Here is a 57,671-nt window from a genome sequence, read left to right as displayed (position 1 = left end):
AACTTTGCAACTTGTCCTAAATCGTTACGTCCCAAATCAACTAACATATTGTGCTCGGCAATCTCTTTAGGGCTGGTTTGTAATTCATGAGCCAACTGCTGATCCTCGGCAGGTGTTCGACCACGGCGTCTCGTCCCGGCCAATGGATACGTCGCGATTTGTTCCCCATCCTTCGTCACTAACGTTTCTGGTGAGGCCACCGTCATTTCGAAATTAGCCTGTTTAAAATAACAGGTATACGGGGCCGCTGTTTTTTGAAGTTGCTGATAAACTGCCAGCAATGACCCGCTCATGGTCCCCAAACATGGATTAGCATATATCATTTGGAAAATATCACCAGCGTAGATGTGTTGGCGAATTCGGTCAACCTGACGCGCATAGGTCGCTTGGTCCAGTTGCATGTGTAATGGTTGCTGCAAGTCAAATGGTGGCAAAGCTATTGATTGCTGCAATTGTTCAATAATGGCGGCTAACTGTTGCGTTAGAGCCGTTTGAGTCACGGCGTAAGTTGCCGCTAAATCCGCAGTTGGAATCAGCTGTGTCAACCCAAGCTCATGATGTCAATGATCATAGACGAGCACACTCGTAACTAAGAATAAACCTAAGTCATCGAGATCTGCGGTTGCTGGTGATTTCAAATGCAACTTGGGTACAAATTGTTGAACATACTCATAGCCGAAGTACCCTATCAAGCCCCCCGTAAATGGTGGTAATCCTTGAATTCGTGGTGTTCGATATTGGTTTAGAATGGCTTGGAGTGTCTCATTAGCTGGTCGTTTGTGCTTGGCTAGTTGCCGGCCCGTGAGACTTCGCTGTGGTTTAAAACTAAAATAGCTATATCGTTGGTGCCGATCAATCGTCAGCGCGAAACCGTTCCCCATCTGGTGGACAATTTTAGCAACCGCAATGGGGTCAAATGTGGCGAGTGGTCGTTTGACCATCACTGGTACGTAGGGATAACGATCCTGATAAGGAATCAAGGTTGGTAATGTTGGATTCATATTGAACCACTCCTCATTAATAAGATAGTTTTACTTGAGTTGTGGTTAATTGCCATCGTTGCTGCATTGAACTGCCCCCTATCAAAAAAATCCGTCCATGACTAATGACAGTCAAGGACGGATTTTTCCGCGGTACCACCTTGGTTGGACACCAAATTACCCCATTCAGGTTAGACTTGGGTCCCAGCTTAGCGAAATGCAAACACATTCCCGGGAATTGACGGCTCCCTATCGTCGCGAGGTAGTAGAACAAAGCTGTTCGTTAGTCGCGCCCTCAGTGGTCCATTTAATAATTTGCGTTCGATCGCACTCTCAGCAACGGCGACTCTCTTTACGGGCATCATTATCTTGATCTCCACTTCATCGGTTTCATGGACGAATATTAAGTTGTCATTAACATTAAAACTCAATGAGCAATTTGTCAACACTTTTATCTTAATTTAATATTATGTGACTGTGAAATTAACACTTATTAGTCAAGTTGCTGCCAAAAAGTCTTGTAGTAATGCCAGACCAAACCAGCAGAAATAATTCCGACGCCAACTAATACAATGATATTAATCAGCATAGCTGCCGCCGCGAACAGCTGAATCAGCACACTATAGATCACAATTGTCAGCACACCCACAATACTGCAGGCCAACAAGTTAAGCATCAAACCAAGATTACCGCCGCCCCGATTAAACAATTGGGTCACATTAGTCCAATTCGTCAGCCGTAGCTGATAATCACGCTTAAAGTAATGTTGGGCAGCTAGGTACGTCCCCCAAGCAGCGCCCAATATTAGAGCCAAATCTAGGGCTAATGGTGCTCGCCCAGCGATACCCACCACTAGAACCATCACGCCATTAATCATGATCTGGAACCAATAACCCAAGTAAAACTTTTGTCGTAAGTAACGGGACATTGGGATTGGCAGTGCACGCACAAAGTCAAAGTTCATTTTATCAAGTGAAATGAGATTACCGACTAATGAGGTTTGATTAACATTGACGATCGCACCGGCCATCCCACTGACAAACCAGACACCGAGCCAGTTCAGCGATAGCCGACTAAAATTAGGAGCGGTCCCCGAAAAGAAAACGGTCCCGACTAAAATCAATGGCAGCAGGATTGAATCTGTGAATAATTGTAAGGCTAAACTGGGTTCTTTCAGTAACTGAAACTGGTAGGTACGCAAAATTTTATTGCGGTTATGTTGTCGTGAATGTCGACGCGGTGGTGTTGCCACTAACACTGAATTGACTTGCGTAAGCTGTTCCGCTAAGTGGGTCAAAACAAACCGTCCTGTCAGTGCGAATAAAATCAGCGAGATGACAATTAAACTCGCCCAGGTTAGCAAACTCGTCATTGTCAACGGCGTCGTGAAAACTTTAAAAATCGGTATCAATAGGGGTAATGCTGCGCGGTCAACCTGCGTTCCGGTGTCAGATGATGAGCCGCGATTCATGAAGTAGAGCCCGACTAGCACTAAGACAGCGTTAAGGCCTAACATGACGTTCATCACCATTTTTTGATGGGCGCGAAACACGGTTAGCTTGGTTAAGCCAAAAACTATTAGGGCGCACAAGCATAGTAACAGACTCAGTATTAGGCCATACATCAAGACGGCCATCAGCACGCCTAACACCACAAAGATTCCTGCCCGTGTTGCGGTCATGATAAAAATTAAGAGTAACGGAATGGTAAAGGGTACCGTGTTGAATATCACGACCAAAATCTTACTCATAAAAATTTCTTGATTGCGGAAAGGTAACGGTAAGTATTCAACAAGATCATTGCCGGCAAAAAAGACGTTATAAATACCCGAGATACTCTGTGAAATTCCCAATAAGATAAATAACGCCACATAGAACGTAAACATGCCTGGCAACTTGCTAAAATCAAAGGCCAACATCGTCAAGCCATAAATGCCAAGAAACATCAAAGCATTCAAGTAAAATTGCCGCATTAGCTTCTTACTCAAGGCTGGCCCCGAAGCGCCCTTTTTACGTAGCCGATCCGTTAGTTGCGGATTCAACAACCTGAGATTAACAGCCAACAAAACACGCAACTGACTTTTATGCATCATGCTCACCCTCCAGCGCATCGACAAGGTGATCATCCGTCAACCGCCCGGCCATTTGTAAATATATCGCCTCAAGTGATTGTTGCGGATGTTGAGCTAGTAATTGTTCAACCGAACCGGTATAAATCAATTGCCCCTGCTTCAAAATTGCTAATCGGTCACATAACTGCTGCGCCGTATCCAGATTGTGGGTGGAAAAAATGACCGTCTTGCCTTTGGCAGCATGGGCCTTCATCAAATTTTTTAAATCAAAAGCAGCTTGGGGGTCTAACCCTTGCAGCGGCTCGTCTAAAATCCAAATATCTGGATCGGGAAGCAACGCCCCAATCAAAATGGCTTTTTGCCGCATCCCGTGTGAATAACTAGCCATGGGTTCGTCAACGTGTTCAGTCATATCGAACAGTGACACCAGCTGCTGTCGCCGTTGCTGAACGGCTTCCTCTGATTGCTGGTAAGCGGCAGCTATCAAGTCCCAATATTCCATCGCCGAAAGTTGAAGAAAAATATCGGGTGTGTCCGGTACGTAAGAGATCTTTTCTTTGACGGCTTGTCGTTGCTGTTCAAGGTCTAAGCCATCGACCGTAACCGTGCCACTCGTCGGTTTAATGATACTGACTAAGTTTTTGATCGTCGTTGATTTACCCGCCCCATTGTGGCCCAGCAAACCGAAGATTTGTCCTGATGCGATGGTTAAAGTAAGCTGATTCAATGCTGTCTTATCCCCATAACGTTTTGTTAATTCGTGAATTTCAATCATGTGATTATCCCCCTAGTCATCAGTTACGGTTTATTATACCGGAATCGTCTGAAAATTCGAAACCGGAGCGGTACGTTGCTCATTGATTAACGCTTCTGTCGCCAATGACTAGTTCCATCATGAAACTAACGATTTCACCGATCCAGAAGCATCAGTTAACCTCAACTTCTAGGGCAAGTTTCATCAGACTGTTGATTAAAAACATATTGCAACCAAGAACCGTTAAATCACCTGCCCCCAAGATACTTATGATTCTAGTTCGATCAGGGACCGTCTTATTTTTAATAATTGTCATATACAAGCAAATCATTTAGGAATTTTCATCGCCATAAATCAAGCACAATTTATCCGCTGGCATTCCCATGTTAGGCCTTTTTGTTACTTACAATTCTGAAAGAACTCCACTAAGTCCAATTAAGAAGCTGGTACCGTTGCTGTAACGCCAAAAAGTTCTTCTCTGACAAGGCATCAGGCCCTCTCAAGGAAGAACTTTAATTTACACTTTGTTATTTAAATAACGGTTTTCCATCGCCTGGCGGGCAAGAACAGCGTCCTCAAAGTGCTGAAACGGTTTGTGTAACAGGTAGCGCCCCTTGTAGAAAAATGTCGCCACCCATTTCTGAGTATTGCTATCCCAGCTGACACCGATGACACCACTCTTATTACGCTTAGACATAATCTTTGACGGTAAATCAGTGTGATGATCATGAATTTTCAGATTGCTTAACCGCCCCATACTGGCAGCCGTTTTGGGATTACGTCGAATTAACTGCGACCGACTTTCTCGTGTCAAACACCCACAGCTTCTTGCTCGCCCATGCCGCAACGCGTACGAATCAGCTTTGGTCTGATTGCCACAGCGACACTGACACAACCAGAGGGCATTGCCATTTTTGGCAGTTCCACAACGTCTAATGACTGTTAAGCGGCCAAACTTCTGACCCGTGATATCGATTAAAGTAGTCATATTAACGCCTCCATTTAACGGCTAATTATGACGTTTCTTCAAAATTGCACTCACACCAACTAGTAAGGTTGCTGCAGTCAAACCAAGTAGTTCCGCCGCAACACTAGCTTGCCGATCATCATTGGTTTGCGGTAAAGTCGCTTGTTTGTGGGTGGCTGATTGATGAGCCGCGGTTGGCTTAACGGATTTAGTCGTCTTCGCCAGTTTAACCGTTTTTACATTGGCTGGTCGTGTCTGAGCAGGCTGTTCAACAGCCTGTGCTTGTTTGAGATCCACTGACCGCTTGACGCTAGCTTGTTTAGCAGTTGTTGTTGCGACGGTCTGAGCCTTATCCGGCGTCTTGACCGTTGCGACTTTATCTGGCGTGTCAGTCGTCTTAATTTTATCCGACTTATTAACTGTCACCGTCTTCACTGGTGTTTTTGGTGTCTCACCGGTTGAAAGCCTATCGGTAACGTAACGAATCGTTTGAACATCATCCACGCTAGCTGGCGTAACCATGACTGCCTGAGTACCCGTTACCACCGCATGATAGCCCGGAATACTGAACGCCGCGACGCGCTCAAAAGTGTGATCCGCCTGATTAGTCGACCAATTGCTATACGTTACGTCCCCGGTGACCTGATCAACCCGTTTAGTACGAGTGAATGTCATCGCTCTGACCGTATCATCGTGCAACTGCGTGCCAGTCGTACTCTGATAATGTACGGTTTGCGTGATCGTCTTGGTCTCGGTTGTCGCAGTTGTCACATGTGCAAGCTGAACCAGATAGCTGTGAACAACACCATCATCATTGAAAATAGCTCCTGAAACTGGATAGCTATCGCGGACAAGCACGTAGCCCTGATTACTGTAATCAGCAATTGTGTTAGCCGTGCGGTAATCGGATGATGTCTGATAATCGCCAGTCAAACTGACGGTCGCGAGCGTTTTATCCGTGGTGACATCAACATAGGTGACCGTCGCCTTTTCTGCGTTAAGCGCATACGTCACAATAATGTTGGTCGGTTGCGCCGCACTAGTTACTGCATCGTTTCCCGTGACCCGCGCCCGGTCAGCCGTATAGCCAATAATAACGGGTGACGTCACGGTGGTATAACGACCAGTAGCTGAAGTCCCATCCAGCCAATCAGTATAAACTACGGTAGGCTCAACTTCATCAATCGTGGCATCCCGATTAAACGTAATCAGTTGAACGCTGTCAGTGCCAGCCGAAGCCCCATTTTGATACCGATACTTAATCGTTTGACTGACTTGTTTCGTCAGATCTTGGGCGGTCGTTCCTACTGGATACTTCGGTCCGTCTGGATTGTCTGGATCAATTGGTTGGCCCGGCGTACCCGGATTACCTGGTGTAACCGTGACTAACTTATGCTTCAGTGTCACGGTATAAGTTTTAGCAAAATCATCGACATCGAACAGCATCCCCGATACGGGATAATTATCACGTACCAGTTCATAACCGTTTTTAACATAACCTGCAATGGTTTCAGCGGTCCGATAATTGGATTGTGTCCGATAGTCACCAGTCAAATTGGCCGTAGCGAGCGTTTTACCCGCCGTGACATCCACATAAGTGACCGTTGCTTTTTCAGGTTTGGCCGCATAGGTGACGACCACCTGTGTGTCTGAATCTGTATTAGCAACTGAATCACGACCAGCAACCTGTGTTTTATCAGCCGTATAGCCAGTAATGACGGGTGACATCACGGTGGTATAACGACCGCTAGCTGAAGTGCCATTCAACCAATCAGTATAAACTGCGGTAGGATCAACTTCATCAATCGTGGCATCCCGATTAAACGTTATTAGTTGAACGTTATCAGTGCCAGCCGAAGCGCCATTTTGATACCGATACTTAATCGTTTGACTGACTTGTTTCGTCAGATCTTGAGCGGTCGTTCCTACTGGATATTTCGGTCCGTCTGGATTGTCTGGATCAATTGGTTGGCCCGGCGTACCCGGATTCTCTGGTGTAACCGTGGCTAACTTATGCTTCAGTGTCACGGTATAGGTTTTGGCAAAATTATCGACGTCGAACACCGCCCCTGAAGTGGGATAGTTATCACGTACGAGTTGATAGCCATTCTTGACATAGCTCGCAATCGTTTCAGCCGTCCGGTAACTGGACGTAGTCTGATAGTCACCAGTCAAGCTTTTTATAGCGAGCGTTTTACCCGTAGTGACGTCTACATACGTGACCGTGGCGTTCTCTGGCTTAGCCTGATACGTGACCACGATGTTCGTGTCAGCATCCGCATTGTGCACCTCGTCATTACCCGCAATACGCGTTGAATCAGCAACATAGCCTTTAATTTCCGGTGAATCGACTGGCATGTAACGACCAGTCGTTGCCGTACCAGTCAACCAATCGGTATAAGTTAGCTTATTGTTAACCTCATCGACCGTCACGCTGCGCTTGAAAGTGATTGTTTGCGTATTAGCGTCGGCAGCAGTACTTTTATCCTGATACTGATAGTGAATGGTTTGATCAACTTGCTTAATCAAGTCTTGCACAGCCGTACCCGCTGGATATGTGGGTCCGTTTGGATTATCAGGGTCGATCGGCTCGCCTGGCGTACCCGGGTTCTCTGGGGTGAGCGGCAGGAGTTTATGTTGCAATTTGACAGTATAAGCCTGAGTACTTCCGTCTTTATCAAACACAGCACCGGATGTTGGATAATCATCACTGACCAGTTCATAGCCCATATTAAGGTACTGAGCGATTCGATCTGCTGTCCGATAATTCGAGACGGTCTGATAATCACCAGTTATCGGATCTGTCGTCAGCACCGCTCCCGTTGTCATATCTTCATAGGTCACCGTGGCTTTTTCAGGATTAGCCTGATAATAAACTTGTACATCTGGACTGAGATCCGTCCCACTCACCGTATCACGACCCGCAACACTGGTTGGGTCAGCCGTATAACCAGTAATCGAAGGTGAATCAACAGCCTCAAAACGACCAGTCATGGTCCCATCATCAGTCAACCAATCCGTGTAGACGACTGTGCCATTAACTTCATCCACCGTGACGTTACGACTAAAATTAACCGCTTGAACATTGTTCGGTTTAGCAGTGCGACCATCCTTGTATAAATACTGAATGGTTTGACTGACTTGCTCAGTTAAATCCTCAAAGTCAGTCCCCACTGGATATGTGGGTCCGTTTGGATTATCGGGGTCGATCGGCTCGCCTGGCATACCCGGATTATCTGGCGTGCGTGTTACAAATTTATGAACAAGTGTAACCTGGTACTTTTGAACACTGCCGTCTTGGTCATAGACTACCCCGGCTGTTGGATAGTCATCACGGTACAATTGATAGCCCGCATTCTCATATGCGGCAATCGTATCAGCTGTCCGATACGCATCCGTTGTCCCGTACGCTCCTTGTAAGGGTTCCGTCTTAATGACCTTGTTATCAGTTTGGTCAAAATACGTGACCGTCGCATACTCTTTGTTCACGGTATACGTCACAGGAATCGTCGTGTCATCATCCTGCCATACAACGGCGGGATTGCCGGCAATACTGGTTGAATCAGCCGTATAACCAGTAATCAAAGGTGAATCAACAGCCTCAAAACGACCAGTCACGGCCCCATCATCAGTCAACCAATCTGTGTAGACGACTGTGCCATTAACTTCATCCACCGTGACGTTACGACCAAAATTAACCGCTTGAACATTGTCCGGTTTAGCAGTGCGACCATCCTTGTATAAATACTGAATCGTTCGACTGACTTGCTCAGTTAAATCCTCAAAGTCAGTCCCCACTGGATATGTGGGTCCGTTTGGATTATCGGGGTCGATCGGCTCGCCTGGCGTACCCGGATTATCTGGCGTGCGTGTTACAAATTTATGAACAAGTGTAACCTGGTACTTTTGAACAATGCCGTCCTGGTCATAGACTCCCCCGGCTGTTGGATAGTCATCATCGACCAGGTCGTAGCCCGCATTCTCATACGCGGCAATCGTATCAGCCGTCCGATACGCATCCGTTGTCCCGTACGCTCCTTGTAAGGGTTCCGTCTTAATAACCTTGTTATCAGTTTGGTCAAAATACGTTACGATCGCCGTTTCAGTCTTGGCCAAATAACGATACGTCACGGTACCGCCCTGATCAGTTAACGTGCCATTATAGGCTAGTCCAGTATTGGGTGCTAACACATAGCCCGTCTTGGGTTTGGCTGCCGTCGTGTAGGTCAAATAGTCCGTGGCCGTTGCGTCCGTAGCATGTGTCGCCGTACCAGTTTCCGAAGCATCTACCTGAGTCTCACCATTAGCATCTACATGTTCGTAGAGGTACTTAACCGCAATATCACCAATTGTCAAGGTGCCAGGAATGACTGAAATGGTATAGTTTTTATTCACCGAATCATCAGCATCAGGAGTGGCCGTAATTGTCTTAGTTCCAACCGCACTCATGCCGTTGGTCACACGATACTTTAAGGTCTCACCATTAACTGTCCCAGTAACCACCGCCGCCAAATTCTTTTGCGTCCCATCCGACCAATAAATCTTGTTGGGAATCGTAATTGTTGCTTTGGCTGGATCAATTGTCAGCGTTCCATTGACATACGAAATTTTATAATTACTGGTATCGGCTGCCGTAGTCCCAGTCATTGCATAAGTGCCGACCGTAGTATAAGTCGTCGCACCACTGCCATCTGCTGCAACTGCGGTAAATACTAACTGATCATAATTGGTCCCGCTAGTAACAGTGGCAGTCGTGCCATGTGATCGGCCGTCATAAACTGCATTATCATCCTTGACCGTGACTGTCAGATCTGCTGGCGTGATCACCAACGTCCCATCCGTCGTGGTAACGGTATAGTTTTTAGCCAAAATCGCCGCTTGCGTGGGATCCGCTAACGCGTATGTCAGGTCGTCATAGGTACCGACGTTCGTGTCAGTCGTCGTGGTAAAGTCAAAATGATCATACACGGTTCCAGTCGTTACGGATGTCCCCTGAGGCTTGCCATTATAGGTCACTGTACCACTAGCTATCTTTAACTCGAGACCAGCAGCCTGCACCGCACCAGTCGTGGTGAAAACGGCCGCATCATCCAGAATATAATTCGACCCCAGCGCAGCTTGAACTGCCTTCCGACCAGCGTCATTAAGGGTGATTGCATATTTGCCAGTGTCCGCACCGGTCAAGTTAGTTTCGGTGCCTTGATACGTATAAGTAAAATCTGCCAACGTTAAAACACGTTGACCGACCTTGCCGGCTACGCCTGGTTTAGCATCGCCGATTTCGCCGTTACTAATTTGAAGGATATTTTGCTTTGTTGCATTTTTAACGGTGACTACCGGCAACATTGTCAATGATCCCGTATACAACTGTGAAGGCCGAAGTATAATTAGCCCATTCTTACCAGTGGTGGCTGTGATTTTTACAGGGACAATGTTAATTGTAAAGGTATAATCGGAGGCCCCAGTCGAAAAGGTTGGGACAAAGTCATCCAAATCACTGGTCGAGGTATCGTAAGCATTATAGTCTTGCATAACCCGGCTCATCCCAGCTTTACCCGCTGCATTGATCGTCACTGAGTAACTACCAATTTGGTCGAGCGTTGAAAAGTCCGTATCTCCGGAATATTTCGTGACCTGCCCATGTTCATCCGTATACACAACATCAACGTAATCATTGACATCAGCAGAGTCCAGAAAAAGTGCATATAGCAAATTGACCTTGTTGCCGTTTACATCTTCTAAGTAATTGCCCGCTGCATCTTGAATGTAGTAGGCGACGTCGTTAGCCGGCGTCTCATCTGGAGAACTAATATGAGATTCTAGATCCGCCAGCGACGCCTCGCCATAGTCCATCGACACGGTCCCCGTAGTTACTAACGATACGGTCGGCTTCGTTTCAGCTTCACTGGTGATAGCTGAAACCGCCTGTACTGCAGACTTAGTGACCGGCGTGTTTGCTGACCTGCTCGCTAGCGCACCCGTCAATGGGAGTGCCCGACTTGTCACTGCAGTCGTAATGGTCGGTGCTTCAGCAGTAGGTATGCTGGCTGTTTTCCCAGTTTCCGTACGCGTTTGGCTAGCTGTCGTAGCATCAGTGAGATCATTTGCCACTGATGAACTTGTCGTCTCAGTGTTTAGCACATCTGTGTCAGCACTCGTAGTAGCCGTTTTAGTTGCGGATGCTGATGTGGCTTCCGTGTTAGTAGATTTACTGGTGACACTTGGTGCACTAGCACTTGCGCCATCAGTACTTGATATGCTAGCACTTGAGTCAGCGCTACTTGAAGCAGTACCGACTTCGGCAGCTGGCTTCGTAGCTGCTGTCGACTGGCGATTACTGGAAGCTGAAGTTGCCCCAGTTGAATCAGTAGTCGCTTTAGTATCCTGAGTCGCGGCCGTTACATCAGTAGCAGCTTTTGCATCCTGAGTCGCGGTCTTAGTAGCTGTCGCCGTACTAGCTGATTTTAGTACGACGGCATTGCTCGGTTCTGCCATGTCGGAACTAACGCTAGCGCTATTGTCGGCCGTGTCAACCCCCGTACCCGTTGCGGCTTTCACTTGTTCAACTTGGCTAAAAGTCAAACCGATGCCAACTGAAAATACTGTGATACTAGCAGCCACCCAGCGCCGCCCCGATTTATAAAGCTTATAATGAGACTTACTTTCCAATCCCAACCTATTTAAACGATTCCGCATAATTCTGCCCTCCAAAGTTCAACCGTACCTGGAGCAATCAAGTTATTTAGCTGAGTAATATTTGGTGCGTTTCGTACCGTGCCGAAACGATTGTGTTAATCATCAAACTATCACCTAATTGACCCCTTCAATCATTAGTATACGTTCAAATAAGTTGAAATAACAAGTGCATAACAAAAAATAGACGAAATTATTTTTGAGATTATTTAATTGTAGTATCAGTTCACGCTATAACACTGCATTAAAATACTGATATAACCAACATATTGACACACTTATTTTGAATCTGGCTCATCCGCATCCCAGTTCGGTACTTATCAAACAATGTATAGCATTTGTTCTACGGCTGAAATCGTTTACCAGCTATTTAGCAGCACCAAACAATTTTTATCGCCCGCCAACCACATCACCTAATATTGTTAAGACGCGCAGATCATGAACTGTTTTTCCACACCAAAAAGCCCCTCTGAATGGGTTTCATTCAAAGGGGCACGGACATGCCACACGATGTTCTCATTTAAGCTGCTATCAATACACTTCCGATGACGCCCGGCCGCTTACGTTCAAAAACCATCGTCAGCCGACTGGAGACGGTCTGGTTTCGCTAGTAACTTCATCACTGACACACCCTAATCTAAATAGGTACTATGCATCCCAATATAGCCTAAATTCGTTCCCATTGGTTTGGCCGCGACTAATATTGGATAAATCTGATCATAAAAGTTTGAAGCAGCCTTCGAGAGGCCCTTGTTGCGTAGCGCCTCCATTTGAAAACTGACCACTAATTTATTTAACACAGCAATTGAATAGCGATGATGCTCCAAATCGGCTTTGGCCATCAACCCGATCTTACGTTCACGGTCGGTAAGATTAGGGTCGAGAACGAAGTCAACCAATTGACTCAATAACGCCTGTTCATCGACCTGATGTTTCCCCGTACGTCCAAACATCGGCTTTCACCTAACTCTCTTTTATTTTATCGTGCTCGCTTTGAGCAATCTCCCGTTTAGTTAACCCGGCCGCCAGCTTAGCACTAGTTATACACGTCAGGTACGCGACAACCCTGTTCAAATAAATCAGTTTAGTCTGATATCAAGTGATTCATATTCAGCTAATTGACGCATCCCAAGAAGCATTGCGTACTCGTATTACTATCATAATACTTCAAATTAGGAATTACGAGCTATCTCGTAAGATTGTTAAATTATAAATCCAAGCACAGCATGCTCACATTGTGAACCGACCTAAATTGGTCGATGATTTGACGATTGAGCGTGTCACTAACTTCGCCAATAAAAAAAGCTAGCTAATCATTAAAAATGATTAACTAGCTTTCCATCATCAGCTCAGCCTAAGCTGCAACCGATGACTGTTGACGTTGTGATTTAGCCACGACGACGTTCTGGGATCCGAGCAGCCTTACCATGTAAGTTACGTAAGTAGTATAACTTGGCACGACGTACACGACCTTGACGAACGACATCAATTGCGGCAACGCGTGGTGTGTGTAATGGGAATGTCCGTTCCACACCAACACCGTTACTGATCTTACGAACAGTATAAGTTTCGCTGATACCGGAACCATGGCGCTTGATAACAACACCTTCAAATAATTGGATCCGTTCGCGAGTACCTTCAACAACTCGTGCATGAACACGAACTGTGTCTCCAGCACGGAAATCAGGGATGTCCGTACGAAGTTGTTCATTGGTGATCTTTTCGATCAATTGGTTTTGACGCATAATGTATTTCTTCCTTTCGCCGACATTCGTGACAACCTGGTCAGCGGAACATCGTTAATGGGCACAATAGCCAATAAATAGAATACCATATTCGAGGGTGGGCACGCAAGTTTTTTTGAACTCTTCACGACTAACTTGTCCTAATTAACGGCATAGCCTAGACTTCCGACTCATCCGACTTGATATCTGCTAACATCTGTTTAGCTTTTCCTGACAATGATAGCCCCGTCAACATGTCCGGGCGCCGTTCATAGGTCCGTTTCAGTGCCTGTTCTAAGCGCCAATCATCAATTTTTCCATGATCACCACTCAGTAAGATATCTGGTACCTTCATACCACGAAAATCAGCAGGACGCGTATATTGTGGGTATTCCAGGAGACCGCTCGAAAAAGAATCCCCCGGAGCCGATTCCGAATTGCCAAGCACACCTGGTAAGAGCCGCACCGTCGCATCAATCATGACCATTGCACCCAGTTCACCACCAGTTAAAACGTAATCACCTAGCGAGACTTCATCGGTGACTAATGACCGAATCCGCTCATCATAACCCTCATAGTGGCCGCAAATAAAGGTCAAGTGTTCTTCCTGAGCAAAGTCTTCAGCAACGTGTTGATTGAACTGGACTCCCGCCGGATCCAATAAGATCACGCGACCGGGTGCCGGGTGTTTTTCCTGAACGCTGGCCAAAGCATCAAAAATTGGTTGTGGTTGGAGTAACATGCCCGCACCACCACCATACGGATAATCATCCACATGGTTATGCTTGTCGGTCGTAAAATCCCGAAAATTAGTGACATCAACATTGATGACGTCATTTTCAATGGCATTGCCAATCATCGACTCATGAAGCGGCCCCGCAAACATCTCTGGAAACAGGCTTAAAATATCGATTTGCATTAATCAATCAGCCCTTCCATTAGTTCAACAGTCACCACGCCCGCATCCAAGTCAACATCTTTAATGACCTGGGGAATCTTAGGTAGTAAGACGTCAGACTGACCATGATCCCGTTTGACCACCCAAACATCATTCGCACCAGGTGACAGAATCTCTTTAATAGTCCCTAAAGGCTCGTCAGCGGTCGTCACAACTTGTAGGCCGACAATTTGGTGATAGTAGTACTCACCCGCTGGTAAGGCATGTAATGCTTCAGCAGGAACTTTGATCGTCCACCCCTTATAGCGCTCCACATCATTGATGTTATCGAGCCCTTCAAAGGTAAGAAAGTACAGTCCCTTTTGCTCACGGGCCTTCGTGATTTTGACAGTAATCCCGCCAGTCGTTTCATCTGGGGTTTTAAATAAACTCAATTGTTGCCCTACTTTAAAGCGTTCTTCTGGAAAATCAGTCACGACAACGACTTTCACTTCACCACGAATGCCGTGGGTGTTAACTAGGGTGCCAACACGATAGTAATCCATTAGCTTCCTCCTCTTAATTAGCTTGATTGTTATTCGTTTTAAATGTCATCAACATGTTACAACTAATCTACTCAACGACGGTCATCGAGATACTTTGACTCGTCCTCAAAAACCGGAACAAGATATAAAAAAACTCTTAAACAAAACATCACTGCTTCGCTCAAGAGTTTTTTTGTTGTCCGTCTTCGATCGTAAGCCGGACACGTTTAGGTCCTGAAACTCGGACACTATACACAATTGTCCGAATTGCCGAAGCAACCCGTCCCTGCCGACCAATGACCCGGCCGATATCTTCGGGATTAACCGTTAAGTTGTATTCAAGATAACGCGTGGTTTCCTTAAAATCAACTTTAATATCGTCTGGATATTGAACTAACGGGGTGACAACCGTGGTGATTAAAGCTTTAATATCTGCCATGATCTATTACCGCTTTATTATTTAGTGAACTTAGCTTCGTGGTACTTCTTCATGATACCGGCCTTAGATAAGATATTCTTAACCGTATCTGAAGGTTGGGCACCATTGTTCAACCAACCGAGGATATCTTCCTCTTCAAGTTTAACTTGGGCTGGTTCTGTAAGTGGGTTGTATGTGCCGACTTGGGCGATAAAACGACCATCACGTGGTGAACGTGAATCTGCGACAACAATCCGGTAAAATGGATTTTTCTTAGAACCCATCCGCTTTAGACGAATCTTGACTGACATTTAAACACCTCCCGAATTCTTTAACAGGTAATAATATACCAGTAAATCAATAGCTTGTAAAGGACTTTTTCTTGACAGGCTAAAAAAACTTATAAATTAGCGTTTGCGACGCCGCATTGCTTTGGCTAAGCGCTTTTGTTTTTTCTTCTTAGTTTGACGAACCATTCGCTTCATGGCCATTTGTTGCATCTTACCACCGATACCACCACCGCCATTGGCACCACCCATGAGACCTTCCATACCAGCAAAGTTCCCTTTGGACATTTGATTCATCATCTTTTTGGTCTGGTTGAATTGCTTGATCATCCGGTTGACTTCATGAATTGGCCGCCCGGAACCAGCCGCAATCCGTCGACGCCGAGATGGGTTCAACAAATCCGGATCTGCTTTTTCGGCATTGGTCATCGAATAAACGATTGCCCGGATATGGGCAATGTCTTTCGGGTCCATGTTGATATTTTTCATCGCTGGATTGTTAGCCATGCCGGGAATCATCTTCATGATATCTTCCATGTTCCCCATCTTGTCAACTTGGTCTAATTGGTCGATAAAGTCATTGAAGTCAAAAGTGTTTTCCTGAATCTTCAGGTTCATTTCTTCGGCTTGTTTTTCGTCATATTGCTGTTGCGCCTTTTCAATCAGCGTCAGCATATCACCCATACCAAGAATCCGATCCGCCATCCGGTCTGGATGGAAGACATCAAGATCAGTCATCTTTTCGCCTTGACCGACAAACTTGATTGGCTTACCAGTGACGGCCCGGATTGATAGTGCAGCCCCACCACGAGTATCACCATCTAACTTCGTCAAGACGACCCCGGTCACATCCAGCTTATCGTTAAAGCCCTCCGCCGTATTAACGGCGTTTTGACCAGTCATCGCATCGATCACTAACAAAATTTCGTCAGGATGAACGAGATCTTTAATATTGGCCAACTCGTTCATCAACTGCTCATCGATTTGTAACCGACCAGCCGTATCAATAAACACGTAATCATTGTGGTTTTCTTGCGCCTGTGCCATCCCTTGACGCACAATCTCAACGGGATCGACATCGGTTCCTAGTTGGAAGACTGGAACGTCGATTTGGCGACCAACTTGTTGCAATTGTTCAATCGCGGCTGGCCGGTAAACGTCGGCCGCAATCATTAATGGTCGGGCATCCTGTTCGTTCTTTAATTTGAGGGCTAATTTTCCGACCGTCGTCGTTTTCCCGGCCCCTTGGAGCCCAGCCATCATGATGACCGTTGGAATCTTCGGCGATTTGTTCAGTGGAACTGCCTTTTCACCCATTGTTTTCGTTAATTCTTCATCAACGATTTTAACGATTTGTTGGGCTGGATTTAAACCTTCCAGCACCTTTGCGCCGAGCGCACGTTCGCGAACCGTTTTAACAAAATCCTTGACCACCGTAAAGTTAACGTCGGCTTCAAGTAATGCTAACCGAATTTCACGCATGGTTGCTCGAAGATCACTTTCCGAAATCTTCCCCTTGCGCCGTAAATTGGTCATTGCTTTTTGTAAACGTTCCGTTAGGCCTTCAAATGCCATTAGTGTCACCTAACCTTTATTATTATTCTGAGTCAGCTTCCAAGTTGACTAGTTGTTGAATCATCTTAATTAACTGGGTATCCCCATGGTAATTTTGCTTAATATAGTCAGAGATCGCGTCAACTTCGTGATTACGTTCCACAAAGTCGTGGTAGAGATGCAGCTTAGCCTCATAACCTTCTAAAATCTTTTCGGTCCGCTTGATGTTATCATAGACGGCCTGGCGCGAAACTGAGAACTCCGCTGCAATCTCGCCTAAGGAATAGTCATCAGCGTAGTACAGTTGAATATAGGCTTTTTGCTTATTCGTTAATAACGGTTCATAAAACTCGAATAACGAATTGATTCGATAATTTTTTTCAATTTCCATGTGGGGACTCCTCACGCTTATCATACAGACTACACACTAAATAAGAGTACCGATTTTATCGCCATTCGTCAACTATCAGTCGCTATTTGTGGTAAAAATAAATGGTAATCGTCCTCGTGCTGAGAACAATTACCATTCGTTAACTGGCTTTCAATTTAAGACCATCATCAACTGATTTAACCCGTGATAATATCTTTAAATAACCCGTAGACAAAGTCATTGGCATTGAATGGTCGTAAATCAGTCACCTTTTCACCTAAACCAACGTACTTTACAGCAAGATGCAATTCATTACGAATAGCTAAGACGATCCCACCACGTGCCGTACCATCAAGTTTAGTTAACACAATCCCACTGACATCCGTCGACTGTTTAAACAATTTGGCTTGGTTCAGCGCGTTTTGCCCAGTCGTGGCATCCAGCACCAGTAAGACCTCATGTGGTGCATCAGGGATTTCACGGGTGATGACCCGCTTGATCTTTTCCAATTCATTCATCAAGTTGACTTTGTTTTGAAGCCGACCAGCAGTGTCCACAAAGAGCACGTCATAATCTTCGGCCTTAGCCTTCTTAACCGCGTCAAAGCAAACGGCCGCTGGATCACTTTTTTCGGCCTTAGCGACCACGTCAACCCCGTCTCGTTGCCCCCAGACTTGCAACTGCTGGATTGCACCAGCTCTAAACGTATCACAAGCCGCCAACAAGACCTTCTTGCCTTGCTGCTTGTACATGTTCGCCATCTTACCGATTGTAGTGGTCTTACCAGCACCATTGACCCCGACAAATAAAATAACGGTTGGACCACTCTTAGCCATGTGAATCGAGTTATCCTCGCCTTCACCAGCTTCACCGTACATATCAACGAGCTTTTCGACGATGACGCTTGAGATTTCTTTCTTGCTCTTCGCGTTCTTTAATTTAACTTCGTCACGTAGCTCGTCACTAATTCGCATCGCGGTCTCATAACCCACATCAGATTCAATCAGCGTATCTTCCAAATCATCGAAGAACGCTTCGTCGACATGGCGGAAATTAGCCAAGAAGGCATTGATACGATCACCAAACGTTTTCCGCGACTTTTTCAGTCCTTCATCATAACGTTCTGCCTCAGTTGGCTCCGGCTCAGCCGATTCCGAATCAGCCGCCGCATTAACAGTCGGTGCGGCGGATTCAGTCGCAGTCGTCGCTGATGACTTGACTGCTGGCGCCGTACTGGCTACTGATTCTGACATAGCGTTGCCTTCAACTACCGCATCAGACTTAGTCGCTAACGCCACGTCGCTCGCGGCCGCTTGACTAACTTGTGCCGCACTCGCACTTAATGCAGCTAGTGACTGGGCAACCATTGCACTGGCTGTGAGTGGCGCTTCCGACACCGTCGCCGATTGCAGTGATGCTTGTGAACCAGACTGTGCACTCACTGCCGCCGTGCTATCGGCCGGGGCTTCACTAGTAGCTGCCGATTTTACTGTCGCTGGTTCGTCCGCAGTGCTTGTCGCTTCGCTTACGGCTGTACTGGACACCGGTGTCGCAGTTGATTCAGTTGTTGCGCCCTCCGAGCGAGCTGGCTGTTGTGACGAAGGGGCCCGGTCGTCACTGACCGGTGCGTTAGCTTGACTTGTCGTTGCTGGCGCTTCACTGGCAGCTGACGTTGTTTGAGCGTCATCTGATTCTGGTAAACTAAACGCTTTTTTTAACCGACTAAATAGTCCCATCTTCAACACTTCCTTTAATTATTTTTGTTCATCTTTTAAATCTGCCAAGGAGACTGAGACCATCTTGGAGACACCTGACTCTTCCATGGTTACCCCATAAAGTACGTCAGCGTGCATCATTGTTCCTTTTCGATGAGTAATGATCACAAACTGCGTTCCCGTTTGAAAATCATTCAAATACTGACTGAACCGATCCACGTTGGCATCGTCTAACGCAGCTTCGGCTTCATCTAAGATACTGAATGGCACGGGGCGCACTGCTAAAATGGCAAATAATAACGTAATAGCCGTTAACGCCCGTTCCCCACCAGAAAGTAAGCTTAATCGCTGAAATTTTTTGCCCGGTGGCTGGGCCATGATATCAACCCCACTGGTCAATAAATGTTCTGGGTCGGTCAAGATCAATTCAGCCTTACCGCCGCCAAACATCTGTTCAAAAATCGTACTAAATTCGCTAGCGACTTGATCAAATGCCGTTTTAAAGCGGGTGGCAACGGTCGTATCCAAATCAGCCATTGTTTGCAGTAAGTGTTCCTTGGCTTCAGTTAAATCGGAAGCTTGGTTATTGAGAAAGTCAAAGCGTTCCTTGACCCGCTCGAATTCGTCAATCGCGCCGAGGTTTACCGTTCCAATCTCATCCAAGCCCCGTTTAAGCAGTTTCAACTGTTCTGTAATCGCAGGTAACGCTAAGTCACTGACGTCAGCTTGTGCTGCGGCAACTGTCAACTGGTACTTTTCAGCCAGATCAGCCGTGGCGTGGTCGACTTCGCCAGTCAATTTTGTTTGGCTTAATTCCAAGCGACGGTAATCATCCGTTGCGGCCGCTGCGAGTTGTTGCAACCGAACTTGCTGGGTCGATAATTCTTCAACCTGATCATTAAGCGTTGCTAGCTGTTGTTCACACGTTTTCCGTTGTTCTTCAACCGCAGCCTGTTTAGCCTTAGCTGTTTTCAAGACCGTATCGCGTTCTGCGACCGACATTTGCTGGCTCGCTAACGTTGTTTTAATTGCTGTTAAATCCGCTTGAATTTGCTTTTTCGTCTCTTCATTTTGCGCCAAGGTCGCCTGACATTGTTCTAATTGTCGTTGCGTTTGTTTCACGTGTTCCTGCAACGTAATCAGTTGTTCACGCTGGGCTTGTAATTTCGTCGTTTGAGTCTGTTGATAACTTTCGTAATCCGTTTGCTGTTGTTGGACTGTTTTCATTTGGTCCTGATAGTCTTTAAGCTTAGCCGCATTAGCCGCTTGCGCTTGTTGATTACGAGCCACTAAGTCTTCATAGCTATCATCAGCTTGCGTCTGTTGCTGCTCATAAGTTAAAGCCTTAACTTGACGACTTAGCTGCGTTTGCTCGCTCTGTGCCGCCTGTAACTGGGCCTGTGTCTGACTAAGGCGATCCTTAAGTTCACTTAGTTGTTGGCGGGTCGTTTCAACCTGAACCGTCAAGTCTTGGTTAGCTTTTTTAAGGTCTGCTAGCCCTTGTTCATAGGTTACTAATTCAGACTGCATCTGGGCAACATTAGCTGCAATTTTTTCCGCGGATTGTTGCTGTTGGAGTAGCCCATTATCATCATGGCGAGTCGCACCACCGGTGATGGCCCCACTGGCCGCAATCGTTTCACCATCAATGGTTACCAATTTGCACCGAAAACGTCTGCTCCGTGAAATTGCCATCGCGTGGTCTAGCGTGTCCACAATCGCCGTTGTTCCTAACAAGTAACGTTTGATTGCCGTCAATCGTGATTCACAATCGACCAACTCGCTAGCCACGCCCAACACACCAGGTTGTTGTGATAAATCGCGCTCAGTGTTAACGGGAAGTTGACGAGCTGTGATCCGCTCGATAGGCAAAAAGGTTGCCCGACCGGCGTGATTTTGTTTTAAGAAATTAACAACAGTTTTAGCCGTCTGTTGTGTGTCACAAACAATATTTTGCAACTGTCCGCCCAGCGCAACTTCGACCGCCTTAGTATACTGATCAGGAACGGTCAGGAGTTCTGAAACGGCCCCGGCAACGCCACTAAACTGTTGGCGATGTTGTAAGACCATTCGAACGCCCGCATAAAAGTTCGTATAGCGTTCCTGAACAGCTTGCAACGCCTCTAGCCGTGACTTTTCACGCTGCATCAAGCCAGCCGCGTCTAACCAACGTTGCTGTTGCTCGTCGATCCGCTCTGCATTCGTTTTTACTTGGGCTTGTTGGGCTGTTAGCGTGGCCTGCTGCTGATTAACTTGATTTTCTAAATCACGTTGCTCACGATTGTGCACGTCTACGGTCGTCTGCACCCGTTTCAAGTTAGCCTGAGCCTGTGCTAGCCGTTCTGCTAACGCTGTGCTCTGACTGCCAGACTGTTGATGTTGCTTAACGAGGTTCTTCGCTTCGTTATTCAGTTCAGCCTGAACTTGTTTTTCATCAATATAAGCATTGCGTAATTTTTCCAGCTCATCAGCCAACTGCTGACGGCCGGCCGCACTCGTTGCCGTCGTTAACTCGGCAACTTGCGCTTTGACTGCCTTAACTTGGGCTTGCTGCTCAGATAATGTTTGTTCTAATTGGGTTTGTTGCTCGGTTTGCGTCGCAATCTGTTGCTCAGTTGCGGTCAAACTGGCCGTCAGCCGTTCCTGCTCAGACTGTTGGTTTTGCCGCCGTTCAGCGTCAACCCCTTGTTGTCCTTGCGTGTTTTCGATGGTCTTAATCAGCTCAAGATTTTGTGCTACCAGCTCATCTTTTTGCTTTAATTGAGCTGTCTGCTGGGTTTTTAAATTAGCTAGCTTGGTTGCACCAGCATCAACTTGTTGCTGATACTTAGCCACTAACGCCTTGGCACTAGCTAACTTTTCATTGACACCTTGTAGTTGATCACGAGCAATCGTCAACTTCTTAACGAGCCGCGAACGGTCCAAATAATCAAATTTTTGTTTTTGATCTTGATAATCCCGGGCAAGACTCGCCTGTTCTTCCAACGGCCCCTTTTGCTGATTCAATTCAGCAATGATATCGTTCACGCGGTCTAAATAATCCGTCGTTTCCGCTAATTTATTCTCCGTCGTGAACTTATCCTTTTTGTACTTTAAGACCCCAGCGACATCTTCGATAATGCTGCGGCGCTCTTCTGGTTTCGCATTAAAGACCGCCTCAACACGACCTTGAGAAATCACTGAAAATGAGTCTTTTCCCAGACCAGTATCAATCATCAAATTCGTAATATCTTTCAACCGGCAACTCTGATTATTAATTAAATAATCGCTGTCACCGTTACGAAAGAGTTTCCGCGTAATACTAACTTCTGCGTAATCCAAAGGTAAAAAGTGGTCACTGTTATCAAACGTGATCGTGACTTTAGCCATATTCAACGGTTTTCGATTAGCCGAGCCGGCAAAAATGACGTCGGTCATCTTAGTGCCGCGTAAACTTTTGACGGCCTGTTCTCCGAGGACCCAGCGAATAGCTTCAATAATGTTACTCTTACCACTACCGTTTGGGCCGACAATCCCCGTCATTCCGGCTTGAAAATCAATTTTGGTTTTATCAGCAAATGATTTAAATCCGCTGATTTCTAATGATTTAAGTTGCATTCGACACAAACTTCCTGTAATTATTAATGGTTACTTTTGCTGTAATTGTGAATAAGCTTGCCGAGCAGCGCTCTGTTCGGCTTCCTTCTTGGAATGCCCCCAGCCCTCACCGATTTTTTGACCATCGGCAAGTACGGCAATCTCATAAGACCGCTCATTGGCTGGACCATCTTGTTCAATTAATTGATAGTCGATTGCGACATCGCCATCCCGTTGCAAGTATTCTTGCAAGGTCGTCTTATAATCAAAAACGCCATCAAAACGACCCTCATCCAGCTTAGGAAAAATTACTTGATGAACGAACTTCAAAACAGGTTCCCGTCCTTGATCCAGGTACAGTGCCCCGACAAATGATTCAAAAATATCACATAAAAGTGAATCTCGTTCCCAAGCATGCGCTTTTTGTTCGCCCTTGCCTAACCGGATGTACTGAGGAAAGTCACATTCACGGGCAAAGCTTGCAAAACTTTCTTCACAAACCATGGCGGCCCGTAAACGAGTCAACTTACCTTGGGGCATGTCTTTATAACGTTTGTATAAATATTCGGACACCACTAACTCCAAGACGGCATCCCCCAAAAATTCGACCCGTTCGTAATACTTCAACTGTTGGTCCTGATGTTCATTGACATACGAGGCTTGTGTAAACGCCTCCGCCAATAAATCGGGATCTTTAAACACAATGCCAAACCGTTCCTTCAACATTGCAGCTAATTCTGTAATCATTTGAAACTTCCTTTCGTTATCATTCTATCGACTAACCCCATTGGATCAGCCAGTTATCACAATCTGTTACTGGTGGTGCCTAACTTAGCATGAATCATTATTTAAGGTGGTCATTCATCTGCCGTTCGAGTGCTTCCGACATGTATTCAGTGCTACTCTTACACGCAATGTTCAGTTTCACCCAGCCGTGGCAATCGACCGTGGATGATCAGAAGCCAACAATATAGAAACACAAGTTAAAAGTCCGCTTAAGTAAGGATTCATCTGATAATCAGTCAGTCAACAGGTCACACATTGCATATCATAACATTATACTATGATTTAGTGGTCAATAACAATGATATCGGTACTTTCGTAGTCAGACAAGCAAAAACAGGTAACCATGTTGGCTACCTGTTTTTGCTTGGTCAATTAACTTATTTTGCTTGGTGCGCTGCCACGTAATCGACGACTTCGCCGACCGTTGACAATTTTTCGGCATCTTCGTCTGAGATTTCGCTACCAAAGGTGTCTTCTAATTCCAGTACAAACTCAACAAAATCGATGGAATCAGCATCCAAATCGGTTTGCAAGTTCATTTCGTTGGTAATCGTTGCTTTATCAACTTCGAACCGATCAGCAATGATATCCGCAATTTTATCGAAAATTTCTTCTTTCGTCATGTAAAGATCCCTCACTAACTTGAATTCACTAAAGTATTCTAATCGTTTTCAGCAGGAATGTCTACACTTGCTTGCTGATTAGCTTGTTGATTAGCAAAATATTCCGCAACTCCTGGGACGATATCCGTACTGACCATCTGGCGAATTTGGCGGATAGTATTCACGATTGTTGGCGCTTTGCTGGAACCGTGCGTCTTAACGACCGGCGCCTTCAATCCTAGTAAGACCGCGCCACCGTACTGAGAATAGTCCATTTGAGACCGGATTTCATTAAACCCATTCTTAAGCAATAGGCCGCCTAACTTGCCACTGATACCGGTGTCATAGACGGCATCTTTCACTAAACCGAGCATGGAACGCGCCGTACCTTCAATGCTCTTCAAAACGGCGTTACCCGTAAAACCATCCGTTACGACGACATCAGCAACCCCGTTCAATAAGTCCCGGGATTCAACATTACCGACAAAATTGATACCGTCAGTCTGTGACAAGAGTTCAAACGCTGCCTTATGGACCTTATTTCCCTTGTCATCTTCCGTCCCGTTATTGAGTAAGGCAACCCGTGGATGCTTAGCTTGCATCATCCGTTCTGCATAGTACGTCCCTAACACACCGTATTGTTGCAAGTTCAGTGGCTTACTATCAGCATTAGCACCAATATCCATCATCACAAAGTTCGATTGGTTAGCATTGCGTACCACTGGCAATACCGTCACTAATCCCGGTCGGTCGATGCCTTTGATCCGGCCCACGATAAATAACCCGGCCGCCAGAACGGCCCCCGAATTACCGGCAGAAAAGAAGGCGTCCGCCTGGCCATCCTTCACGGCCTGAGCCGCCATTACGATTGATGAATGCTTCTTACGGCGAACGGCACGTACGGGTTCATCCTCCATCGTAATAACTTCATCAGCATTGATGATTTGAATCCGATCACGGTTCTTCAGTTGCGCGTTAATCACATCGCGTTGACCATATAATAAAAAGACCGTATCCTCAAATAAATCACGAGCCTGTTCGACCCCCTCGATCACAGCGTTAGGGGCGTAATCGCCACCCATGGCATCAATCGCAATTTTAATCATTGTGTCACCATTCCTCTCATCACAGTACTGTATTTAGGTTATTAATCGAGCGTCCCCACCGCAGCCAACTTCTGGCTCAAATAGGCGGCTAGTGCCCGATTATCCGGTTGACTTTGCCAATCCGGTTGCTGCACGATTGCGTGGGCATCTTGCTGGGCAACTTGTAGCACGGTCAAATCCGCAATCGGATCACCCACTTTAAATTCCGGCATTCCCGATTGCTTGACACCCAGCACATCACCGGCTCCTCGTAATTCTAAGTCTTTTTGTGCCAAAACAAAACCATTTGTTGTCTGCGTCATGATCTGCATCCGCTCAATCCCTTGCTGGTTCTTGGGATCAGCCACCAAAATACAGTATGAAGCCTTGGTCCCACGACCGACGCGTCCGCGTAATTGATGTAGTTGCGCCAAGCCAAAACGGTCAGCATCATAAATCATCATGATTGTGGCATTCTTGACGTCAACACCCACTTCAATCACGGTCGTGGAAACAAGTAACTGAATGTCTCCCGCCTTAAAAGCCGCCATGACCGCGTCTTTTTCCTCAGGTTTCATTCGACCGTGCAACAGTCCAACTTTAACACTCGCCCCAAAATACTCTTGTAAATTAGCTGACAGAGCCTCGGCGTTTTTAACATCCAGCGTCTCGGATTCCTCAATCAATGGTGTCACCACATAGGCTTGCGATCCATTGTCAATCTGTTGATGAACAAAGCTTAACGCCGAATTAGCTTGGTTGCTCCGTACCCAAGTGGTTTGAATCGGTTGCCGACCAGCCGGTAATTCATCAATTTCAGAAACGTCCATTTCACCATACGCCGTAATCGCCAATGTCCTTGGAATTGGTGTTGCCGTCATGGCTAGTGCATCAGGTTGCCCGCCTTTTTGACGAAAGGCGGCCCGTTGGTTAACCCCAAAGCGATGTTGCTCATCGGTAATAACTAATCCCAAATTAGCATAAGTCACCCCGTCCTGGATCAGGGCGTGCGTGCCAATCAATAAGTTGATCTCACCAGCAGCCAGCGCTGCTAACAATGTCTTGCGGGCAGCTGGCTTGGTCGCACCCGTTAACAGTGCGACGTTGACATCCGTGTCGGCAAAGACCTGGGCCAAGTTATTTGCGTGTTGTTCAGCCAAAATTTCGGTTGGCGTCATCAACGCGGCCTGATAACCAGCGGTAATCGCCGCATACATGACAATGGCAGCCACAATCGTTTTCCCGGACCCCACGTCACCTTGAAGCAACCGATTCATATGCTTCGGTGACTTCAAATCCAAACAAATTTCATTGACAACACGTTTTTGGGCGTGGGTCAATTCAAATGGCAGTGTTTTAATAAACGCCTTTAGTCGGTCATTGTCATAAGCGATCGCAATACCGTTCGTCGTCGCGTCCGTTTGCTTCAGAACTTGCATTTGCATTTGAAACAACAAGAACTCCTCGTAGGTCGCTGAGCGTCGAGCGGCCGTTGAATCGGCTTGACTAGCTGGGAAGTGCATATCATGAATCATTTGGCGCCGCGGTAACAGTCGGTATTTAGCACGTAAGTTAGCAGGCACAATGTCCGTAATGACTGGGGCATATAACTCATATGCTTGTTTGATCATCTTCTGAATCGTCCCCTGCTTGACCGTCTTGCTGGCCGGATAAATCGAACCAAACGCTGAATCCGCATTATTGGGATTGATGATCTTCATTCCCGTCAAGCTACTGCGCGTGGCGTCCCACTTGCCATAAACGGCTAAATCTTGGCCAGTCTCAATCTGTTTCATCAAGTATGGTTGATTAAAAAAAGTCACCATATAGACGTCATGGTCGATTAACAAGCGAAAATTCAGGCGATTCTTCTTACGGCCAAACCGTGCTAGCACAGGTTCAGAAGCCACAGTACCCTTTAGTGTCACCTTTTCTTGATCGGCGATTTCATTGACGTCTTTGACCTGTAGATCTTCATAGCGAAAGGGATAATAGGTCAATAGATCTGCAATCGTATTAATCCCAAGCTCCGCTAAACCTTTTTGGCGGGCTGGGCCGACACCACTTAAAGTTGCAACCGCGTCACTCAACTGTTGTCCCATGCCTGACCACCGCCCTTTCTAAAATAATTGCCTTTACCAATATTAATTATACCAAAAAAACGTTTCAATCCCGCGGGAAGTATCCGTCCGTACAAAAACAGGCCCCAGCATCACTGCTAAGCCCTATTTTTAACGGTTAGTCCTATTCAACTGACACAAGGAATGGGTAAACTGGTTGGTCACCTTCATGAATTTCAATTTCTAATTCATCATCCAACTCTTGCACCTTAGCTGCCAAATGATCAGCGTCAGTTTTAGTTGCATCCTTGCCGTAAATAATCGTTACGAGTTCGCTATCTTCGTCGAGCATGGCTTTGACCATATCCAAAGCAGCGGTATCGCGATCTGGATTCGTAATTACGATTTTGCCATCAACTAAGCCCATGTAATCATCTTTCTTGATTTCAAGGCCATCAATCGTCGTGTCGCGAACAGCATGTGTGACTTGACCACTAACAACCGTACTCAAGGTTTCTTCCATCGCGGCCTGATTATCGTCTAAATCAGCTTCAGCATTGAATGCCAACATTGCAGTCATGCCTTGCGAAATCGTCTGACTGTGGATAATTTTAACTGGGACATCGGCAACTTCCGCAGCTTGTTCAGCTGCCAAAAAGATGTTTTTGTTGTTTGGCAATACTAATGCTTGTTGGGCACCACTGTCATTAACAGCTTTGACGATATCCGCGGTACTTGGATTCATCGTTTGACCACCAGCAATGATGTCGGTGACACCCAAGCCCTTAAATAGCTTGCCGATCCCATCACCCGATGACACAGAGATGATCGCATAACCATGCATGTCAACTTGTGGTTGTGAAGGTAAGGCGGGCTCAGCAGCGGCTTGCGCTTCGTCTTCCTTATCATGTTCCATGATGGTTTCTTGTTGTAGACGCATATTATCAACTTTAACTTTGATCAACGCCCCAAAACGTTGGCCCCACGTCATGACATCGCCAGGATGTTCCGTATGAACGTGCACCTTAACGATTTCATCATCGTTGATGACAAGTAATGAATCGCCCAATTTTGCTAAGTACTCATAGAAAGTGTCATAGTCGAACTTGTGATCAACTAACTTACCATCGCCGATTCGCACCATAATTTCGGTACAGTAGCCATACTTGATATCATTCGGGTCTAATTGCCCCTGCACACTTTGATGGTGGGCAGCATCAATCATCGAATCCATTTCAGCATCGTCCGGAACATAGTCCTGTGATTCGTCGACCTTGCCGCTTAATGAGTCACTAAAGGCTTCCAGCACGAAGGTCAGCCCCTGACCACCGGAATCAACAACCCCAACTTGTTTTAAAACGGGTAACAAGTCCGGCGTGGACTTCAATGCAGCTTCAGCAGCCGTAACGACGGCATCCATAACTTCACAAATATCATCGGTCGTTTTAACAGCTTCCTTACCGGCACCAGCAGCTTTGCGGATGACAGTGAGGATAGTTCCTTCAGTCGGCTTCATAACGGCCTTGTAGGCGGTCTGAGCACCGGCTGCGAGGGCGGCTGCTAAATCGTTAGCGGTTAAGCTCTCCTTATCCGCTACGGCTTTAGAAAAGCCCCGAAAAATTTGTGATAGAATCACACCAGAATTACCACGGGCCCCCATCAAGAGTCCCTTGGCTAAGGCTGACGCTAGGTCGCCTACTTTTGTACTGGTTTCTTCACGTTCATATTTGGCACCGCTGGCCATCGATAAGCTCATATTAGTCCCGGTATCACCATCTGGTACCGGAAAGACGTTCAAAGAATTAATAAATTCAGCACGTTGGTTCAGCTTTTGTGAAGCAGCCTGCACCATTTTGCCAAATTCAAGATTAGTAATCGTGGTGATTTTCAATTTCAAAATTCCTCCTTGGCTTCCACCAACATCAATTTAGTCGTTCATTACCCGGACACCTTGGACAATGACGTTGACCGAATTGGCCGTAACGCCAAGCATGTTTTGTAAGTTATATTTGACCTTGGCTTGGACATTGCGTGAGACTTCTGAAATTTTGGTCCCATAACTGACGATAATGTTGACATCAATAGCCACCCCATTATCCTCTTGGCGAACAACCACACCGCGCGCATAGTTTTCGCGGCGTAAAATTTCATTAACATTATCACGAATCTGGTTCCGACTCGCCATACCGACAACCCCGTAGTTATCCGTTGCGGCGCCACCGACGACCGTCGCGATAACATCATTATCAATATCAATGGTTCCAAATTGCGTTTTGATTTTGACAGCCATGAAAATAGCCTCCTTGTTTTAACGCGTTCATTTACGATAGTTTATCATAGCACAACCACTCTTGAAAGAAAAATTAAGCGACTGCTTAACAGAAGCCCGGAAACTGGGAATTTAGCAGTAAAGTAAAATTACTTGATAGAAATGTATTGCAACCTTTATTAATCTATGATAAATTATTCTAGTGAATGATAAAGACGACCTTTTATCAATGAATTACCGAAGGAGGCAGATCAACATGGCAAAAGACTACGTTACAGGCAAACGGACGCACTTTGGTAACACGCGTTCTCACGCTTTAAACCACAGCCGCCGCAGCTGGAAAGCTAACTTGCAAAAAGTTCGCATTTTAGTTGATGGTAAACCAAAGAAGGTTTGGGTTTCAGCTCGGACTTTGAAATCAGGTAAAGTTACGCGCGTTTAGCGCAGCAAATCGCCAGCACATTTTTTTGTGGCTGGCGTTTTTTGTTGTCTAAAATTACTAATTTCTCGTCAACTTTTTATAAAGTTTATAATTCAGCCTTGACCAGCCCATTATGATGACCTGAATCATTGAGGGTGCTTGCCGTACCATCGTCGGAAACAACCAGCTGGGTCTGACCAAAAAGTTCTGCTTCAACATAAGCTTTCCGGTTAGGTCTACTAACGACCACCGACCTAAACATCAGCACGTTTCACCAACAAGCTCCCCGATGATACGTCGTTACTGCATATTAAAAGACCGGTTGATGAGTTTATGACTCACCGACCGGTCTTATTTTAGCTGAAACCTTTGGGTACCCTACGCATCCGCCATGCTGTCATCACGACTTTGAATAACAGCTAGAACCCCCGCATCAAAGCTAAAGTGACCAGTATTGCCACTGAATTCGTTACTGGCCCATGAAATCGGGTACGCATTATAAGCAGCGTCCAACTGATACTTCTCATCGGGTAACGTGAGATGCATCGGCATCAGCGGTACAAACGCCAAATAGCGTTTATCCGCTTCCTTCGTAATCTGGTAGTCCCCTGGTAGAAAGAACCGAACCGAATTTTGCTTATCAATCAGTTTGATCTGCGGAGCCCACTGACGAAATACCGGATCAAGTACTAACCACATATTGGCCAGTAAATGGTCTAACCGACCACCCGTGGCACCATATAGATGCACTTCATCCGGTTGCAACTGCTCGAAAATGGATTTAATCGCCAATTGTGTATCCGTATGGTCTTGGTCGGGTTTGACAACGACAGCGCCCACCAACGCATCTTTGACAGTCTGGAGTTCAGCCGCATCAATTGAATCAAAATCACCTACGACCATCACGGGCTGGATACCACGTTTCACCAAACGCAACGCGCCACGGTCAGCGCCGACCCATGGTCCTGGAATCGTCGTTAAATCTGCTGGATAATTAGCGGTCGGTCCGCCAACCAGTAAGTTTACGATGGTTGCCATTAATTGGTCGCCACCTTCAAATCTTGAATACGTTGCGCTGGGTCCGCACTGTCATAGACATACGAACCAGCAACAGCGACCGTAGCACCAGCGTCATAGCACGCCTTGACGGTCTGGTCGTTGATTCCACCATCAACTTCAATCTCAAATTGATAACCGTGTTGTTGCTTCAATTCGTTCAACGCCGCAATTTTAGCAACCATTTGGTCCAGAAAATGTTGACCACCAAAACCAGGATTGACGGTCATAATCAAAACTTGATCCACTAGTGGCAATAATTCACTAATCATGCTGAGTGGTGTTCCGGGGTTCACGACCACTTCGGCTTTCACACCAGCATCTTTGATTAATTGTAAGGCGTGATAAATGTGACGGGTACTTTCAACGTGCACACCAATCAAATCTGCACCGGCCTTTGCAAACTGCCCAACAAACCGCTCTGGGTCCATAATCATTAAATGACAATCTAACATTAATGACGTTACTGGCCGTAAATCCGCCACAGTACTCATTCCGAATGACAAGTTGGGGACAAACTGACCATCCATCACGTCAATATGCAACGCATCGGCACCGGCATTTTCAGCCATCTGAACGTCACGTTGAAGGTTCGCAAAATCTGCACTTAAAATTGAAGGGGCAACTTTAATCATTAGTCTCACTCACTTTTTCTTATTATAGATTACTTTTTTATTTTTAATGGTTTCATAGAATTGTAAATAATTATCATAGCGACTTGCTAACAGCTCCCCAGCTGCCAATGCCTGTTTAACCGCACATTGCGGTTCGTTAATATGCACACAGCCTCGGTATTTGCAATCAGCGCTAAGTCGCACAAACTCTGGAAAATAATGGGGCAACTCGTTAGCGGCAATATCGAAAACTTCATAGGATGAGAAACCCGGCGTATCAGCGACCAACCCATCCGCAATCGGGATCAAGCTGACTTTACGGGTCGTATGTTTCCCACGATTCAGCGCCTGCGAGATTTCACCAGTCGCTAACGCCAGCCCTGGTTGTAAATGATTTAGCAGTGTTGACTTACCAGCACCAGTTTGGCCCATGACAACCGCCACATGACCAGCCAGAGCCGTTTTAACTGCGGCTAAGGCGGCCGGTGAAAATGCGGTTCGTTCGCAGATGACCTGGTAACCAATCTGCCGATAAGCGTCCGCTAATGTTAATCGTTGTTGGTACACCTCATCGGTTAGTAAATCAGTCTTCGCAAAGTAGAGTAATGGTTCAATACCTGCCACTGCCAAAGCTACCAGTTGTCGATCCAATAAATTCGTTGAAAATTCTTGTTCCGTTGTAGCGGTTACCACGATACCTAAATCAACATTAGCCACTGGCGGCCGTACCAACTGGGTCTGTCGATCAAGAATATTTAACACGTAGCCCTCTTGTGGGGTCGCCGCATCAAACTCCACATTGTCGCCGACAAGTGGCGTAATCCGCCGCTTCCGGAAATTCCCGCGTGCACGGGTCCGATACATTTGGCCATCAGCATAAACGTCATAAAAGCCGCTTAGCGATTGCCGAATTTGTCCAATTTTCAAATTAGCACCACCTTTTATATTATTTGGTACGGTCCACTTTTCTCTATTGTACCAAAAAAGTCATGCATTGCGCATGACTTATCTTTATTTTGTTGCATTTTTGCTTGTAATATTCTTCTTTTCCATGATCGTAACCCCGTTACGCACGATTCGGTAATGCCCCTTCGTATTACCGGTCAGCTGAAACGGTAAACTAATCTTAGTCGACCGCATGATTGCAATATCGCGATAAACGGTCTCAATCATATGGGTATCATCATACAAATAAATCTTAACATCGTTGGCCTGGGCAGTGGTGGCCGATAACGCTTTGTATGGCACCGTTAGTTTAACATAAAAATTCTGTGGTGTCGTCACGTTATTATCACTGCCCCTTGACATGGTCACCGTAATAGTCGACCCAGTCCGGACATTGCCACCGCCATCTGGATCTTGATCATAGGAATAACCTGCCTTCTGTTCCGAAGAGTAGCCCTGCTTAAAGTTAACATTAAGATCATTTGCCTCAGCATAGTCCAGAATATCGCTCTTGCTCTCACCAGTTAAATCTTTTAGCTCGACGTAGCGGCTACCAGCGCTGACCGTAAACGTCACCGTCGTATCTGTCGGCATCACGCGACTACCAGCGACAACATCCTGACTGATGATTTGTCCTGCTGCAACCGACGACGTACTGTAAGTTTCCTTAACTTTGAATCCCGCCGATTTAAGCGTCTGTCGAACATCATGGTAATTATCATTGACATAATTACCAAAGCTCATAACCTTGGCACCGTTACTGATAACCAAATTAATGCGAGCACGTTCTTGGACCCGCGTCTTAACACTGGGCGTTGATTTGATCACCTGATTTTTGGCTACCTGATTACTTTTAGCATGTTGAACAGTCCCGACCGTGAGATGGTGTTTTTTGAGGACCTTAGTTGCGGCACGCTGACTTAAGCCCGTTACTTTCGGCACCGTCGTCATCTGTGGCCGACTTAATTCCAAACCGACGATCACGGCCACGACTAATAACAAAATAATACCGCCCCAAAAGAGGAGCCGACGCCGCAACGGATGTCGTTTGGACCAAGAACGTGTTGGTAACGGTTCTTCATCAGCATCTGTCTGACTCTCAGTCGTTTCAGCCGGGCGCTGGAGTGTTGGTTGCTTGCTTTTATGCGCCACGACCTGGGTCTTACCGTCTTGATTGGCCGCAATTGCTGCTTGAATATCCGCACTGGGCATGATCTTAGTCTCATCATTACCGACATCTTGCGGTACAAAGCGCTTTTCGCCCGCACGGTTACTAGCAAGCACCGTCAATAAGTCAGCGGCCATGTCCTCGACCGTAGCATAACGTTCCCGTGGATCTTTCGTTGTCGCCTGCAAGACGACGTTTTCAAGTGCCTGCGGAATATCCGCATTAAACTCTCGCACGGATGGCATTGCATTTTGAAAATGCTTTAACGCAATGGAAACTGCCGTCTCACCCTTGAAAGGAACTGAGCCTGTTAACATCTCATATAAAATAATCCCTAACGAATAGATATCCGATTGTTTTGTCGCCATGCTACCGCGGGCCTGTTCCGGTGACAAATAATGGACCGAACCTAAAATCGTGTTAGTCTGCGTCATGGTATGTTCAGATAACGCGACCGCAATGCCGAAATCAGTGATTTTAGCATTGCCCTGCTCATCAATTAAAATATTTTGTGGTTTTAAATCCCGATGAATAATATTATGCGCGTGGGCCGTTGCCACGGCACTTAATATCTGCTCCATGATGTCGATTACTTGCTGTAACGGTAACGGAAAGTTCTCTTTAATATAATTTTTAAGATCCATCCCTTTGACGTATTCCATGACCAAGTATTGCATGCCATTTTCTTCGCCAATATCGTACAAACTGACAATGTGGGGGTGAACAAGTTCCGTCGTTGCCAGTGCCTCACGTTGGAATCGCTTGATGGTCTTAGGATCATCACGTAAGTCTAACCGGAGCAGTTTGACCGCAACATCACGATCTAATATTAAGTCATGTGCCAAGTAAACGTTGGCCATCCCACCTTCACCTAAGGACCGAACGATCCGATATCGTCCGCTAAGGGTATAGTTGGGTGTCATTTACTGGCCACCTCACCATCAAGCGCCATCAGCAGCGCCGTAATGTTATCCTTACCACCAGCTGCATTGGCTAATTTGATCAACGTCTCACACTTCTGGGTCGAAGTCTGCGTCGTTGCCAAAACCGTCGCAAGCTGTTGGTCAGTCACCATATTCGTCAGCCCATCTGAACATAATAACAATTGGTCCCCAGGTTGTATCTGGTAAAGGTTCGTATCGATATCCGCATCTGGTGAGATGCCTAGTGTCCGCGTAATAATATTTTTCTGCGGATGTTGTCGGGCCTGTTCGGCTGAAATCTCTCCTCGCTTGACCAACTCATTGACTAAAGAATGATCCTCCGTCAGTTGGTGGAGTTGCCCATCGCGAAAAAGATAGCCCCGACTATCACCAATGTTAGCCATCAAAAACTTTTGATCAAAAAGCAAAGCGGCGACCATTGTCGTACCCATGCCGTTTAGATCTGAAAATTCACGGGCCTTTTCAATAATATGCTGATTTTCATCTTGAACTTCACTTGCTAGCCACTTGACGGCATCATTGGGTTCCTTGAATGTTGTATTTTCAAACCGAAAACCCATGTGCGAGACTGCCATCTCGGAAGCGACATCGCCCCCCTGGTGGCCACCAATACCGTCCGCAACAATTGCAAAATTGATGCCCGCTTTATTTTGAAAAAAGCCGACATAGTCCTCATTTTCTTCACGTTGTTGGCCAATATCCGACCGGTATGCAAAATCCATTGTTTACCACTCCACCATTATTTTTTTCGCAAACAAGCAATGAAAAAGCCGTCGGATAAATAATCATCGGGATAAATCGACAAAGTCTTTTCCGTTCGATCAGTTTTCAAGTCTCGTTCAGTTGGCGTTGTTTGCAGCTCAAAATCTGGGTGATCCGCTAAGAATTTGGTAATCACATCCTGATTTTCCTGTTGCAAAATCGTGCACGTACTATACGTCATGATACCACCTTTTTTCAAGGTTGGGGCGACCGCTGTCAAAATTGCCAGCTGAATTCGTTGCAAGTTCAAACTATCCTGCAACTGTTTCTCATAGCGAATCTCAGGCTTCCGGCGCATCAATCCCAGTCCCGAACACGGAGCATCGACTAAAATTCGATCAAAACTTTCAGCATTAAACTGCGTCTCAACTTTACGGGCATCGAGTTCGGTGGCCTCAACGCGATCAGCAACGTGCATGCGCGCCGCATTTTGACCGATCAGTTTCACTTTATTGGCATGAATATCAAGGGCAACGACTGTGCCACCCTGCTCAGCATCTAAACTAGCCGCAATCTGGGTCGTCTTGCCCCCGGGGGCCGCACAAGCATCCAAGACTCGATCATTCGGCTGCGGATTGAGTGCTGGCACAACTAATTGTGCACTTTCATCTTGAACTGTGAACATGCCATACCGCATCGCTTCAGTATTAATGGCCTGACCATCCGTTGCAATCAGCCCTAACGGTGAGATTTCACTCGGCGTAATTGTCAAACCATCATTAATCAGCGCCGTTGTCACATCTTCAACCGTCGACAAGGCCGGGTTGACACGTAAGGCTTGCTTAGCTGGTTGGTTCAATGATGATAAGATTCGCTCCATCTTTTCAGCACCTAATTGACGCCGCAATTCTTGAATCAACCATATTGGCATGCTATAAGTCACACTCAACCGTTCATCAGGATCTTTAATCGCATCAAAACTCGGTAGTCCTGAGCGATCCATTTGATGTAAGACGCCGGTTACAAACCGCCGAATGCCAGGGTGACCTTTGACCTTAGCAATTTCAATCGTTTCGTTGAAAACGGCCCGTTGTGGAATCTTATCCAGATACTGCCATTGATACAATGCGCTCAATAAGAGCTCCCGTACCCAGGGGTCAATCTGGTGCGGATGTCGAACAAACGGGGTCAACCAGTATTCGAGAGTCAACCGATGTTGAATGACACCGTAAACCATATTTGTCAGCAGATTAATGTCACGCCGATCCATCTGATGATCATTGATTAACTGGTTTAATTGCAAATTTGAATATGCACCGTTCTTAATCTTCGCTAAGGCGGCGACCGCTAACCAGCGGGGGGTATTACCAACTGTACTCATTTATTAATAACCTGCTCTCCGGTAGCGAACTTATCTGCCGCCCCATTTAAATAGTCTGTAATTGTCATCTTCGGTTTACCAGCTGGCTGCAACTGATTGATTGCAATCGCTGTGTGGTCAGCAGCTGCAATCACAAGCTCATGTTTCGTCTTGCGAACCACTTGTCCAGGAGCTTGCGTGACCACTTCGTCAGCTAAGGGGGTCACATCCCAGAACTTCGTGCGCTTTCCATCCAAGACCGCATAGGCGATTGGTGCTGGCCGCATGCCCCGAACTTGATTATCAATTTCAACGGCCGTTTTTGTAAAGAAGTCTAAAACCTCTTGTTCTGGCCGAATGTTCGGTGCAAAGGTCACTTGGGATTCATCCTGTGGCACCGCCGTAATTTCGCCAGCAATCAACTTGGGCAACGTTTCCAGTAACAAGTCGCGACCAACTAAGCTCAACTTATCAAACATCGTCCCGGTGTCATCGTTTTTTTCAATTGGAATCGCACGCTGCGCCAGCATATCGCCCGCATCCATCTTTTTAACCATGTAAATGATAGTAATTCCAGTTTCAGACTCACCGTTGATAATTGAATATTGAACAGGCGCGCCACCACGATACTTAGGCAACAACGAGCCATGGACATTAACGGCACCAATTTTGGCAGCTTTCAACAATTTTGTTGGTAAAAACTGTCCAAAGGCGGCCGTCACAATTAAATCGGGCTGCAAGTCAATAATCTGTTGCATTTCAGGACTACCACTAATCTTTTCCGGTTGGAAGACGGGAATATCATGGGCAACCGCGACTTCTTTGACTGGCGAAGCTGTTAAGACGTGTTTGCGACCAACTTTTCGGTCTGGCTGGGTCACAACGCCTAGTACCTGGTATTGTTCTTTAATTAAACTTTCGAGAATCGGTGCCGCAAACGCGGGCGTTCCCATAAAAACGATTGATGTCATTGTCAAACTTCCTCCTAATCCCATTACATGAAATGTAAGGGTTCCACGTCAATTCCAATCTGTAGCCCTTGTCGTTGTTGCGCCTGCGTCTCATGCAGTAGCGTTGTCAGCGTCTGAGCTAAATTGGGTTCTTGTTTATATTTAATCACGATTTGATAATAATAACGGCGATTGACTCGTGCGATCGGCTTGGGCGTTGGGCCTAATAGAATCGTTGACGGTGCCAACCGCGGGCGTAACCATTGCAGTAACTGATACATGCGCTTGGCTGCTACCCCTTCATCTAAGTCACTCGCTGTAATTTGAACCGTAAAGTAGTACGGCGGATAACCACCCCGGTGCCGCATCTGCATCTCATACTTGAAAAAGCCTTCGTAATCGTGGTGTTGTGCAAACCGAATCGCATAATGATCCGGATTAAATGTCTGAATATACACGTGACCACTCTTTTCCGCCCGTCCAGCTCGACCACTCACCTGGGTTAATAGTTGGAAGGTCCGTTCACTGGCGCGAAAATCCGGCAATCCTAGGGCCGTATCGGCATTCAAGACACCGACCAAGGTCACATTAGGAAAATCCAGTCCCTTCGCAATCATCTGGGTACCAATCAAAATATCAGCTTCACCACTCCCAAACTGTGCTAAAAGCTTGGCATGGGCGCCCTTTTTACGGGTCGTATCATTGTCCATCCGAATAATGTTAGCGTCCGGAAGCAAGTCTTGCAATTCTTCTTCGACTTTTTCAGTTCCCGTCCCATAATAACGGATCTGACGACTATGACAGTTCGGACAATTCCGCGGAATGGCTTCTTCGTGACCGCAGTAATGGCACTTCATCGTGTGCGTATCCATGTGTAGCGTGAGTGAAATATCACAATTAGGACACTTCAAGACAAAACCACAATCTCGGCACAACACAAACGATGAATAGCCCCGCCGATTGAGCATTAGAACACTCTGCTCATGACGTTCAAGCCGATCCTGCAAGGCAACTAACAGTGGTGCTGAGAAATTGCTTTCAGCGTGTTGTTGCATTTCCTTTTTCATATCAATAATTGAAACCTTAGGAAGGGGCCGTCGATTGACCCGATCCGCAAGCAGTAAGCGCTGATAAACGCCCTTTTCTGCGCGGGCGCGCGTTTCTAACGATGGGGTCGCCGAACCCAGTACGACTGGACAGTTATGGTAACGACTACGCCATAAAGCCACTTGCCGAGCATGATAACGCGGGGCATCATCCTGCTTATACGTGCTCTCATGTTCTTCATCCATCACGATTAAGCCAAGATTTTTTAGCGGGGCAAACACCGCTGAGCGTGCGCCAACCACCACCTGAGCCTCACCTCGTTGGATTCGCCGCCACTCATCATACTTCTCACCACTGGACAATCCACTGTGCAAAACGGCAACAGCTTTACCAAAGCGCCCCTTCACGCGTTGAACCATTTGGGGTGTCAGTGAAATCTCCGGCACTAACATCAACGCCGTTTTTCCTTGTGCCAATGCGGCCGCCATCGATTGCAAGTACACCTCAGTCTTACCGCTCCCCGTCACACCCTCTAACAAGAACGTGGTGGTTGCGGCTTGGTCAACGGCTTGCGTAATCTGATCGACGGCCACTTGCTGTTCATCATTCAATTGTAACGCCTTGGTAGTCTTAATATCACTAGTTGCGTAGGGATCACGATAAACCTCGACGGCCACTTTTTTAAGCCAGCCTTTCTGTACTGCTGTACGAATGGCACCGTCCGTGACATCAAAACGAGTACAAAACGCCTTTTGCGAGAGCTGTTCACCATTTAAAGTGAGCAACCCCTGGAGCACCGCCAATTGTTGTGTAGCCCCGGCGCGTACCTGGTCCACTGCAGCCTGTAGCGCTTCGTTAGTTAAGGCCGCTTTCACCGCCGTTTGCGTTTTACGCCGTGCTTGATTTTTAACTTGGTAGTACACATCGACTTGCCCAGCCGCCTGCAGCCGTAATAACTGGCTGACGATTGCCGGCGTCGTGGCGACGTCATCAAACGGCACCATCGATTGGTCCCCAAACAGCGTCGTTCGAATCGTCGCGGGCGTTGTTGCTGTTGTTCGCAACTGTTTTTCATACTTTGCACGCATGACCGCCGGCAGCATGGTCTGTGCACAGGTAATCTGAAATGAAAACGTGCTGGCAGCCAACCACTTGGTCAGTGCTAAGGCTTCAGTATTCAGAACCGGTGCTAGGTCAACGACCGCGTCGATTGGTTTCAGCTCACCATCAAAGTTAGTAACGTCATCAAGAGCTAACACAAACCCCTGCACCCGCCGTTTACCACGGCCGAACGGCACCACGACGCGCATGCCGGGTTGCACTTGTGATTGCCAGGCGGTTGGAATTCGATAACTATAAGGTCGATTTGTCTGCATAGTGGGCACATCGACTAATACTTGGGCAATTTGTGCCACACAACTCTTCCTCTCTACTTAATCATGCCTGTGTTCCTGCACCATCCGCAATTGCCGTCATCAAGATCTGTTTGGCAATTGCAGTTTTCGTTGTCAATTCCGTCGTAACTGGTTGTTGCTCAGGCCGCAACAGTGTGACCTGATTGGTATCACCATTGAACCCAACTCCCGGTTTGGAAACATCGTTAGCAACAATTAAATCTAATTTTTTACTAGTTAACTTACGATTGGCATTGGCCAGCAATGATTGAGTTTCAGCTGCAAAGCCAATCACATACTGTTGGTGCTTCCGGGCCGCTAATGTTTTTAAAATATCCGGTGTTTCTGTCAATCGTAACGTTAAGTCAGCATGGTCAGCTGGCTTTTTAATCTTCTGATCAGCTAATTCAGCCGGCCGATAATCAGATACGGCCGCCGCCATGACCAAGATATCCGTATCATCAAAAATATCACTGACTGCCGTCAATAAGGATTGAGCCGAATCAACCGTCACGACCTTAACACCACTAGGCGCTGCTAAATGAGTCGTGGCGCTGATCAGTGTCACAGTTGCACCTAACTCCCGTGCGACTTGAGCAACTGCGTAGCCCATCTTCCCCGATGAACGATTCGTGATAAATCGTACCGGATCTAAGGCTTCTCGGGTTCCGCCGGCAGTGACGACAACTCGCCGTCCTGCTAATGGCAAATCAGGTGTCAACTGAATCAGTTGATCTGTCAACCAGGCCAAAATCACCGCTGGTTCCGGCAAGCGTCCTTGACCACTGTAGCCTTCCGCCAACATACCCGTAGCAGGAGTTAAGACGTGTAACCCATCCGTCGTCAGCTGCTTCAAATTGCGCTGAGTTGCTGGATTAGCGTACATATGTGAATTCATTGCTGGCACCACAAACTTGGGTGCGGTCGTCGCTAAAATTGTCGTCGTTGCGGCATCATCGGCTAGACCGTTAGCCACCTTAGCAATCAAGTTGGCGGTAGCCGGAACGAGAATCATCACTTCAGTCCAGTCAGCTAACGCGACGTGGACGACGTGATGCGGGTCAGTCGTTGTGAATTCATCAATGACCACTGGCTGCTGCGTTAAAGTTTGAAAGGTCAATGGCGTGATAAACTTTGCCGCATGGGTCGTCATCGCAACTCGCACGACGGCGCCCTGTTTCATCAAACTACGAATCAATACTAACGCTTTATAACTCGCAATCCCACCACTAACGACTACCGTTACATGGCGTTTTGTCCATATACTCACTTCTTCACGTCCTTTGAAAAATCTCGCAACCGTGCCAGCGAGATTTTTACACTTTAATAAAACAATTGTATCAAGAATCGACAGTAACGTGAAGCTGAACGTCCGCGTCATTCTTCATAAAAAAAGTGCCAAGCCCCAGCTGGCTCAGCACACCGTTTTGTTACTAATCTTTGTCAGTTTCATCTGGATCGATCATTAAGTCACCGGCCGCAATTTCTTCCATGGCCCGACCAATCGTTTTAACCGATTTGTATTCGCTAAGCATTGGTGCTGCACCAGCGTCCAATTCATGGGCCCGCTTGCTAGCTAACATAATCAATGAGTAACGCGAATTAACTTGCTTCAGTAAGTCATCAACTGATGGATATAAGATCATGATTCCGCATCTCCTAACATTTCTTCATACTCGGGCATGACCCGTTTAACACTAAACCGTTCACTACGAATAATAGCCTTGATTCGTTCAGCAGCTAGCGGAACTTCATCATTGATAACCGCATAATCATAATTACGCATCATCTTGATTTCATCAACCGCTTTTGCCATCCGCTTGTTGATCACACTCATATCATCAGTCCCACGACCAATGATGCGGTGCTTCAATTCCATCAAATCCGGCGGCGTCAAGAAAATGAAGACGCCATCAGGCATTTTTTCGCGGACTTGCATGGCCCCGTTAACTTCAATTTCTAAGAAAACGTCTTTGCCAGCCGCCAACGACTGCTTAATATATTTTAAGGGCGTCCCATAGTAATTGTCAACATACTTGGCATATTCAAGCATACCGCCGCTCTTAATTTCATCCTCGAACTCTTCTTTGGACACAAAATAGTAGTCCTTGCCATCTACTTCGCCCGGACGCATTTGCCGCGTCGTCATCGAGACTGAATATTGAAAATCGTTATCATCTGAGTCAAAGATTTCCTTGCGGACGGTACCTTTACCGACACCCGAAGGACCTGATAAGACGATTAACATGCCTTGTTTCGCCATGATCACAAATTCCCCTTAATTAAAATATGTTTTAAAGTTTATTTTGCACTTTTTAACCCTATATTGCAAGTATTATCAAGGTTACACAGCTTTTTTTCATTTTTATTCGTGAATTTTCTCAAATTTTAGGCTTGCTTTTTAGAACGCCTGTTCGTATAATGGAAACACAAACAAATGTTCGAGGTGGCTAATATGCAAAATCAACAATCTAATTTGAAACTAATTTCCAAGAACTTACACGCTTCCTATCGCCAATTTATGGATGACTTTACTGCTGCCCCGACCGTCGTTGCGCCGTTACTGCCAATGATGCCGGCTTTCCAGCGGGATTTGTTCTTAGCTCAAGCGCACACGGAACACTATCAAATCATGCTCCAGATGCAGCCTCAGCTCACTGAGTCCCGACCATATAATATTCACGGAGTGTTAAAAAACCTCGCTAGTGGTCAGTTGGTTCTAGTTAATCGGCAGTTACACCTGACCCACTTGGTCGACCCGGACGCCATCCGTTATATCAAACGCGTTTAGTTTAATCATTAATACTTGCATCAAAAGGTGAAATCATGTTCAATACAACCTTGCGTATTCTCATGGTGTTTTTGATGCAAATCAAAAAGATTGATGTTACAGCTCCACTGACTTCCCTGAATGAGTGAGTACGGAGTACCTGTAAATCAATCTTTTTTAGTAACTTAATTTTTATATTGCTTCTTTTACTTGTCGCTCACTGACGTTATTTTTGAGTTGGATCAGCACGCTTTTCAATCCAAGCCAAGACCGTATCAGCAATGATTGCCATTAAAGCTGTTGGTAACGCCCCGGCCAAGATAATGGCACCACCATTCGTAGCATTGGTTCCTCGAATAATGATATCCCCTAAACCGCCGGCACCAACGAAGGTCCCAATGGCCGTAATCCCGATAGCCAACACTAATGCGTTCCGGAGTCCAGCCATAATGACGGAAAGTGACAGTGGCAACTCCACCATTCGTAACAGTTGCCAACGCGTCATCCCCATCCCCTTACCGGAATCTAAAATACTAGCACTCACATTTTGCATTCCAGTATAGGTATTCTTGATAATCGGTAGCAATGCGTATAAAAAGACCGTGACGATTACCGTGTTCACACCTAGTCCCAAACCAATCATGATGATTGATAACATCGCTAGTGACGGAATCGTTTGAATCACATTGGCAATCGCGATCACTGTCGCACTCAACCGACTATGATGGGCAATGAAAATGCCAATTGGAATCCCAACAATTGCCGCAAACAGCACGCCATAAATTGAAATCAAGAAGTGACGTGAGAACTGGCTTAACACGTACACACCGTTTTGTTGGTAATAATATATCAACTGTTGCAGCAAGTTCATCTGAGCCATTATTTGTCACTCCCTTCAAAGTAATTATGTTTTTCAAGGAACTGTTTAGCCACAACTTCCGGTTCCACTAAGTTATTATCAACTTGATAGTTCAAGTTTTGCATCGTCTTTAAGCTGATTTTACCGTTTAATCGATTCAAGATTGGCTTCAACTTCGGATGAGCTTTCAAGATCTTGTTCGTTGCAACCGCACTCGCATTGTATGGTGGGAAGAAATTCTTATCATCCTTTAAAATCTTCAGATCATAACTACCAATCCGACCATCAGTCGAGTATCCGAGGATGGCATCCATTTTACCTGATTCCAAGGCATCATAAACTAAACCAATTTGCATTGGATAAGTCTTCCCAAATTGAAAGCCATACAACTTCTTAAAGGCAGGATAACCGTCACCTTTTCGTTCAGTCCAGATTTGATCCAAACCGACCGTCAGCTTCGAGGCTACTTTTTTCATATCACTAACCGTATTTAGATGGTATTTTTTAGCCGTCGCTTTCGTCACCATAAAAGCATAGGTATCTGCGAACCCATAACTTGGGAAATAGGTCATTTGATACTTGCTGTTGAACTGTGAGCGAACTTTTTGGTCAATCGACTTGATATTACTCCGATCCATCTTTTCGCCCAGAATCGTCGTTAAGTCCGTCCCAGTGTAACGAATCGCTGAAATATCAGCCTGATCATTCTTCAAGGCATTGAAACTAACCGTCCCAGAACCTAAATTGTTAATGATCGTCGTATTCAAATTAGAATAATGCTTAATCATATCTTGAATCATGTACGCCATGATTTGTTGTTCAGTCGTGTTTTGTGACGCAATCCGGATCGTATCGGATGAAGTTCCTGACAAACCCGGAAAGCCACAGCCGGCCAATAATAACGCACTGGCGACCGTTGCGAAAACACCTAACAACCACTTTTTAATTTTCTTCATCTTTAATCCCCCTTACGCTTGTGTGGTTCTTGGGGTAACCGCTGCTTCTAGTTTACCCAACAGCCAATCAACGATGAGGGCTAAGATAATCACCGGAATTGAACCGCCTAAAATTAAGTCAGTTCGATAGAGGTTTAACCCATTAAAGATAAAGTCCCCAAGGCCACCGGCACCAATGTATGATGCTAACGCGGCCCAGGCAATAACGTACGTTGCGGATAATCGAATACCAGCCATAATAACTGGGGCTGCCATCGGTAACTCAACTTTAACAATTGACTGCCAACCGGTCATTCCCATTCCCTTAGCCGCATCGATCAAGGCTGGATCAACGTCTTCCAGTCCAAGATAGGTATTGCGGAGAATCGGTAATAAAGAATAGATGAACAGCGCAATGATAGCTGGAATTGCACCAATCCCGAAAAACGGGATCATCAATGCCAACAACGCCATCGCTGGGATCGTTTGTAACATACTAGCGATTGACATGACCACATTCGCAATCGGCTTCACCCGCGTAAGCAGAATTCCAATCGGAACCGCTACGATAATGCCTAAGAACAATGAAAACGCCGAAATATACAAGTGTTGCCACGTCTTAACCAGCAGCTGCATGCCGTAGTTTTGTAGGAAAGTTATCATGCCTGTTCACCGCCTTCAGCGGGCGCATCGTCCTCCCCATGATGAATATTATTTTCAGCTTCATCTTCGTCTTCATCACCCCAGAGAGCATCATAAACAATATCGACCAGGGTGGCCCGCGTTACAATTCCGACCAGGCGATGTTGTTCATCTACGACTGGAATGTTCTTCAAGCCGCGTTTCAAAATACGTTCGACCGTATCCCGAATCAATGAATTTGACTGAACATAGAACAAATCAGTCTTCATAATGTCGCCCACACTAGTAGCCGAGTTAAAGTTGTAATCAACGTCTTCAATGCCGATCACACCCTTCAAGATGCCGGCTTCATCGGTGACTAACAACGAGTCAACGCGTTTATCATGCATTTGTCGTAATGCGACCGTCAATGACTTTCCTGGTGTGGTGGCAATTGGGTCTTTCAACATCACTTGCCCAACAGTGGTAATACTTGGCCGTGCTTGAATCAAACGATCCTTACCAATTAAGTTCTCAACGAATTCATTAGCTGGATGACGTAAGATACCGTCTGGCGTATCCACTTGCATAATGTCGCCACCATCCATGATTACGATTCGGGTCGCTAATTTTAACGCCTCATCCATATCATGGGTTACAAAGACGAACGTCTTACCTAAGCGTTCCTGCAAATCCTTAACGAGATCTTGCAAAGATTCACGGGTAATCGGGTCTAACGCCCCAAATGGTTCATCCATCAATACTAAATCTTGGTCTGCTGCTAACGCCCGAACAACCCCGATCCGTTGTTGTTGCCCACCGGAAAGCTCCGACGGGTACCGATCCAAGTAATCTTCTGGCAATTCCACCAGCTTGATCATCTTCTTAGCACGTTCATTCATTTTATCTTGGGGCCACTTTAGCAATCGTGGTACCAAAGTGATATTGTCTCGAATCGTCATATGGGGCATTAGCCCAATGTTTTGAATCACATAACCGATTTGTCGCCGTAATTTAACCGGGTCAATCTGGCTAATATCCTTACCATTAAGTTTAATGGTACCGGAAGTCTGACTTAACATCCGATTAATCATCCGCATCGTGGTCGTTTTACCTGAACCAGACGTCCCGATGAAACAAACAAATTCACCTTTTTCGATTTCCAAATTAAAATCTTCAACGGCTACTTTGCCACCAGGATACGTTTTATTCAAATGTTCCATTGTCAGAAACAACCTCATCACTCCAATCATTTACTCAGTTTATTTCGTTGCCGAATAAACTGTACTGTAATTAAGCATAACTTATAACGAAAGCAAAATGCAAACGTCATGACATGTAAACTGAACATTTTATCGTTTTAACGGTATATTTTGGTAGTCGGAGCTTCAGATTAGCCACCCACTACCAACCAGCCCGACAGTTCATTAAAACGTGTCCGTTGACCCATATTTCGTCTATTTGCGTTTTATATTGTAAAGAATTATCGTCGCCTTGGCAATAATACCGAAACCTCACTCGACACCATCGTCACTAATTAACACCATCAAAAAAGGACCGACCATAGTTGTCCGTCCCTTGTGGTACCGATCAATTAAACTTAATCGTCTTTTTCCTCATCGGCCAGTCGCAATAACTCTTCCGCATGCTCAAGCGATAACTTAGTGACCTTAGTTCCCGCCAGCATGCGTGCCAATTCTTGAACCCGGGCCGCATTATCTAGCTTAGTCACACTCGTTTTCGTGCGCTTACCAGTAATCTTCTTGGCAATGAAGTAGTGGTGATCACTCATCGCCGCAACCTGTGGCAAATGGGTAATACAGAGCACTTGTGAAAAGTGTGCAATGCCGTTGATTTTCTCAGCAATCGCTTGAGCGACCCGACCGCTAACACCCGTATCAACTTCGTCAAAAATGATACTGGTAATTCCCTGTGATTCAGAAAAAATGGTTTTCAAAGCCAGCATCATCCGTGAGAGTTCCCCACCAGACGCAATTTTGGCCAATGGCCGCATGCGCTCGCCAGGATTAGTCTGAATATAAAATTCAACACTGTCCAGACCACTCCGATAGATCTGACCCTTAGTCGGTTTGAATCGTACTTCAAAGATTGCCTTATCCATATACAGATCTTTGAGTTCTTGATGGATCTGTCGTTGTAACACTTTCGCCGCAGCCCGCCGTTTATCGGACAACGCTTCGCCCGTCGTAAGTAGTTGTTGTTTCAGGTCGGCGACCCGCTGGGCCAGATCTTCACTATTTTCTTCAGAGTCAGTCATCTTAGCTAACTCAGCCGCGATTTTTTGGTAATAATCTAAGATTTGTTGTTCAGAGTCCCCATACTTACGTTTTAACTGGGCCAAGATGTCCAGCCGCTGTTCGATTTCATCCAAGCGACCCTCGTCGAATTCTTGCAAATCGAGCTGATTAGAAATCTGACCGGCCGCATCCTGCAGCCCATAAAAGGCATTCTTGACATTCACGGTAATCTCATTAAAGGCGGGGTCCAAATTGGCAATCGGTTCTAGTGCATTCATCGCCGTACCGACCATATCAACCGCACCAGTCGTCTCTTCGCCTGCAGCTAACAATGTGTAACTCTGTTGAAGCGCTTGATTGATCATTTGGTAATTATCCAAGCGGTCACGTTCCGCAGTCAAGCTGGCCTCTTCACCCACTTTGACTTGTGCTGCTGCGATTTCGTCCACTTGAAAGTTCAGCATATCTAAGCGTTGAGCCCACTCTTTTTCATTCGCATTCTTTTGCCGTAATTCAAGGTTTAACTGCTGATAACGATCATACTGTTGCTGGTAACGCTGCTTCAATTTACGAATTTTAGCGGCGGCAAACTCGTCCAGCAATCCCAGGTGTTTTTCAGGTTGCATCAACTCTTGATGTTCATTCTGACCATGAATATCAACAATTGTTTCACCAATCTGTTTCAAAGTCGTCGTATTGACCAGCATACCATTGATGCGACATGTATTACGGCCACTTTTAGTAATCTCGCGCTGTAGAATGACGGTATTATCCGCATGTTCGATCCCCGCTTCGTCCAACAATTGGGCCGTCACGCCGTCAGCCGGCAAAATAAACATGCCTTGCAAAACGGCTTTATCAGCACCGGTCCGAATAAACTCTGCCGAGCCGCGGCCACCCGCTAATAAACCGACTGCATCAATAATAATTGACTTACCAGCACCGGTCTCACCAGTTAAAACCGTCATGCCGGCTTCAAAAGCAATGTCTAAGTGTTCGATAATTGCAAAGTTCGTAATTGATAATTCTTGTAACACTGCAAGCCCTCCTTAAAAGCAATTGGTTACCAGCATCCGTTAGTTAATTTTGAAAAAAAGCGACCTGACACACATGTGAGCAGGTCGAAGATAGCTTACTAATTAGTGATCACTCAGTAAGCGTTGAATTTTTTGTTGTAGCTCTAAAGTCATCGCTAACGACTTGCAAATAATCAGAACGTGAGCATCATCGCCTAGCGTTCCAAAAATTTCGTCATAATGCATTGCTTCAATCAACGTTGCTAGTGCTGGTCCGTTACCCGGCAACACCTTGATGAGGACAAATTTATCCTGAGTCGCATACGAGACATAAGCATCTTTCAGTGTCCGCTTGAGCTTTTTCTCCGTATCCATTTGTTTCTGAACTGGCATACTATAGTGGTAACCGCCCGTTGCCGAGGGAACCTTGACCAGCTGCATATCTTTAATATCGCGCGAAATGGTTGCCTGTGTCACGTCAATATCTTCAGCACGTAACAGCTTGACAAAGTCTTCTTGACGTTCAATTTCGTTCGAACTCAATAATCGTTTAATGTAGCGTTGGCGCTCTTGCTTCTTCACCCGATCACCCCCGGTAGCTATTCATACTTATTTAAACACATCATAAGCCAAAATGCATAAATATGAAAGTCCGGATTTCAATTTTAAGCTTGATTTAATTGTTCATAAGCGGCCGCCTGAGTTTTTTCAATCGACACAGTCGGCGCAATCCGTGGTGTTTCATCGGTAGCTTGTAGATGAATTAGAAACTCAATATTACCTTCACCACCCTTGATTGGTGAATAATCAAGCCCTAGAACGTTATAACCATTCGCTTGCGCAAATTCCACGATATCTGTCAACACCGCCTGATGAACAGCAGGATCACGGACAATTCCGTGTTTGCCGACATTCTCACGACCAGCCTCAAATTGTGGCTTGATTAGGGCAACGACTGAACCACCGTTTTCAATAATCGCGTGTAATGGGGGCAAAATTAAGTGTAGTGAAATAAATGAAACGTCGATGGACGCAAAGTTAGGTTGCCCCTGCGTGAAATCTGCCAGTTTACTATACCGAAAGTTAGTATGTTCCATCACAACCACGCGCGGATCTTGGCGTAACTTCCAGACCAACTGATTACTACCGACATCCAAGGCGTAACTCATTTTTGCCCCATTTTGTAAAACCACGTCGGTAAAACCACCAGTCGACGAGCCAATATCTAGGACCGTTTTGTCGGTCACGTCAATTTCAAAACTTTTGAGTGCTTTTTCAAGTTTGAGACCGCCACGTGAAACGTAGGGCATCGGTTTGCCTTTCAAATGTAATTCAGTTGCCACTGGGATCTTCATGCCCGGCTTATCTAAGCGTTCTTCGTTGACACCTAAGATTTCACCGGCCATTACGGCACGCTTAGCCTTTTCGCGGGTATCAAATAATCCTTGTTGTACTAATAATACGTCAACTCGTTCTTTTTCCATCTAAATTTAAGTCCTTAATCTGTAAAATACGTTAGAAAAGCTGCAAGCAAGCCCATGCCTCGTTGACTAGCAGCACTAGCTTTTACTAACGCCGTTTGAGCAGCTGTTACCGCTTGTTCTAACGCTGTTCGTGCGCCTGCAAGCCCCAGCAAACCTGGATACGTATTCTTATGCTCATCGGCATCCTTATGCGTAGCTTTTCCTAACTGAGCAGGCGTACTCGTCACGTCTAAAATATCATCGTAAATTTGAAACGCCAATCCATAGGCATCAGCATATTGTAATAGCAATTCCTGCACGGCTGGTTGCACTTGAGCTTGAATCAACCCTGCCTGGACAGCGTAGTGAATTAACGCCCCCGTCTTCTCGCGATGCAGCTGTTGTAAGGCTGGCAAAGCCAGATGTTGTCCCGCTCCAAGGACATCAGCAATTTGACCAGCCACCATCCCGCGAGGTCCGGTGGCCTGCGCTAATGCTAAGGTTTGATTAGCGACGATCGATGCCGGTAACCCACTATCCGCAATCCATTCGAAAGTCAACGGTTGTAAAGCATCCCCTGCAAGAATGGCAACGTCTTCCCCAAACTTAACATGGTTAGTCGGTTCGCCACGTCGTAGCTGATCATTATCCATCGCCGGTAAATCATCGTGAATTAGCGAATAAGTATGCATCAACTCAACGGCCACACTTGCCCGCAAGTTTGCAGCCGTCGTTGTGATATCAAAAGTATCTAAAATGGCTAACGTCAATAACGGCCGTAACCGTTTGCCACCTGCTAGTACCGAATAACGCATGGCGTCAGTCAGGGTTGATTGGTCAGAACACGCTTGAAGCTGCTCATCTAAATACTGATTAATCTGAGGACGCCACTTGGATTCAAATTCAGTTAATAATTGCTTATTCATTGGCGTCAGCTTGCTCAAATGGAACTTCGTCGCCATTTTCATTCATCATCTTAGTGAGCGTCTTTTCAGCACCTTCAAGGGTTGCTTGCAACTGCTTGCTAAGTGCCACGCCCTTTTGAAATTGATCCAAGGCTTGTTCTAAAGGAACATCACCCTGCTCTAATTGGTTTACGATCGTCTCTAATTGTGATAAATTCTGTTCAAAAGTTGGTTGTTCAGCCATTATTTTCCTCCATCAATCTTCGTAATCTGTGCCTGAGCCTCACCATCAGCCATGTGAATTGCAACCGTTTGTTCTGGCTGCAATTGTTTGACCCCGTGAACCACCTGTTCATCCGCCGTCACAAAGGCGTAACCACGCGTCATGATTTTAAGCGGACTAAGTAGATCCAACGATTGGACGGTCTGCGTCAGTTGTTGCCGTTTTTGCCGCACGACTAACTGGGTACCCCGATTCAGCCGTTGCTGCAAGTTAAGCAGTTGCGTTTGTGCCTGGCGAACTTGGTGAATCGGCGTTTGCTGTCGTAATTGTTGAAAAACACGCTGGTAGTGCTGGCTTGCCAGATTAAAGTTATTTTGACCAGCCTGTTTAAGTCGCTCATTTAAGAAGTCTAACTTCTGCAAATACCCTTCGTACAAGCGGTTCGGCTGAGTAAACACGTACGACGTTTGTAATTTATTAAGTCGTTGTCGATCGCGTTGAACGAAATTCTGAAATGCATTGAACACGCGGGTCTGGTCTTGCTTTAATTGTAATAAAACATCGTTATATACTGGTACCGCTAATTCGGCAGCCGCAGTTGGGGTGGCCGCCCGCACATCTGCGACCAAGTCAGCAATTGTCGTATCCGTTTCATGCCCCACGGATGAAATAACTGGCAGTTGACTCTGTGCGATTGCACGCGCAACCACTTCTTCGTTGAATGGCCACAGATCTTCGATTGAACCACCACCACGCCCAATAATTAATGTATCAAAATCACCTTGCGCATTGGCACGTTCGATCTGCCGACTAATTTCGGCCGCAGCCGCATCACCTTGAACTTGAGATGGAAACAAAACGATCTGCGCAATCGGAAAACGGCGCCGAGTAGTCGTGATAATATCGCGAATCACTGCGCCACTGCGACTAGTGACCACTGCAATTCGCCTTGGAAAGCGCGGAAGCGGCTTTTTGGGTGCACTAAACAAGCCCTCAGCCGCTAATTTCTTTTTAAGTTGTTCGTAGGCTTGATACAACGCACCCACGCCGTCTGGTTCCATGCGTTCCACATAAATCTGGTAACTACCACTGGGCTCATACAGACCAATCCGGCCCACGACCAGAACCTTCATACCTTCTTCAGGCTGAAATTTGACCTTGGCAAACGCCGACTTGAACATAATGGCTGAAATCTTGGCATGGTCATCTTTCAAACTGAAATATTGATGCGTATTAGGCCGGGGACGATAATTAGAAACTTCCCCCGTTAGGTACACTTTACCTAAATATGGATCAACCTCGAATTTACGTTTTAAATACTGAGTTAAAGCTGTCACTGTCAAATATTGTTGACTTTCACTCACTTACATCACTCCACTTTGCAAGTTCCACCGTTGTCTGCATCAAGGTGGCAATCGTCATTGGACCCACACCACCAGGAACGGGCGTAATCAACCCTGCGATGCCTTGAGCAGAATCAAAATCGACGTCACCCACTAGTTTACCATTTTCATCACGATCCATGCCAACATCAATGACCGTCGCGCCTGGTTTGATATCAGCACCAGTGATCAGGTGTGCAATCCCCGTTGCAACCACCAAGATATCCGCCGTCCGGGCGACCGCCTTTAGGTCAGCTGTTTTACTATGTGCAATCGTTACAGTTGCGTTAGCATTTGTTAACAAAGCGGCCATCGGCTTACCAACAATGGTACTCCGACCAATAACAACCGCCGTTTTACCAGCCGGATCAACCCCATAGTCAGCCAACATCGTCATAATACCGCGAGGCGTATTTGCTACAGGATAATTACCTGGAAAATTGGTGATCAACTTACCAACGTTCGTCGGGTGAAAACCATCGACGTCCTTTTTAGGATCAATGGCCATCGTGATCAATGGTTCATTAATTTGGGCTGGTAGTGGCGACTGCACCAAGATGCCATGAATGCTGTCATCCGCATTGTATGCCGCAATAATGGCTAACAGTTCGTCCTGACTAGTAGTCGCTGGCAACTGCCGCACCACGGAGTGCATCCCCAACTTAGTGGCTTTACGATTCTTATTTCGAACATAGATTTGACTGGCTGCATCGTCCCCAACAATAATTACAGCAATCCCTGGTTGAATTCCCTGAGCAGCCAATTCCGCTACTGCCGTTGCCGTCTGCGCGTTAACTTTCTTAGCTACTGCCTTACCATCAATAATCTTCGTCACAAGTGCCACACTCCTCTTTCTCTGTCTGGTCTTATTTTAGCATATCACCACAATGATTTATGACCGGTTTACTAATAAGTTATTAAAAAAAGTCTGGCAAATCGCCAGACTTTTACGGTAGAACATAAGATTGTTCGGTTTTAGACTAATTGGCTTGGTTTTTAACCACTTTACCAAGCACCCCGCTAACGAATTTCCGAGAGCGGTCATCACTGAACGCCTTTGTCAATTCAATTGCTTCATTAACCGCGACCTTAGCTGGAACGTCGTCAACAAATTGCAATTCAAAGAACGCGATGCGTAAGATAATCAAATCGGTCTTAGCCAGTCGGTCCAACGACCACTTCTGACTTAAATAAGGCTGAATTTGAGCGTCTAATTCAGCTTGATGTTCACGAACACCAGTTACTAACGTACTTAAATATGCGGGAATTTCAACTGCATCCGCTTCTTCAGGGTTGAGTAACTGTTGGAACAACTGATTTTCATCAGCGTCTGGGTTAGCATTCAACGCGAATAAAGCTTGAAATGCTTTTTCCCGGATTTCATGACGCGTTAAACTCACGATTCTTCACCATCTTCATTTTCATCGGTCTGGGTATCTTCATCACCAAACAAGTTGTTTGGATCAATGGCACTTTCAGTCTTCTCAGTCACGATACCAGTGATGTGGACATTGACTTCACTTAAGGCGAGGTCGGTCATAAATAAGATTTGTTGCTTGACCTTATCTTGAATCGCTAAAGCGACTTTTGGTACCGAAACACCATAGTCCAAGTATGCGAACACATCAACACTAATCTGATCATCGACGATTGTTAACTTGACACCCTTACCAAGATTCTTCTTGCGACCGAACAACTCATTTACACTGGAAGAAATCGTCCCTTGCATCCGGTTAACGCCATCAATTTGACTTACCGCGATACCAACGATTATTTCAAGCACTTCTGGTGCAATTTGAATTTGTCCTAAGCTGGGTTCTTTGCTTTGTAACGTAATATTGCTACTGTCAGCCATTTTGACATTCCTCCAATTCCATGTTTGCCGGTATTAGTTTTTCTAAAAATTAAGCCCGTGAAACGTAAGTGGAGTCAACGGTGTTAACGATCAGCTTGTCACCGGCCTTAACGAAGAATGGTACCTGAATAATTGCACCAGTTTCCAACGTAGCTGGCTTGGAGCCACCGGAAGCGGTATCACCCTTAATCCCTGGTTCAGTTTCAGCAACTTCCAAAGTAACCGTGTTTGGCAAATCGATTCCCAACACTTCACCCTTATAAAGCGTTACTTGAACTTCCATGTTTTCCTTCAAGAACTTCAATTCGTCTTGAATGTGGTCGCCAGGAATTTCAATTTGTTCATAAGTTTCCGTATTCATGAAGACATAGCTGTCACCATCGGCATAAAGGTATTGCATCGTACTCTTTTCAATTGGCGCTTGTTCCATCCGCGCACCGGCACGGAAAGTCTTGTCTTGAACGGCTCCTGTCCGTAAGTTCTTAAGCTTTGAACGAACAAACGCGCCACCCTTACCAGGCTTAACGTGCTGGAATTCCACGATGCGCCAAATTGCGTTGTCTACTTCAATCGTCAAACCATTTTTAAAATCTGCAGTTGAAATCATTTTTAAAAATCCTCCTCAAATATATCTTTATAACTATAACAAGACCGAGCCGCTGTGGCAACTGTCTTAACTATAAAATCAGTAAATCACGAGTTGCAGTCGTCAGTCGTTCATGGCCCTCAGCAGTCACTAAGACATCATCTTCGATCCGCATTCCGCCTAAATCTGGGAAATATACCCCGGGTTCAACAGTAATCACACTGTTTGCAACTAAGGTGCCAGTCGTGTTTTTTGAGATCAACGGGCCTTCATGAATGGCAAGACCAATGCCGTGACCCATACCATGATTGAAGGCGTCACCATAGCCCGCTTTTGTCAGCAAATCGCGGCCAACTGCATCCAGTTGAGCAGTGGCTGCACCTGCTTGGACCTGATCGATCACAGCCTGTTGAGCAGCCTGCACCGCCTGGTAGGCCGTAACCAACTTGTCATCCGGAGTACCTAAAGCAAACGTCCGTGTCATATCTGACGTGTACCCGTCCAAAAAGTAACCAAAATCAAGAGTAACAAGTTGCCCGGCAGTTAAGAGCGCTTTAGAAGCCGTCCCATGCGGTAAAGCCGCTCGTGCACCACCAAGTACGATTGTCGTGAACGACGGCCCACTTGCACCGTGCGTCCGCATAAACGCGTCTAACAGGTTGCTAACGTCGATTTCACGCATGCCTGGTCGCACGATACTCGTTACGTATTCGAAACCAGCATCCGCCAAACGTGCACTCGCTCGTAGCCGGTCAATCTCATCAACACTCTTGGTGATGCGCAACTCATAGACCACGTCTGGTAACGCAACCAAATCACTGACCAAGTTCTCATCTAAGTAACTGTAGGCTGTATATGGAATCTCGGCCTCGAAGCCCATGACCCCAGTACCGGTTTTGGCAATAATATCACAAACGGCCCCCAGATAATCACGTGTAATGACTAGGTGCTGGTCATCATACTGACCGGCAAAAGCCGTCTGATAACGGGCATCCGTAATCAGATAGGCTTCCTGTGCCAGTACTAGCAGATAACCATCGCCGGCCATATCAGCCATTCCTGTTAAATATTGAAGGTTAGCCCCATCTGAAACTAAGAACGCATCAATTTTTAACTGATCAAACTTATTTTGTAACCGTTCAACTCGACTCATTATTTCGTCACTCCCATCATTACCTCACGCTTCATTATACCAAACTTTCCAAAAACTGAAGGTAATGATTTATTGAAGGCCATTCGTCAATCAATTACGTTTACGGCTAAGCGGCCCGTGAACCAATAATAGTCGCGGGTATCCCTAGATTGCTTCACAAAAAAAGAGCCTCCCTGCAGAGGCTCTTCAAAAATTATTTTGCTGGGTAAACAGATACTTGGCGCTTGTCGCGACCTTTGCGTTCAAAACGAACGACACCGTCAGCCATTGCAAATAATGTATCGTCGCCACCACGGCCAACGTTTACACCTGGGTAAATATGGGTTCCGCGTTGACGATAAAGAATGTTACCATTCTTAACAGTTTGGCCGTCAGCCCGCTTAGCGCCTAAACGCCGACCAGCTGAATCCCGACCGTTGGCAGTTGAACCGCCACCTTTATGGTGAGAGAAGAATTGCAAGTTCATTAACATAGTAAAGTCCACCTCCGAATGTGGTTATCGTGTTTGTTCACGAACTCGGATGTAATCTCCGTAATTCGTGGCCACATCGTTCAAACCAAGTGTGAAACTTTCAAGTAAGGTTTGTAATTGTGTGTTCGCCAAGTCCAGCTTAGTGAAATCTGCAATTAATAGCCCACCATTGGTTTCATCACTTTGTACTACGGGTTGCAAGCGGGCAACTTGTTCAATCCCATTGATTGTACTAATTGCTAACACCGAAACCGCTGCACAAACGATGTCTTGTCCATAAGCACCTGAATCAGCATGTCCCGTCAACTTAAAAGCGGTCACTTGACCGGTCGCATTACGAGAAATGGTTGCCTGAATCATAAAGAATGCCTACTTTCTTAATTATGCATTAATTGTGTCGATCGTTACCTTAGTGTATGGTTGGCGATGACCCTTCTTAGTATGTTGGCCCTTCTTGGCCTTGTACTTGAAAGTAACCACTTTACGGTCACGGCCTTGCTTTTCAACAGTACCTTCAACCGTCGCACCATCAACAGTCGGCGTTCCAACCTTAGTTGTGTCACCACCAACAAAGACTACTTGATCAAAAGTAACCTTGTCGCCAGCAGCAGCGTCAAGTTTTTCAACGTAAATTGCTTGGCCTGCTTCAACTTTATATTGTTTACCACCAGTTACAATAATTGCGTACACGTTTGTGCACCTCCTTAAATTATAAATCACTTAGACTCGCCGAATGTAAGTGCCATTGCTGAACTTAAGACTCAATCCGTGCGGTTGTAGCTGTAGAAGTCCACAAATACAACAGGAAAATATTATCAAATTTTTTCATAATAGTCAAGGATTGATTTCACTTCACAAAAAAGTCCGTGAAACTAATGCTCCCTACCGTCATCAAATGGTGCATTTTTTTAATACACTTGGTTAAGTAATGTGGCGTGTAGATCATATCATTAGCTAACCAATCAGTAATCAGGCCGACTGTCGCAGAAACGTAATACGCGATTTGAATGCTGACCGGTACTTCCAAATCAGCAAATTGATCCTGAAAATCACGGTGAAATTTCGTCATCCACGTCGTCATCTGCTGATTGATCCGTTGATTGACCGCTAACTGGCGCTGATCTAACAATAGCGTCTCAAAGGCTTCCGCGTGCTGACTGATGTAACCGAGTGCCTTTGATAAGGAAAAAACATGCACCCGCTGTAACGGGTCAGCCGGATTGGTCATAATATCACCCA

55 protein-coding genes and 1 other annotated feature (2 of these 56 cut by a window edge) are annotated in these 57,671 nt (G+C 46.0%); of the genes, 2 read left to right on the top strand and 53 right to left on the bottom strand.

Annotation, left to right across the window (positions count from 1 at the left end):
* The 22 genes from MZO41_RS01700 to MZO41_RS01595 form a co-directional block, all read right to left on the bottom strand.
* Positions 1-545: the 5' portion of an anthranilate synthase component I family protein gene (locus MZO41_RS01700; protein WP_238326298.1), read on the bottom strand. Its footprint begins 436 nt before the window's first position; 545 of the gene's 981 nt are visible here — the first part of the coding sequence; its start codon is at positions 543-545; its stop codon lies off the left edge, out of view.
* A gap of 15 nt (positions 546-560) precedes the next feature.
* Positions 561-1,001: a hypothetical protein gene (locus tag MZO41_RS01695; protein ID WP_238326299.1), complete on the bottom strand. Its 441-nt coding sequence runs from the start codon at positions 999-1,001 to the stop codon at positions 561-563.
* A gap of 472 nt (positions 1,002-1,473) precedes the next feature.
* Positions 1,474-3,069: a hypothetical protein gene (locus MZO41_RS01690; RefSeq protein WP_022638009.1), complete on the bottom strand. Its 1,596-nt coding sequence runs from the start codon at positions 3,067-3,069 to the stop codon at positions 1,474-1,476.
* Positions 3,062-3,826 (bottom strand): ABC transporter ATP-binding protein, encoded by a 765-nt coding sequence (locus MZO41_RS01685; RefSeq protein WP_003640390.1) that lies wholly within the window; start codon positions 3,824-3,826, stop codon positions 3,062-3,064. Before MZO41_RS01685 ends, MZO41_RS01690 begins: the two co-directional genes overlap by 8 nt.
* Positions 3,827-4,322: 496 nt before the next feature.
* The gene (locus tag MZO41_RS01680; protein ID WP_003640388.1) at positions 4,323-4,793 is read right to left on the bottom strand and encodes an alcohol dehydrogenase; all 471 of its coding nucleotides are present in this window, start codon (positions 4,791-4,793) and stop codon (positions 4,323-4,325) included.
* Positions 4,794-4,814: 21 nt separating this feature from the next.
* Positions 4,815-11,468: a mucin-binding protein gene (locus MZO41_RS01675; protein WP_058906884.1), complete on the bottom strand. Its 6,654-nt coding sequence runs from the start codon at positions 11,466-11,468 to the stop codon at positions 4,815-4,817.
* A 629-nt stretch (positions 11,469-12,097) separates the two neighbouring features.
* The gene (locus MZO41_RS01670) at positions 12,098-12,418 is read right to left on the bottom strand and encodes a bacteriocin immunity family protein (protein WP_003640386.1); all 321 of its coding nucleotides are present in this window, start codon (positions 12,416-12,418) and stop codon (positions 12,098-12,100) included.
* 435 nt (positions 12,419-12,853) lie between these two features.
* Positions 12,854-13,210 carry a 50S ribosomal protein L19 gene (gene rplS, locus MZO41_RS01665; RefSeq protein WP_003640385.1) on the bottom strand — a complete coding sequence of 119 codons (357 nt, stop codon included), beginning with the start codon at positions 13,208-13,210 and terminating at the stop codon, positions 12,854-12,856.
* Positions 13,211-13,367: 157 nt separating this feature from the next.
* Positions 13,368-14,108, bottom strand: coding sequence for a tRNA (guanosine(37)-N1)-methyltransferase TrmD (trmD, locus tag MZO41_RS01660; RefSeq protein ID WP_058906885.1), 741 nt, complete (start codon positions 14,106-14,108; stop codon positions 13,368-13,370).
* The gene (rimM, locus tag MZO41_RS01655; RefSeq protein ID WP_128650830.1) at positions 14,108-14,632 is read right to left on the bottom strand and encodes a ribosome maturation factor RimM; all 525 of its coding nucleotides are present in this window, start codon (positions 14,630-14,632) and stop codon (positions 14,108-14,110) included. The genes trmD and rimM overlap by 1 nt, the downstream gene beginning before the upstream one ends.
* 160 nt (positions 14,633-14,792) lie before the next feature.
* Positions 14,793-15,050: an RNA-binding protein KhpA gene (khpA, locus tag MZO41_RS01650; protein ID WP_003640382.1), complete on the bottom strand. Its 258-nt coding sequence runs from the start codon at positions 15,048-15,050 to the stop codon at positions 14,793-14,795.
* 17 nt (positions 15,051-15,067) lie between these two features.
* The gene (gene rpsP, locus MZO41_RS01645; RefSeq protein WP_003638633.1) at positions 15,068-15,340 is read right to left on the bottom strand and encodes a 30S ribosomal protein S16; all 273 of its coding nucleotides are present in this window, start codon (positions 15,338-15,340) and stop codon (positions 15,068-15,070) included.
* Between the two features lie 96 nt (positions 15,341-15,436).
* Positions 15,437-16,891 (bottom strand): signal recognition particle protein, encoded by a 1,455-nt coding sequence (gene ffh / locus MZO41_RS01640; protein WP_003640381.1) that lies wholly within the window; start codon positions 16,889-16,891, stop codon positions 15,437-15,439.
* Positions 16,892-16,913: 22 nt separating this feature from the next.
* Positions 16,914-17,261: a putative DNA-binding protein gene (locus MZO41_RS01635; protein WP_003640380.1), complete on the bottom strand. Its 348-nt coding sequence runs from the start codon at positions 17,259-17,261 to the stop codon at positions 16,914-16,916.
* Positions 17,262-17,437: 176 nt separating this feature from the next.
* Entirely contained in the window at positions 17,438-18,976 is a 1,539-nt protein-coding gene (gene ftsY, locus MZO41_RS01630) for a signal recognition particle-docking protein FtsY (protein ID WP_003640379.1), read from the bottom strand.
* A gap of 18 nt (positions 18,977-18,994) precedes the next feature.
* Positions 18,995-22,552, bottom strand: a complete 3,558-nt coding sequence (gene smc, locus MZO41_RS01625; RefSeq protein WP_003640378.1) for a chromosome segregation protein SMC — start codon at positions 22,550-22,552, stop codon at positions 18,995-18,997.
* Between the two features lie 30 nt (positions 22,553-22,582).
* Complete coding sequence (rnc, locus tag MZO41_RS01620; RefSeq protein WP_058906886.1) at positions 22,583-23,278, bottom strand: ribonuclease III; 696 nt, start codon at positions 23,276-23,278, stop codon at positions 22,583-22,585.
* Between the two features lie 416 nt (positions 23,279-23,694).
* A complete protein-coding gene (acpP, locus tag MZO41_RS01615; protein ID WP_003640376.1) occupies positions 23,695-23,940 on the bottom strand; it encodes an acyl carrier protein in 246 nt (81 codons plus the stop codon).
* A 38-nt stretch (positions 23,941-23,978) separates the two neighbouring features.
* Complete coding sequence (plsX, locus tag MZO41_RS01610) at positions 23,979-25,025, bottom strand: phosphate acyltransferase PlsX (RefSeq protein WP_003640375.1); 1,047 nt, start codon at positions 25,023-25,025, stop codon at positions 23,979-23,981.
* Positions 25,026-25,066: 41 nt separating this feature from the next.
* Complete coding sequence (recG, locus tag MZO41_RS01605) at positions 25,067-27,106, bottom strand: ATP-dependent DNA helicase RecG (protein WP_003640374.1); 2,040 nt, start codon at positions 27,104-27,106, stop codon at positions 25,067-25,069.
* A gap of 142 nt (positions 27,107-27,248) precedes the next feature.
* On the bottom strand, positions 27,249-28,955 hold the full coding sequence (locus tag MZO41_RS01600; RefSeq protein WP_003644321.1) for a DAK2 domain-containing protein: 1,707 nt from the start codon (positions 28,953-28,955) through the stop codon (positions 27,249-27,251).
* A 36-nt stretch (positions 28,956-28,991) separates the two neighbouring features.
* Complete coding sequence (locus MZO41_RS01595) at positions 28,992-29,354, bottom strand: Asp23/Gls24 family envelope stress response protein (RefSeq protein WP_003638623.1); 363 nt, start codon at positions 29,352-29,354, stop codon at positions 28,992-28,994.
* A 235-nt stretch (positions 29,355-29,589) separates the two neighbouring features.
* Here MZO41_RS01595 and rpmB point away from each other — a divergent pair, with 235 nt between their 5' ends.
* The gene (gene rpmB / locus MZO41_RS01590; protein ID WP_003638622.1) at positions 29,590-29,775 is read left to right on the top strand and encodes a 50S ribosomal protein L28; all 186 of its coding nucleotides are present in this window, start codon (positions 29,590-29,592) and stop codon (positions 29,773-29,775) included.
* 85 nt (positions 29,776-29,860) lie between these two features.
* On the opposite strand, the gene MZO41_RS01585 is transcribed toward rpmB, so the two are convergent.
* The 12 genes from MZO41_RS01585 to gmk form a co-directional block, all read right to left on the bottom strand.
* On the bottom strand, positions 29,861-30,004 hold the full coding sequence (locus MZO41_RS01585) for a hypothetical protein (protein ID WP_013355499.1): 144 nt from the start codon (positions 30,002-30,004) through the stop codon (positions 29,861-29,863).
* 128 nt (positions 30,005-30,132) lie between these two features.
* Complete coding sequence (locus tag MZO41_RS01580; protein ID WP_003640371.1) at positions 30,133-30,792, bottom strand: thiamine diphosphokinase; 660 nt, start codon at positions 30,790-30,792, stop codon at positions 30,133-30,135.
* On the bottom strand, positions 30,792-31,445 hold the full coding sequence (rpe, locus tag MZO41_RS01575) for a ribulose-phosphate 3-epimerase (RefSeq protein WP_003640370.1): 654 nt from the start codon (positions 31,443-31,445) through the stop codon (positions 30,792-30,794). The genes MZO41_RS01580 and rpe overlap by 1 nt, the downstream gene beginning before the upstream one ends.
* A 9-nt stretch (positions 31,446-31,454) precedes the next feature.
* Entirely contained in the window at positions 31,455-32,351 is an 897-nt protein-coding gene (rsgA, locus tag MZO41_RS01570; RefSeq protein ID WP_013355498.1) for a ribosome small subunit-dependent GTPase A, read from the bottom strand.
* Between the two features lie 84 nt (positions 32,352-32,435).
* Positions 32,436-34,460, bottom strand: coding sequence for a Stk1 family PASTA domain-containing Ser/Thr kinase (gene pknB / locus MZO41_RS01565; RefSeq protein ID WP_013355497.1), 2,025 nt, complete (start codon positions 34,458-34,460; stop codon positions 32,436-32,438).
* Entirely contained in the window at positions 34,457-35,203 is a 747-nt protein-coding gene (locus MZO41_RS01560; protein ID WP_003640367.1) for a Stp1/IreP family PP2C-type Ser/Thr phosphatase, read from the bottom strand. Before MZO41_RS01560 ends, pknB begins: the two co-directional genes overlap by 4 nt.
* A gap of 17 nt (positions 35,204-35,220) precedes the next feature.
* A complete protein-coding gene (gene rsmB / locus MZO41_RS01555; RefSeq protein ID WP_003640366.1) occupies positions 35,221-36,564 on the bottom strand; it encodes a 16S rRNA (cytosine(967)-C(5))-methyltransferase RsmB in 1,344 nt (447 codons plus the stop codon).
* A complete protein-coding gene (gene fmt, locus MZO41_RS01550; protein ID WP_003644319.1) occupies positions 36,561-37,514 on the bottom strand; it encodes a methionyl-tRNA formyltransferase in 954 nt (317 codons plus the stop codon). Before fmt ends, rsmB begins: the two co-directional genes overlap by 4 nt.
* Before the next feature lie 23 nt (positions 37,515-37,537).
* Positions 37,538-39,955: a primosomal protein N' gene (priA, locus tag MZO41_RS01545; RefSeq protein WP_003640364.1), complete on the bottom strand. Its 2,418-nt coding sequence runs from the start codon at positions 39,953-39,955 to the stop codon at positions 37,538-37,540.
* 22 nt (positions 39,956-39,977) lie between these two features.
* Entirely contained in the window at positions 39,978-41,315 is a 1,338-nt protein-coding gene (gene coaBC / locus MZO41_RS01540; RefSeq protein WP_003640363.1) for a bifunctional phosphopantothenoylcysteine decarboxylase/phosphopantothenate--cysteine ligase CoaBC, read from the bottom strand.
* A gap of 52 nt (positions 41,316-41,367) precedes the next feature.
* Positions 41,368-41,580: a DNA-directed RNA polymerase subunit omega gene (gene rpoZ, locus MZO41_RS01535; RefSeq protein ID WP_003640362.1), complete on the bottom strand. Its 213-nt coding sequence runs from the start codon at positions 41,578-41,580 to the stop codon at positions 41,368-41,370.
* Complete coding sequence (gmk, locus tag MZO41_RS01530) at positions 41,577-42,197, bottom strand: guanylate kinase (RefSeq protein WP_003640361.1); 621 nt, start codon at positions 42,195-42,197, stop codon at positions 41,577-41,579. Before gmk ends, rpoZ begins: the two co-directional genes overlap by 4 nt.
* A 192-nt stretch (positions 42,198-42,389) precedes the next feature.
* Here gmk and MZO41_RS01525 point away from each other — a divergent pair, with 192 nt between their 5' ends.
* Entirely contained in the window at positions 42,390-42,725 is a 336-nt protein-coding gene (locus MZO41_RS01525) for a hypothetical protein (protein WP_022638014.1), read from the top strand.
* Between the two features lie 205 nt (positions 42,726-42,930).
* Here MZO41_RS01525 and MZO41_RS01520 read toward each other — a convergent pair whose 3' ends face one another.
* The 19 genes from MZO41_RS01520 to MZO41_RS01430 all read right to left on the bottom strand — a co-directional run.
* Complete coding sequence (locus MZO41_RS01520) at positions 42,931-43,584, bottom strand: ABC transporter permease (RefSeq protein WP_003640359.1); 654 nt, start codon at positions 43,582-43,584, stop codon at positions 42,931-42,933.
* On the bottom strand, positions 43,584-44,519 hold the full coding sequence (locus MZO41_RS01515; RefSeq protein WP_003640358.1) for an osmoprotectant ABC transporter substrate-binding protein: 936 nt from the start codon (positions 44,517-44,519) through the stop codon (positions 43,584-43,586). The genes MZO41_RS01520 and MZO41_RS01515 overlap by 1 nt, the downstream gene beginning before the upstream one ends.
* A gap of 12 nt (positions 44,520-44,531) precedes the next feature.
* The gene (locus MZO41_RS01510; protein WP_003644316.1) at positions 44,532-45,161 is read right to left on the bottom strand and encodes an ABC transporter permease; all 630 of its coding nucleotides are present in this window, start codon (positions 45,159-45,161) and stop codon (positions 44,532-44,534) included.
* Positions 45,158-46,342, bottom strand: a complete 1,185-nt coding sequence (locus tag MZO41_RS01505; protein ID WP_003645157.1) for a betaine/proline/choline family ABC transporter ATP-binding protein — start codon at positions 46,340-46,342, stop codon at positions 45,158-45,160. Before MZO41_RS01505 ends, MZO41_RS01510 begins: the two co-directional genes overlap by 4 nt.
* 377 nt (positions 46,343-46,719) lie before the next feature.
* Positions 46,720-48,414, bottom strand: coding sequence for a DNA repair protein RecN (gene recN, locus MZO41_RS01500; protein WP_003640355.1), 1,695 nt, complete (start codon positions 48,412-48,414; stop codon positions 46,720-46,722).
* Between the two features lie 102 nt (positions 48,415-48,516).
* Positions 48,517-48,975, bottom strand: coding sequence for an arginine repressor (locus MZO41_RS01495; RefSeq protein WP_003640354.1), 459 nt, complete (start codon positions 48,973-48,975; stop codon positions 48,517-48,519).
* A gap of 83 nt (positions 48,976-49,058) precedes the next feature.
* The gene (locus MZO41_RS01490) at positions 49,059-49,877 is read right to left on the bottom strand and encodes a TlyA family rRNA (cytidine-2'-O)-methyltransferase (RefSeq protein ID WP_003640353.1); all 819 of its coding nucleotides are present in this window, start codon (positions 49,875-49,877) and stop codon (positions 49,059-49,061) included.
* A 14-nt stretch (positions 49,878-49,891) separates the two neighbouring features.
* Entirely contained in the window at positions 49,892-50,782 is an 891-nt protein-coding gene (locus tag MZO41_RS01485) for a polyprenyl synthetase family protein (RefSeq protein ID WP_003644314.1), read from the bottom strand.
* On the bottom strand, positions 50,775-51,005 hold the full coding sequence (locus MZO41_RS01480; RefSeq protein ID WP_003640351.1) for an exodeoxyribonuclease VII small subunit: 231 nt from the start codon (positions 51,003-51,005) through the stop codon (positions 50,775-50,777). Before MZO41_RS01480 ends, MZO41_RS01485 begins: the two co-directional genes overlap by 8 nt.
* Entirely contained in the window at positions 51,005-52,348 is a 1,344-nt protein-coding gene (xseA, locus tag MZO41_RS01475; RefSeq protein ID WP_003640350.1) for an exodeoxyribonuclease VII large subunit, read from the bottom strand. The genes MZO41_RS01480 and xseA overlap by 1 nt, the downstream gene beginning before the upstream one ends.
* Positions 52,341-53,201, bottom strand: a complete 861-nt coding sequence (locus MZO41_RS01470; protein WP_003645162.1) for a bifunctional 5,10-methylenetetrahydrofolate dehydrogenase/5,10-methenyltetrahydrofolate cyclohydrolase — start codon at positions 53,199-53,201, stop codon at positions 52,341-52,343. The genes xseA and MZO41_RS01470 overlap by 8 nt, the downstream gene beginning before the upstream one ends.
* A 145-nt stretch (positions 53,202-53,346) precedes the next feature.
* Positions 53,347-53,766: a transcription antitermination factor NusB gene (gene nusB, locus MZO41_RS01465; RefSeq protein WP_013355496.1), complete on the bottom strand. Its 420-nt coding sequence runs from the start codon at positions 53,764-53,766 to the stop codon at positions 53,347-53,349.
* Positions 53,763-54,221 carry an Asp23/Gls24 family envelope stress response protein gene (locus MZO41_RS01460; protein WP_003640347.1) on the bottom strand — a complete coding sequence of 153 codons (459 nt, stop codon included), beginning with the start codon at positions 54,219-54,221 and terminating at the stop codon, positions 53,763-53,765. Before MZO41_RS01460 ends, nusB begins: the two co-directional genes overlap by 4 nt.
* A gap of 49 nt (positions 54,222-54,270) precedes the next feature.
* Positions 54,271-54,828: an elongation factor P gene (gene efp, locus MZO41_RS01455; protein WP_003640346.1), complete on the bottom strand. Its 558-nt coding sequence runs from the start codon at positions 54,826-54,828 to the stop codon at positions 54,271-54,273.
* 70 nt (positions 54,829-54,898) lie between these two features.
* Positions 54,899-55,960, bottom strand: coding sequence for a M24 family metallopeptidase (locus MZO41_RS01450; RefSeq protein ID WP_058906888.1), 1,062 nt, complete (start codon positions 55,958-55,960; stop codon positions 54,899-54,901).
* A gap of 193 nt (positions 55,961-56,153) precedes the next feature.
* Positions 56,154-56,432, bottom strand: a complete 279-nt coding sequence (gene rpmA / locus MZO41_RS01445) for a 50S ribosomal protein L27 (protein WP_003638594.1) — start codon at positions 56,430-56,432, stop codon at positions 56,154-56,156.
* A 24-nt stretch (positions 56,433-56,456) separates the two neighbouring features.
* Positions 56,457-56,792, bottom strand: coding sequence for a ribosomal-processing cysteine protease Prp (locus MZO41_RS01440; RefSeq protein WP_003640344.1), 336 nt, complete (start codon positions 56,790-56,792; stop codon positions 56,457-56,459).
* A 21-nt stretch (positions 56,793-56,813) separates the two neighbouring features.
* Positions 56,814-57,122 (bottom strand): 50S ribosomal protein L21, encoded by a 309-nt coding sequence (gene rplU, locus MZO41_RS01435; protein ID WP_003640343.1) that lies wholly within the window; start codon positions 57,120-57,122, stop codon positions 56,814-56,816.
* A 22-nt stretch (positions 57,123-57,144) separates the two neighbouring features.
* Positions 57,145-57,218, bottom strand: a sequence feature (ribosomal protein L21 leader region).
* Between the two features lie 61 nt (positions 57,219-57,279).
* Positions 57,280-57,671 carry the 3' portion of a TetR/AcrR family transcriptional regulator gene (locus MZO41_RS01430; RefSeq protein ID WP_003645165.1) on the bottom strand. 238 nt of this gene lie beyond the right edge of the window, so the window shows 392 of its 630 coding nt (coding positions 239-630); its start codon lies off the right edge, out of view — the gene reads right to left on this strand; its stop codon occupies positions 57,280-57,282.

The organism is Lactiplantibacillus sp. C232 (assembly GCF_023806725.1).
In the GTDB taxonomy this organism is placed as follows: domain Bacteria; phylum Bacillota; class Bacilli; order Lactobacillales; family Lactobacillaceae; genus Lactiplantibacillus; species Lactiplantibacillus plantarum.
The sequence above is the reverse complement of the archived record's forward strand: the minus strand, read 5'-3'. Positions and strand labels throughout refer to the sequence as shown.

What these genes read in the sequence shown, in the direction of transcription:
- ftsY (WP_003640379.1), bottom strand. Translation starts at nt 18,976, where the DNA reads ATGGGACTATTTAGTCGGTTAAAAAAAGCGTTTAGTTTACCAGAATCA.
- MZO41_RS01675 (WP_058906884.1), bottom strand. Translation starts at nt 11,468, where the DNA reads ATGCGGAATCGTTTAAATAGGTTGGGATTGGAAAGTAAGTCTCATTAT.
- rimM (WP_128650830.1), bottom strand. Translation starts at nt 14,632, where the DNA reads ATGGATTACTATCGTGTTGGCACCCTAGTTAACACCCACGGCATTCGT.
- MZO41_RS01560 (WP_003640367.1), bottom strand. Translation starts at nt 35,203, where the DNA reads ATGGATTTTGCATACCGGTCGGATATTGGCCAACAACGTGAAGAAAAT.
- pknB (WP_013355497.1), bottom strand. Translation starts at nt 34,460, where the DNA reads ATGACACCCAACTATACCCTTAGCGGACGATATCGGATCGTTCGGTCC.
- acpP (WP_003640376.1), bottom strand. Translation starts at nt 23,940, where the DNA reads ATGACGAAAGAAGAAATTTTCGATAAAATTGCGGATATCATTGCTGAT.
- efp (WP_003640346.1), bottom strand. Translation starts at nt 54,828, where the DNA reads ATGATTTCAACTGCAGATTTTAAAAATGGTTTGACGATTGAAGTAGAC.
- rnc (WP_058906886.1), bottom strand. Translation starts at nt 23,278, where the DNA reads ATGATTACAGAATTAGCTGCAATGTTGAAGGAACGGTTTGGCATTGTG.
- MZO41_RS01515 (WP_003640358.1), bottom strand. Translation starts at nt 44,519, where the DNA reads ATGAAGAAAATTAAAAAGTGGTTGTTAGGTGTTTTCGCAACGGTCGCC.
- recG (WP_003640374.1), bottom strand. Translation starts at nt 27,106, where the DNA reads ATGGGACAACAGTTGAGTGACGCGGTTGCAACTTTAAGTGGTGTCGGC.
- MZO41_RS01525 (WP_022638014.1), top strand. Translation starts at nt 42,390, where the DNA reads ATGCAAAATCAACAATCTAATTTGAAACTAATTTCCAAGAACTTACAC.
- rpsP (WP_003638633.1), bottom strand. Translation starts at nt 15,340, where the DNA reads ATGTCAGTCAAGATTCGTCTAAAGCGGATGGGTTCTAAGAAAAATCCA.
- coaBC (WP_003640363.1), bottom strand. Translation starts at nt 41,315, where the DNA reads ATGACGCGGACGTTCAGCTTCACGTTACTGTCGATTCTTGATACAATT.
- plsX (WP_003640375.1), bottom strand. Translation starts at nt 25,025, where the DNA reads ATGATTAAAATTGCGATTGATGCCATGGGTGGCGATTACGCCCCTAAC.
- gmk (WP_003640361.1), bottom strand. Translation starts at nt 42,197, where the DNA reads ATGGCGAAACAAGGCATGTTAATCGTCTTATCAGGTCCTTCGGGTGTC.
- MZO41_RS01520 (WP_003640359.1), bottom strand. Translation starts at nt 43,584, where the DNA reads ATGGCTCAGATGAACTTGCTGCAACAGTTGATATATTATTACCAACAA.
- MZO41_RS01595 (WP_003638623.1), bottom strand. Translation starts at nt 29,354, where the DNA reads ATGGCTGTCAAAATCAAAACGCAATTTGGAACCATTGATATTGATAAT.
- MZO41_RS01680 (WP_003640388.1), bottom strand. Translation starts at nt 4,793, where the DNA reads ATGACTACTTTAATCGATATCACGGGTCAGAAGTTTGGCCGCTTAACA.
- MZO41_RS01480 (WP_003640351.1), bottom strand. Translation starts at nt 51,005, where the DNA reads ATGGCTGAACAACCAACTTTTGAACAGAATTTATCACAATTAGAGACG.
- MZO41_RS01490 (WP_003640353.1), bottom strand. Translation starts at nt 49,877, where the DNA reads ATGGAAAAAGAACGAGTTGACGTATTATTAGTACAACAAGGATTATTT.
- MZO41_RS01580 (WP_003640371.1), bottom strand. Translation starts at nt 30,792, where the DNA reads ATGGCAACCATCGTAAACTTACTGGTTGGCGGACCGACCGCTAATTAT.
- trmD (WP_058906885.1), bottom strand. Translation starts at nt 14,108, where the DNA reads ATGCAAATCGATATTTTAAGCCTGTTTCCAGAGATGTTTGCGGGGCCG.
- ffh (WP_003640381.1), bottom strand. Translation starts at nt 16,891, where the DNA reads ATGGCATTTGAAGGCCTAACGGAACGTTTACAAAAAGCAATGACCAAT.
- rpmA (WP_003638594.1), bottom strand. Translation starts at nt 56,432, where the DNA reads ATGTTAATGAACTTGCAATTCTTCTCTCACCATAAAGGTGGCGGTTCA.
- MZO41_RS01635 (WP_003640380.1), bottom strand. Translation starts at nt 17,261, where the DNA reads ATGGAAATTGAAAAAAATTATCGAATCAATTCGTTATTCGAGTTTTAT.
- MZO41_RS01485 (WP_003644314.1), bottom strand. Translation starts at nt 50,782, where the DNA reads ATGAATAAGCAATTATTAACTGAATTTGAATCCAAGTGGCGTCCTCAG.
- rpe (WP_003640370.1), bottom strand. Translation starts at nt 31,445, where the DNA reads ATGATTAAAGTTGCCCCTTCAATTTTAAGTGCAGATTTTGCGAACCTT.
- khpA (WP_003640382.1), bottom strand. Translation starts at nt 15,050, where the DNA reads ATGGCAGATATTAAAGCTTTAATCACCACGGTTGTCACCCCGTTAGTT.
- MZO41_RS01505 (WP_003645157.1), bottom strand. Translation starts at nt 46,342, where the DNA reads ATGGAACATTTGAATAAAACGTATCCTGGTGGCAAAGTAGCCGTTGAA.
- smc (WP_003640378.1), bottom strand. Translation starts at nt 22,552, where the DNA reads ATGCAACTTAAATCATTAGAAATCAGCGGATTTAAATCATTTGCTGAT.
- rsmB (WP_003640366.1), bottom strand. Translation starts at nt 36,564, where the DNA reads ATGAGTACAGTTGGTAATACCCCCCGCTGGTTAGCGGTCGCCGCCTTA.
- MZO41_RS01690 (WP_022638009.1), bottom strand. Translation starts at nt 3,069, where the DNA reads ATGCATAAAAGTCAGTTGCGTGTTTTGTTGGCTGTTAATCTCAGGTTG.
- rpmB (WP_003638622.1), top strand. Translation starts at nt 29,590, where the DNA reads ATGGCAAAAGACTACGTTACAGGCAAACGGACGCACTTTGGTAACACG.
- MZO41_RS01460 (WP_003640347.1), bottom strand. Translation starts at nt 54,221, where the DNA reads ATGGCTGACAGTAGCAATATTACGTTACAAAGCAAAGAACCCAGCTTA.
- MZO41_RS01670 (WP_003640386.1), bottom strand. Translation starts at nt 12,418, where the DNA reads ATGTTTGGACGTACGGGGAAACATCAGGTCGATGAACAGGCGTTATTG.
- rplS (WP_003640385.1), bottom strand. Translation starts at nt 13,210, where the DNA reads ATGCGTCAAAACCAATTGATCGAAAAGATCACCAATGAACAACTTCGT.
- MZO41_RS01510 (WP_003644316.1), bottom strand. Translation starts at nt 45,161, where the DNA reads ATGATAACTTTCCTACAAAACTACGGCATGCAGCTGCTGGTTAAGACG.
- MZO41_RS01695 (WP_238326299.1), bottom strand. Translation starts at nt 1,001, where the DNA reads ATGAATCCAACATTACCAACCTTGATTCCTTATCAGGATCGTTATCCC.
- MZO41_RS01450 (WP_058906888.1), bottom strand. Translation starts at nt 55,960, where the DNA reads ATGAGTCGAGTTGAACGGTTACAAAATAAGTTTGATCAGTTAAAAATT.
- MZO41_RS01440 (WP_003640344.1), bottom strand. Translation starts at nt 56,792, where the DNA reads ATGATTCAGGCAACCATTTCTCGTAATGCGACCGGTCAAGTGACCGCT.
- rpoZ (WP_003640362.1), bottom strand. Translation starts at nt 41,580, where the DNA reads ATGATCTTATATCCATCAGTTGATGACTTACTGAAGCAAGTTAATTCG.
- fmt (WP_003644319.1), bottom strand. Translation starts at nt 37,514, where the DNA reads ATGACATCAATCGTTTTTATGGGAACGCCCGCGTTTGCGGCACCGATT.
- MZO41_RS01685 (WP_003640390.1), bottom strand. Translation starts at nt 3,826, where the DNA reads ATGATTGAAATTCACGAATTAACAAAACGTTATGGGGATAAGACAGCA.